Here is a 56,434-nt window from a genome sequence, read left to right on the forward strand (position 1 = left end):
TAAATATACATAATATATTTACTCACGCAATCGGTTGCGTTAATTTTTTTGTATTTTTATGTTAAAATTATTTTATTTGATTTGTATTTCACCATAAAAAATTGATAATCAGTAAAATAGTATTTCGGACAGTTGTAAGCAAACGATTGTTTTTATTGAAGAATGCTTATTTTTAACCAATTGACCTTTCCTTATATCATATGAAAAACACATTTTTTACTCGAAAAAACCATCTAATAGGAGGTGTTCTGCCTTATTTTTTGTCATCTGTATTTGTTTTGGGAACTTTTAGCTGTAAACGCCAAAAACAATCTTCCGTTGAAGACCATAACGGAATCGATAGCGTAGCTGATACCATTGGAACCGCTCCCGATACAGTTTATACTTTGACATCTGAATTGTATACCGCAGATCCATCGGCACATGTTTTTGATGGAAAACTGTATGTTTATCCCTCCCATGATTTTGAATCCGGAGTTCCCCAAGACGGGATTGGAAGTCATTTTAATATGGAAGACTACCATGTTTTTTCCATGGATAGTGTAGGGGGTGAGGTCACCGATCATGGACTGGCCCTCCATATTAAGGATGTGTCTTGGGCAGGAAGACAAATGTGGGCCCCTGATGCTGCCAAAAAAGGCGATGAATACTTCCTGTACTTTCCCGTAAAGGACAAAGAGGATGTTTTTCGCATAGGAGTGGCCAAAAGTGAGAACCCCGAAGGACCTTTTGAGCCATTGGACCATCCCATTGAAGGGAGCTATAGTATGGATCCCTCCGTTTTTGAGGATACCGATGGCAAATACTATATGTACTTTGGAGGTATTATGGGCGGACAGCTCCAAAAATGGAACAATAACGAATATCTCGGAGAAGATACCTATCCAGCGGATGATGCACCGGCACTTTCTCCAAAAGTTGCGTTAATGGCAGATGACATGGTCAGCTTTGCCGAAGAACCAAAAGATGCGGTCATTCTGGATGAAAATGGAGAGCCAGTAACCACAGGAGATCATGATCGTAGGTTTTTTGAAGCGGCCTGGGTGCATCGCTACAACGGAAAATACTATTTGTCTTATTCAACAGGTGATACACATTATATTGCCTATGCCATTGGTGACAATCCTTACGGACCTTTTACCTATCAAGGGGTTATCCTTGATCCTGTTCTGGGGTGGACCAACCATCACTCCATTGTGGAATATGATGGAAAATGGTGGTTGTTCTTTCATGATAGCTCAATGTCCGGTGGAAAAACGCACCTGCGAAGCGTAAAAATGACCGAGCTCACCCATAACCCAGACGGAACCATTAAACGTATCAACGCGTATGTGGAACCCAATCAATAGGAACAAAACATATACCATCTCAAGTTTATGCCCTCAATTGAGGGCATATTTTTTTGCTAACAATTATTTAAACTAAAACAGATAGGTAAATTCTTATAAATTTGAGTAATTTGAAATATTAATTTATTATTTGTAAACATTACGGTTCTTTAAGCGCCATGTTCAAAAAGCAGTCCAGTTTCGTTTTTGTTCTCCATGCCTCCCTTGCTGCTTTTGGCACCTACTTTTGCATGTACGCTTTTCGGAAACCGTTTACTGTTGCCACTTTTGAAGGGCTTAGCTACATAGGTGTCGATTACAAAATCTTGCTCATCATCGCCCAAGTTTTAGGGTATGCGCTTTCAAAATTTATTGGAATCAAAGTCATTTCTGAATTGAAACCCAACCGCAGGTTGCTTTTTTTGATTTCCCTGATCCTTTTTGCCGAGGTGGCCCTCCTTTTCTTTGCCTGGGTCCCCGCCCCGTACAATATTGCTTTCATGTTCTTAAATGGAATTCCCTTGGGCATGATCTGGGGGATTGTTTTCTCCTATATAGAGGGAAGGCGGTTCACAGACATATTGGGCGTTGCCCTTTGTGCCAGTTTTATTGTATCCAGTGGCGTGGTCAAATCCTTGGGGCTGTATGTAATGAATTTTTGGGGCGTAAGTGAGTTTTGGATGCCGTCGGTCACGGGAGCTTTGTTTGTGGTACCATTGTTATTGTCCTCATTCTTATTGCAAAAGGTGCCTCCACCAACAACTTCAGATAAAGAATTGCGTACAGAACGTGTGCCCATGACCAGCTCCGATAGAAAACAACTCATCAAAAAATTCTTTTTCCCGTTGCTGTTGGTGGTGATTTTCTACACCTTCCTTACCGCTTTTCGGGATTTTCGGGACAATTTTGCCCGCGAACTTTGGGACAGTGTTGGCTACCAAGGCGATATTTCGGTGTTCTCCACTTCAGAAATCATTATAGCCATCAGCGTATTGTTGATTATTGGTTCCATCTTCTACATCAAGGATAATCTAAGGGCACTTTTAACCTACCACTTATTATTGATATTGGGAACCTTGGTCTTGGGGCTGTCGACCCTCATGTTCCAAATAGGGGTTTTGGATTCCTTCCTTTGGATGGTCTGCACAGGATTTGGATTGTACATCTGTTACGTTCCCTTCAACTGTCTTTTCTTCGACAGGTTCATTGCCGCTTTCAAAATAAAGGGAAATTCCGGCTTCCTGATCTACATCGCAGACGCCTTTGGGTATGTGGGAAGTGTGCTGGTACTGCTCTATAAAAACTTTGGCCAGGCCAACCTTTCCTGGCTCAACTTTTTCGTTTATGGAACTTATGCTGTGGCATTGATAGGAATTACCGTCTCCCTTGTCTTGTTCTTTCATTTTTGGGCAAGGCACAAATCTGAAAAACATAATGAGCAGCTCACTTATGGACAATAAATACGATGCCATCATAGTAGGTGGGGGTATTTTAGGGACTTTCCATGCCTTTCATGCCCTGGAACTTGGGTTAAAGGTGTGTTTGGTTGAAAAAGATGCCTATCCCCAAGGGGCCACGACCCAAAATTTTGGACAGGTGGTGCCCTCCGGGATGAATTCAAAATGGCAGAAATTCGGAAGGAGAAGTCTACGGATTTACAAAGACATCCAATCAAAGTTTGACATCAGTATTCGCCAAAATGGAACCGTCTACCTGGCTTCCGATGAGGAAGAAGAGCGATTGTTGGTAGAGCTCAGGGCCATCAACAATAATAATGGGTATAGTTCCAAAATGCTCACAAAAAACGAATGCTTAGATCGTTATCCGGGTCTACGGAGAGCTTATGTAAAGGCAGGACTCTTTTTTCCGGATGAGGTTACGGTTGAGCCTCGGACCATGATCCATCGGCTTCTAGACTATTTGGTCAAGGAAAGAGGGCTTGAAATGAAGACCAACTTTCCCGTCATTGCCTGCGAAAGAAAAGCCATTGGGGTTGAGGTGTTGAGTGCCAGAGGAGAACTGCTTGAAGCAAGCAAAGTGATTATCTGCAACGGAAGCGATTTTAAGACACTGTACCCCGAATTGTTTGCCCAGAGTGATCTTGAAGTATCCAAATTACAGATGATGCAGACCAAAACCCAAGAAAACTATGCCTTAAAGGGATCTATTCTTACCGGTTGGTCCATCCGAAGATATGAAGCCTTCCATGAATGCCCTTCCTTTGCTGAAATCAAAAAAAATGAACCCCAAGATAGCTTGCAAAAGCAATGGGGTGTCCATATTTTGTTCAAACAAGCCATGGATGGGTCGGTTATTTTGGGCGATTCGCATCAATATGCAGATGCCGATAAAGTGGAGGACCTGGGCTATGATTTGGATATGGATATTGATAATTTTATGCTGGAGGAGGCCAAAAAAATCATACAACTGCCCACCTACCAAATCCAACGCAGATGGTACGGAATGTACTCGCAATGCAAATCCAGCGACCTTTATAAAAAGACCATCGATGAGGACATCCATATCATAACAGGTATTGGCGGCAAGGGCATGACGGGCAGTGCAGGGTTTTCAAAAAAGAACATTGCTACAATTTTTAATACATAAAAACAGATGAAGGACATTAAACTTGCAGTTTTTGATATGGCAGGTACCACGGTAAATGAAGATAATGTGGTGTACAAAACGGTGCGGGAGGCATTGGCCAAGGCAGGAGTTGAAGTTTCATTGGATACCGTTCTAGAATTTGGAGCTGGCAAGGAAAAATATAAGGCCATTGCCGATATTTTGGATGAGACCAAAGCAAATTGGGATTTTAAAGTGGATGCCAAAGCGGTGCATACCGATTTTAAGGAAATGCTCAAAGAAGCGTATGCCAATTTGGAGGTGACTTCGTATGATGGCGTGGAAGAACTTTTTAGAGTCATGAAATCGCACGGAGTGAGGGTGGTGCTCAACACGGGCTATGATGCCAAAACCGCTCAGACCCTTTTGGATAAATTGGGATGGAAAGTGGGCCAGCACATTGATGGTTTGGTCACCGCCGACGATGTTGAAATTGGGAGGCCTTCATCAGAAATGATCGATAAGGCCATGGCACTGTTCAATATTACTGACCCCGAACAAGTCTTAAAGGCTGGAGACTCACAGATAGATATTGAAGAGGGCAAAAATGCAAACTGCGGAATTACCGTAGGTGTTTTGACGGGCGCACAGACCCGGGAACAATTGGAAAAGGCCAATCCAACCCTTATCTTGAGCACCTTGGATGCCTTGGAAGGAATCCTTTTTTCGTGATCAGATAAAAAAGTAGACCACCAACATTTTTGAAGGCACTTTTCCCTTGTTGATGGGGACATGGGGAATTCTACCATCAAAAAAAATGGAATCACCCTCTTTTAGGAGCACCTCTTGGTCACCAATTTCGTAATAGCATTCACCGGTAAGAATGTATTTAAACTCAAAAGCGTCGGTAACTACCTTATCCCGTTTGGAATTGGGGAGCACCTCCAATAACACGCTTTCAAACCCTACGGAGTTCAACTGTTTGCCAAAAATGTAATTATAGGTAAAACCAATGGCCTCGTCCTCCTTTTCAATAATGGTCTGGTCATCTTTACGTGATACCAAAAAATTATATCCGTTCACTTTGGGCATTCCATCAAAAAAATCCGTCATCTCGGTTTCCAAGGCCCCAACTATTTTCAGGAAAACAGGCAGGGAAGGAATGGTTCTTCCGTTTTCAATACGGGAAATCAATCCTGCGGTGACCCCGGCTTGTATGGCAACATCGCTAATGGTCTTTTTATTGTTCTTTCTAATATCCTTGATTCGCTTGCCGATACCTATTAAATAGTCTTCCATGCTTTTTCGTTGGTTCTTACTTTTTAGTATTTATAACCTTCTTCAATTTTCATGAATTCGGAGAGAGTCCTTAACCAGTTGTTAAACAACAATATAGTAAGGGTTTAATATTATGCAAGATAACACAAAAATTGAATATTTGTAAATAATGTTTACGTAACATTCCCCCGATTCTTTTAACCATTCCATATCATTTTTTTAATCTGTACAAAGGCATGCCTTAACGCTTGTGTTGGATATTTGTTGATAAATAATTAACCAAATTTTACAAATACTCAACAAATGAAAAAATCAATCGTAGCGTTTTTACTTGCCTTTACCGTAAGTATTATTAGCTATTCACAGACCACATTTTCGGGAACGGTTGTGGATGAAAACAGCGTACCGTTGCCCGGGGCATCGGTTGTTGTAAAAGGTAGCACCACAGGGGTGGCTGCAGATTTTGACGGAAACTTTGAAATTGGACTTCCCCAGGGAAGTGCGATTTTGGTGGTTTCGTACATTGGGTACATTTCCCAAGAGTTTGACACAGCTGGACAGACCACCGCTACCATTATGTTGCAACCCGACTCGCAACAATTGGATGAAGTAGTGGTAACCGCTTTGAACATTTCCAGGGACGAAAAAACCCTCGGCTATGCTGTTGAAAAAGTTGGCGGCGATGAAGTGTCGCAATCCACCAGCACAAACTTTGTGAGCACCCTGTCCGGTAGAGCTGCGGGAGTACAGGTTGTGACCAACGGTACCGGTCCGGGTCAATCCTCATCCGTAGTGATCAGGGGATACAGTTCCATGCAAGGGGACAACCAACCCTTGTTTGTGGTTGATGGTGTTCCGATCAACAACTCTACAGATACCCGAACCAACACCTTAGGGGGTGCCAGTAACATGAACTTGGATTATGGAAACGGTGCAGCCGAGGTAAACCCGGATGATATTGAATCTGTATCGGTATTGAAAGGTGCCAACGCGACAGCATTATACGGTTCACGTGCCGCCAACGGAGCGGTGATCATCACCACCAAATCTGGTAGATCCAGAAAAGGGATGGGCATTTTGGTCAACTCAAAAATGACCTTTGAAAGCATGCTGAAAGGACCAGAGTACCAAAGAGTATACGGACAAGGAAAAAACTTTGACTTTCAGTTTGTGGATGGGTACGGAAACGGAACCTTTGATGGGGTGGACGAATCTTGGGGGCCATTAATGGACGGAACGCTTAGAGCCCAGCACGACTCTCCAACCGCCAATGGCTTGCGTGGAGGTGATGTACATGGATTGGATTTTATTTTGGGATCCTCCGGGGTTGATCTATCCCGAAGAGGAGCCATCACTCCAACACCTTTTGTAGATCCAGGCGATCCAGTGGAGAATTTTGTTCAGACGGGTAGAACCCTCACCAATAATATTTCTTTTTTTGGAGGAAACGAAAAAGGGAACTATCGGGTGAGCTACACCAACCTGGACAACGAAGGCATACTTCCCAACACAGACATCAGAAGAAACACTATTTCCCTTTCCGGAACCTATGACCTTACAGATAGGCTTACGGTCAACTCCAAAATCAATTATATCAGGACAGATTCGGATAACCGCCACGTTAATGGGTATGGAACAGAGTCTGTCATGTACCTCTTTATTTGGTGGGGACAACAAGTGGATGTAAAGGGACTCAGGGATTACTGGCAAGATGGCCTAGAAGGGTTCCAGCAGTTCAACTACAACTATAACTATCACGACAACCCCTACTTTACCATGTATGAGAACACCAATGGGCTGGCGAAGGATAGGGTCATAGGCAACCTTTCAGCAACCTACAAATTGTCGGATAACTTCAAATTCATGGTCAGGGGAGGTCGGGATTTCTTCTCGGAATACCGCTTCATCAAGAGGGCCTATTCCACACAACGCTTTCCCAATGGTCAGTACCGAGAGGACAAAATCAATTTCCAAGAGACCAATTTGGATTTCTTGCTGAGCTACGATCAGCAAATAGGAGACGACTTTAGCGTCAATGCCAATTTTGGAGGAAACAGAATGGTGCAAAAAAACCATTTCAATGCATTGATGACCAATAAGTTGTTGTTGCCTGGAATCTATTCCTTCAATAACGCGGATGGACCTTTGGTGCAGCGATTGAGCAGACCGGAAAAACAAATCAATTCCTTATATGGGTTTGCCCAATTGGGTTGGAAGGATCAGGTGTTTTTGGATTTGACCGCACGTAACGATTGGTCTTCCACATTGCCCAAAGAGAACAACTCCTATTTCTACCCTTCGGCTTCCTTGAGCATGTTGCTAACGGATATGTTCAATATTGACAGCAATGTGTTTTCCTTTGCCAAACTACGCGCAGGATGGGCACAGGTAGGTAACGACACCAACCCGTACGGATTGAACAACTTCTTTGCGTTGGGAACTCCGGTGGGTAGCAATCCAACGGCATCGCCTTCCAACAATTTGGCCAATGCCGACCTAAAACCTGAAATCCAGACATCCTACGAAATTGGAACGGATTTGAGGTTGTTCAACAACAAAATAGGAATCGACTTTACCTACTATAACACCATCTCCAAAAACCAGATTCTGGATATTGATTTGGCCACAACCTCTGGGAAGACTTCCAGGACCATCAATGCAGGTAAGATCAAAAACTATGGAGTGGAATTGATGTTGGATGCCACACCGTTCAGCACCGATAACTTTACGTGGAACACCATGTTCAATTTCGGCCTTAACAGGAACGAGATTTTGGAATTGGCCAATGGAGTGGACAGATACTCCTACGGAGGCAATGGCATTACGTTGATCGCTGAAAAAGGAGGTTCCTTGGGCGATATGTGGGGAACCGGTTTGATGACCGTACAAGATGAAAGTGATCCCAATTATGGAGAGGTGGTCTTTAATGAAGGCTTGGTACAACAGGATAATACCCTTAGAAAATTGGGAAACTTCAATCCAGATTTCACCTTGGGATGGAACAACACCATTACCTACAAAAACTTCTCGTTGAACTTCCTTTTTGATTGGAGACAAGGTGGAGAACTCTTGTCCAGAACCCGTTTGATTGCCGCAACTTCGGGTAACGTTGTGGAAACGCTTTGGGGTCGCTCCCCTGAATTTGGAGGTCCGCACCCGGGCATCAGTGATTCTGGATTGGATTATGGTGGTGCCTATTCTGATGGTGTAATCGGAGATGGAGTAAAACAATTGGCCGATGGCAGCTATGCCCCCAATGATGTTATAGTTCCTGCCAATGCCTACCATAATAACCGCTATAGAAGGGACAATGAGACGGAGGGGATGTACGATGCGACCTTCATTAAACTTCGCGAAGCAAAACTCAGCTATTCCCTGCCCAACAAAGTAGTTGAAAGAATGGGAATACAAGACTTTACCTTCTCCCTGATAGGAACCAACCTTTGGTTGTGGGCCAAGGATTTTAACCATGGCGACCCAGAACTGTTGTCCTTTGGAGGAGGCTCCTATGTCCCCGGAGTTGAAAATGCAACCGTACCAACCACAAGAAGCATAGGAATGGCAGTTAGCCTAAGACTGTAATCCAAAGTTGATAAAACGAACGTGATAACAAATAGAAAAATGAAAAAACAAATCATAATCATTGGAATCATAATCATGGGAGCGATAAGCTCGTGTGACAAATTTGATGTTTCAAATGAGAACCCGGATGTAGCTTTGGCCATCGATAAAAATCCAGAGTTGTTATTGACCAATTTCCAAAGAAACTCCATCAGAAACCTTGTGGGAGGCTCTTGGAGTGAAGGAAACCTGATGGGGCAGTACGGAGCCCGTATCGTTTTTACCTCTTTTGACCTGTTTGATTGGGGAGATCAAGGTGGAACGTGGAGCACCCTCTATCTGGCGATCAGGGATGCCAAGGAATTGGAAAAAATTGCCGTTGAGAATGAACTGCCCAGTTATGAGGCCATTTCGGTGATCATGCAGACTTGGATGTTCAGCATATTGACAGATATGTACGGGGACATTCCGTACAGCGAAGTGAACCAAGCAGTTGATGAAGAACCCAACTATACCCCTGTTTATGACACCCAACAAGCCATTTATGCCAATATGTTGGTAGAATTGGAACGCGCCAACACCATTCTTTCAGGTTCTAATCTTGGTTTGGTAAAAGGAGACTTAGTGTTTGATGGAGATTTGGCGATGTGGCGAAAATTTGCCAACTCATTGCGCCTCCGTTTGGCACTTAGATTGAGTGAGGTGGATGCGTCCACTTCCCAATCCGTAATTGCCGGGATATTCAATAACCCAAGCAGCAATCCGGTAATGGAATCCAATGAGGATAACGCCGTGTTACAGTTTTTGGCGGCTAACCCAGATGCGCATCCCGTAACGGAAGAATCCGTATATCGGGTGGGGTCTTACAACGAATACAGAATTTCCGAGCACTTTGTGCAGTTGCTGCAAAGTTTCAACGACCCACGGTTGGACTTTTTTGCGGATCCAACGGCAAATTCTGTGGAAAATGGAACCCCAGAGATTCAGGGGATGCAAAACGGAATTGTGGACGGTCCTGCCTATGAATACAAAGGAGGGGACGCCTTTTTGTCCAAATTCAATATTGATTATTTCTATTTCCAGCCCAACAGCAACCAAGCACGTTTAATGCAATATGCCGAAGTGGCCTTCATTTTTGCCGAAGCTGCCCAAAGGGGATGGATCACAGCCAGTGCCCAAGAATATTATGAAATGGGCATCCAAGCCAATTTTGAATATTGGGATGTTGAACTGCCTGCGGATTATTTGGCCAGGGCCGAAGTGGCTTATGATGATACATTGGAGACCATCATGAAGCAAAAATATGTGGCGTTGTTCTATACCGATTACCAAGGGTTTATTGAATTCAAAAGAACTGGGTTCCCGAATACCATAGCGCCCGGACCGGATGCTTTTTACAATGAATACCCAAGTAGATTTGAGTATCCCAGTGAAGAGGAATCCTTGAACAGTGCCAACTATAAGGAAGCAGTACAACGAATAGGTGGAGATCAGATTACCACTAAAGTTTGGTGGGAAAACTAACGCAATGTCATTTCAAAGCAAAGCAATAAAAAGTATAGCCATGACCACGGGAATTTTGTTCCTGTGGTCTTGCGCTTCAAAGGAAGAAGGAGCGATCAAGGGCATTGAACATGTCGTGATAATCGGTGTTGACGGCATGAGTCCCAATGGGATTCAAAATGCAAACACCCCAATGTTGGACTCCATGATCCAAAATGGTGCGGCTACCATGCATGCACGTTCCGTGTTGCCTTCAAGCTCAAGTCCAAATTGGGCCAGTATGATCATGGGTGCCGATACCGAACAACATGGGATTACGTCCAATGGCTGGGAAAAGCATGACCATGAACTACCTCCGGTTGTAGCGACCAAGAACGGAACCTTTCCAACGATTTTCACCCTTTTCCATGAGCAACAGCCCGAAGCCCATGTGGGCGCCATTTACGATTGGGATGGATTTGGCCGCCTGTTTGAAAAGGAGGATGTGGATTTTGATATTGATGGGGACCATGAGGACAATACTACCCAAGAAGCGGTAAATTATATCAAAGAGCATACCCCAGAATTCACGTTTGTCCATTTGGACCATGTGGATCATGCAGGCCACAGTATGGCCCATGGAAGCCCTGAATACTACAAATCCGTTGAAAAGGCGGATTCCTTGATTGCTGAAATCATCAATGCCACCAAAGCAGCTGGAATTTTCGAAAAGACAATGTTCATTGTCTCTGCGGATCATGGTGGATTAGGGTTTGGACATGGCGGTGAGAGTCTGGCCGAGATGGAAATTCCTTTCATTTTGTACGGGGCGGGCATCAAAAAAGGCTATGGGATTGAGGAAACCGTTTATCAGTTTGACAATGCCCCAACGGTGGCCTATGCTCTGGGACTCAAAACCCCACAAGCTTGGACAGGAAGACCTGTGAAGGGAGCCTTTGTCGGCAATGAAAAACCCATTTTGACCTACAAGCGAAAAGAGCAGATAACCTCGCCCAAAATTCTTCCAGATGCTGACTATTACGAGCCAGCTGGGGGAATTTTCAAGGCGGATTCTGTGGCCGTGGTCATTCAAAATCCCAACGGAACAGGTGAAATTCGGTATGTGCTGGGGAGTGAAGTGCCCACTCTGGAAAATAGCACGGCCTATCAAGACACCTTCTATCTCAAAGAAACTTCGGTGTTGAAGGCCGGTATTTTTCAGGAAGGCATATTGGCCAGTACCATTGCCGAAGCTAATTTTAGGATAGTTCCCAAAACCAAGGAAGACCCAGTTAAATTTCAGGTGTTTTATGGGGAAAAAATGGAAAAACTCCCAGATTTTTCAACCCTAAAGCCCATAAAGGAAGGGTTTGTCACCGAATTCTCCCATAAACAGGCCATGACTGAAGACATTCAACAAGACCAGGTTGCTTTGGTACTGGAAAGTTACCTTGAAATCCCTGAAAATGGAACATATGGGTTCTTCACCAATAGTGATGATGGAAGCAAATTGTATGTGGACCGGGAATTGGTGGTGGACAATGATGGCGACCATGGTGTTTTGGAGCGTGGTGCTGCCATTGATTTAAACAAAGGCCGCCACTTGGTTCGAGTTGAGTTTTTTAATGGCGGTGGAGGCTATCATTTGGATGTAAAATACCAAAGTGCAAACATTCCCAAACAGATAATACCGGCAGATTTGCTCTACCGAGAAAAATTATAACCCCATGTTCTTCAACCTCAAAAAAAGTAGTTTGTTGGCCCTTGCCCTGACCTTGATCGGAATAGGTGGGCATGGGCAACAACTTCCCATCTGGAAACCCGGTTTTTTGGACATTCACCATATCAACACTGGGAGGGGCGATGCGGCTTTTATGGTTTTTCCAGACGGCACAACCTTGTTGGTGGATGCCGGCGATATGTCCGAAACACATCCCAGAACAACTTCCAGCAGGAATGCGAAGTTGGTTCCGAACAGGTCAAAAACTGCTCCAGAATGGATTGTGGACTACATCGATCAGTTCATTCCAAAAAATCAAAAGCGACAGTTGGATTATGCCCTCATCACGCATTACCACGATGATCATTTTGGTGAAATGGATTCGTTGCGGAAAATAGCTTCAGGAGGATACCAACTTACTGGAATTATGGAAGTGGGAACTCTCATTCCCATCAAAAAAATGATTGATCGTGGGTCTGATTTCCCCATCAATTTGAAGGATGCCAAAGTGCAATCCGAGGAGCGTTTTTCCAAAGACGCATACGGAATGATTGCCACATTGAAGGAATATTGGAAGTTTATCGACTTTCAATCCAAAAAAATAGGGTTGGAAAATGAGGCTTTAAAAGTGGGGCATACAGACCAAATTGTACTAAAAAACAAACCTGACGACTACCCTGAATTTTCAGTCCAGAATTTATTTTCCAATGGGGTCATTTGGACGGGTGAGGGCAATACTACCTATTCCCTTTTTCAAAATGGGGCATACCCGGGCGAGAACCCTTTGAGTAATGGCATCCGCATAGACTTTGGCAAGTTCAACTACTACACCGGAGGTGATATCTCTGGAATCGATGGGTTGGGTCAGACGGATAGCAACGCTTTGGAATCCCATGTAGCACCTATAATCGGTGCTGTGGATGTGGCCACACTCAACCACCATGGCAACCGCGATTCCCAAAATCCGTATTATGTCCGTACCATCCGGCCCCGGGTTTGGATCCAGCAAAACTGGACAGCGGACCATCCGGGAGAAGAAGTGCTGCGAAGGATCACTTCAAAGCAATTGTACCCTGGGGAACGGGATATTTTTTCAACCATAATGTTACAAGGAACAAAGGATGTTATCGGGGGCAGGCTGGATCAATACAAGAGTCAGGAAGGGCATATTGTGATCAGGGTTTATGATGGGGGAAACACCTACGATATTTATGTGTTGAATGACAAATCCGAAGAACGGGAAATACAAGCAAAGCATGGACCATACAGATCAAGATAAGCAGAAGGTTGAATATGTTGTTGAAGGGGATATCAACCTTACCTTGGCCAGAGGGAAATGGATAGAAAACGTTGGAGAGCGTACCAAAGAACTACTGGAAAGGGATGCCCAATATTTTATGCACCAATCCATGTCCACACCATGTCTGGATGTATTAAAAAACTGCGAAGGGTCTTATATTGAAAGCATTTCGGGAAAAAAATATCTCGACTTCCACGGAAATAACGTGCATCAGATTGGATTTTCACATCCAAAATTGGTGGGCAGGCTAACAGAGCAACTTCAGCAAGGTCTTACTTTTTCCACAAGAAGATACACCAATGAGGTAGCCATTCAATTTGCCGAAAAAATTACTTCACTCACTCCAAAAGGGCTCAGCCGGGTTTTGCTTACCCCAAATGGCAGTTCCGCTATCGGGATAGCGCTGAAATTGGGCCGTGCCGTGACCGGAAAGCACAAAGTGGTCTCATTTTGGGATTCTTTTCATGGTGCTTCGCTGGATGCCATCAGCGTGGGAGGCGAATCTGTTTTTAAGGAACATATGGGGCCTTTGATGCCCGGTGTGGAACGTATTCCGCCGCCAATCACCTATCGAGGTATTTTTGAGGGCAATGAGGACAAAGCCTTGGAATATCTGGAATATGTGCTGTCCAAGGACAACCAGATTGGAGCTTTTTTGGCGGAGACTATCCGAAATACGGATGTACAGATTCCTTCTGCAACCTTTTGGAAAGGAGCACGGGAATTGTGCACCAAGCATGGTGTATTATTGATTTTGGATGAAATCCCGATCGCTTTGGGAAGAACCGGAAAAATGTTCGCTTTTGAACACTTTGGCATTGAGCCCGACATCCTTTGCTTGGGCAAGGGCCTGGGAGGAGGCATCATTCCTCAAGCGGCCATTGTTGCCCGTGAGGAATACAACACTTTCGGACATATATCCTTGGGCCATTACACCCATGAAAAAAGTCCGTTGGGAGCCATGGCCGGACTGACTGTTTTGGAAATCATCGAAGAAGAAAATTTGCTGGATAAAGTTAAGGCAGATGAAGCCTACATGAAGGCAGCACTCTACAAATTACATAGAAAATATTCCTTGATTGGGCATGTTCGTGGCATTGGTCTTTTATGGGGGATTGAACTGGTCACAAATAGGACGACCAAGGAAAAGGCAGTTGCCGAAGCAGAGGAGATTATGTACGAATGTTTAAAACAAGGATTGAGTTTTAAAGTATCAAAAGGCAATGTGCTGCAATTGTCACCACCACTGACCATTACCCGGGAAGAGTTGGACAAGGCACTTGAAATATTGAACGAAGCATTTTTAAAAACAAACACTATAGCCTAATGAAAAATTTAAAAAAAGTATTGCCCTTATTTTGTTTACTGGTGATGATGATTTCAGGATGGAGTCAGGAGAAAAGCGAAACCAAAGTAATATTGATAACCCTTGATGGGTTCCGCTGGCAGGAACTGTTCACCGGGGCCGATTCCCTTTTGGTGGCGAACAAGGAATATGTGCATGATGCCACCATGCTCAAAAATGCCTTTTGGAAAGATGCTCCAAAAGAAAGAAGAGAGGCATTGATGCCTTTTATCTGGAACCAAGCGGCAAAAATGGGTCAGTTGCATGGGAACAGAACGTTGGGCAGCAAAGTAAATTTGACCAATTCCATGTGGTTTTCCTATCCCGGGTACAATGAGATCTTAACGGGCGCTGCCGATGATGTGCGAATCCGAAGCAATGCCAAAAACCCAAATCCCAATACCACCATTTTAGAGCTGTACAGCAATACTTCAGAAGGAAAAGGAAAGGCAGCAGCCTTTGGCAGTTGGGATGTTTTCCCATACATCATAAACGAGGAGCGGTCCGGTGTTCCGGTAAATGCCGGATTTGAAGCTGCCACGGAAAACCTTAATGAACGGGAAAAATTCCTCAACCAATTGCAGGAACAGATTCCCAGTCCATGGGGCAGTGTTCGGTTGGATGCCTTTACCCATCATTATGCATTGGAACATATGAAAAAGAATCACCCTAAACTGGTGTATATCTCTTATGGTGAGACCGATGATTTTGCCCATGATGGCGATTACCAAGCATATTTGAAATCGGCCCACAATACCGATGCTTTGATCAAAGAAGTATGGGAGTTCACCCAGCAGGACGAGTTTTATAAAGACCAGACGATCTTTATGTTAACCACAGATCACGGTAGGGGAACACAACCGTTGGAAACCTGGAAGAGTCATGGTAGCGACATAAAGGGAGCTGGTCAGGTGTGGTTCATCACCTTCGGAAAGGATATTGAACCCATGGGAGAAGTCACTCAAGAAGAACAATTGCATTCCAACCAAATAGCCCCAACAATTTTAAAATATATGGGAATTCCCATTCCAAACGAGATGAACGGGGCACCTATGAAGTTGTAAGAAAATAGATAGATTTCATATCAGGTTAATTAGTTTAAGTCAGTTTGCCCAAAACCCACACCCTTTAGTGTGGGTTTTGTTCTCTAAGTGGGATTTTATCATTATTGATACACTAAAGTTGTTCGTTCCAAAATATGTACCTTAGAAGGGTATTTTTACAGTATGAAAGAAGAACTTTTAGAAACATTCAGCACCTATTTTGAACAGCCTCTCATTGATGAGATAAATGAAGTGGGGAAATTGGTTGAAGTATCTGCGGGAGAGGTTATCATGGATATTGGAAATTATATTAGGAGCATTCCATTGCTGATTTCGGGAGCGATTAAAGTTCTGCGAGAAGATGAAGATGGGGATGAATTGCTTCTCTACTATTTGGAACAGGGCGAAACCTGTTCGGTGACCATGGCCTGTTGTATGGGTCAAACCCAAAGTGAAATCCGAGCCATTGCGGAGACAGATGCCGTGATGGTGATGGTGCCAGTTCAAAAGATGGAGGAATGGATGGGCAAGTACAAAGGCTGGCGAAACTATGTTTTTGAAAGCTACCACAACCGCTTGAATGAACTCTTGCAGACTGTGGACAGTATTGCGTTTAAAAATTTGGACCAACGTTTGGTGGAATACCTTAAAAAGAAGGTTGAGGTCACCAACGATAACAAAATACGCAATACACACCAAGAAATTGCCTATGATCTGCACACCTCACGGGTTGTGATTTCCAGATTGTTGAAGAAGTTGGAGAAAATGAAAAAAGTGGCACTCCACAGAAGCTATATCCAAGTTTTGGATTTGTAGGTATGTGTCCTAGGTTACCCAAAATCATTTTTTCGTACAGTATTTTTGCTTAAAGTTCATCACATGCTCAAACGGTTTTTTCCTTTTTTATCTTGGATGACCACCTACAATCGCTCTCATTTATATGGAGATTTAATTGCAGGGGCAACCGTGGGAATCATGTTGGTGCCCCAGGGAATGGCCTATGCCATGATTGCGGGAATGCCTCCCATTTATGGACTGTATGCTTCATTGGTGCCTCCGTTGGTATATGCTCTGATGGGAACATCCAGGCAATTGGGCGTGGGGCCTGTGGCCATGGATTCGTTGTTGGTGGCCGCAGGGGTTGGCGCATTACAACTGGTAAACACCGAGGAATATATTTCCACTGTACTTTTTTTGACCCTGCTCATAGGAGGAATACAGCTTCTTTTGGGTATTTTGAGAATGGGCTTTTTTGTCAATTTTTTGTCCAAACCGGTCATTAGCGGATTTACCTCTGCCGCCGCCATTTTGATAGGATTGGGTCAATTAAAACATATTTTAGGAACCGATTTTGCACAATCCAGTAAGATCCATGAATTGGTGGGCAATATTATTGGAAGTTTGGGCAATGTAGATCTATTGACCCTGGGGCTTGGTGCTGTGTCCATATTTTTGATGTTTCTACTGAAAAGCATCAACAAAAAGTTGCCCACTCCCTTATTGATCGTGGTGCTCGGTATCTTGGCAGTAGTAATTTTTAATTTGGAAACAAAGGGGATCCATATTGTAGGGGAAATTCCAAAAGGCCTGCCGCATTTTGAGCCTCCGAAATTTCAGTGGGACAAGTTGGGGCAGCTTATGCCCATTGCCATAACAGTGGCACTTTTTGGGTTTATGGAGTCCGTTTCCATAGCAAAGACAGTTGAGGAAAAACATCCGGAATACGAACTGGATGCTGACCAAGAGCTACGAGCATTGGGCCTTTCCAATATTTTGGGCTCCTTCTTTCAGTCTTTTTCAGTGTCCGGCAGTTTTTCAAGGACCGCAATCAATGATCAGGCAGGGGCAAAAACAGGGATGTCACTTATCTTCAGCACACTTATTATAGCGGGCGTACTGCTCTTCCTCACCCCCTTGTTTTACAAATTGCCCGCCGTGGTCTTGGGTGCCATCATCATAGTTTCGGTGGTTGGCCTTATAGATATAAAATATCCTTTGGTATTGTGGAAGAACAGAAAGGACGAGTTTGTGCTGTTGGTTGCCACTTTTTTGATGACCCTTTCCATTGGTTTGATGGAGGGAATCCTATTGGGAGTACTGCTCTCCCTAATGTTGCTCGTCTATAGGATATCCAAGCCGCACATGGCCGTTTTGGGAAAGATCAAGGGGACCCGCTATTTTAAGAACATTGACCGTTTCTCGGGAGATGTGGAAGTGGATGCCGATAAATTGGTCATACGGTTCGATGCCCAACTCTATTTTGGCAACAAAGACTATTTTAAAAAACAACTCTATCGACAGATCGAGAAAAAAGGCCCTGTCCTCAAGTTCATCATCCTAAATGCGGAGCCCATAAATTATATAGACAGCAGTGCCGCGACCATGTTGGAACGGATCATACTAGACCTGCGGAAAAAGGGCATCCATTTTTTTATTGCAGCTGCTATAGGCCCCACAAGGGATATTCTGTACAGTAGTGGAATTGTTGATATTCTTGGGGAGGAAAACCTGTTCGCACAGACGTTTGATGCCGTGGACTTTTGTTCTGAACAAAAGGAGCGAAGCCTCATGCAAAAAAAGGTGTCGTTACAGTCCAAGACAAAGAGTTTGTAACTTTAGTCACTGAAGTTTAAGGCACGCAAGATTATTTTTGATAAAAACCATTATCACATGAAGATTGAACAGATATACACAGGATGCTTGGCCCAAGGGGCCTATTACATAGAAAGTGAAGGCGAAGCAGCCATCATTGATCCATTGCGGGAAGTAAAACCCTACATAAAAAGAGCTGAAAAAAATGGGGCTACCATCAAATATATTTTTGAAACCCATTTTCATGCAGACTTTGTGAGCGGGCATTTGACCTTGTCCAAGGAAACGGGCGCTCCCATTGTTTATGGCCCTACCGCCCAACCCTCTTTTGAAGCCATTATCGCAAAGGATGGGCAAGAGTTCAAGTTGGGAAAAGTCACCATAAAAGTATTGCACACCCCCGGGCACACCATGGAAAGTTCCACCTACCTCTTAAAGGACGAAAACGGTAAGGACCATGCCATTTTTAGCGGGGACACCTTGTTTCTGGGAGACGTTGGGAGACCAGATCTCGCCCAAAAGGCTGCCCACATGACCCAAGAGGAATTGGCAGGGACATTATTTGACAGCCTTCGGAACAAAATTATGCCCTTGGCGGATGACGTAATCGTTTATCCGGCACACGGAGCAGGATCGGCATGCGGAAAAAACATGATGAAGGAAACCGTGGACACCTTGGGCAACCAGAAAAAGATGAACTACGCCCTACGGGCAGACATGACCCGGGAAGAATTCATCAAAGAAGTGACAGAAGGACTCCTTCCACCTCCACAATATTTCCCCTTAAATGTTAAGATGAACAAGGAAGGCTATGAAGATATCGATGAGATATTGGAACGGGGAACCCAAGCCTTGGGCCCTGAAGCCTTTGAAGTGGCCGCCAATGAAACGGGAGCCGTGGTGTTGGATGTGCGCCATCAAGATGATTTTGCCAAGGGCCATATCCCTAGATCTATTTTTATAGGATTGGATGGAAGTTTTGCCCCATGGGTAGGTGCCTTGATCGCTGATGTAAAACAGCCCATTCTTTTGGTTACCCCTGTGGGAAAGGAAGAAGAAACCGTAACCCGTCTTTCCAGGGTTGGTTTTGACGCCACCCTGGGCTATTTGGAAGGTGGAATCGAAGCATGGAAAAAAGCGGGCAAGGAAGTGGATACCGTAAAAAGTGTCCATGCCAAGGAATTGAAACAGCTCATGGAGCAAAAAGTGCCTGTGTTTGATGTCAGGAAAGAATCGGAATACAATGCTGAACATGCAGAGGATGCCATTTTAACCCCATTGGATTACCTGAATGATCATATGGCTGAATTTCCAGATAAGGAAACCTTTTACATTCATTGTGCAGGAGGGTACAGGAGTATGATCGCCGCCTCCATCTTAAAAAGTAGGGGCATCCACAATCTGGTGGATGTGGATGAAGGCTTTGCCGCCATGAAAGAAGCTGGCATTCCCATGACCGATTATGTGTGTCCAACAACCTTGAAATAATCAAATCATGCAAAAAATAATACGATTGGCCCTCATGAGCTTTGCTCTTCTAGGAATATTTTCATGTCAATCACAGCAAAAACCGTTCATCAAAAAAATAGACAAGGCAACGGTCAAGGCCAAAGTGATTGGGGAAGATGTGCAATTGGTGGATGTAAGGACGCCCATGGAATACAATCAGGGGCATATTGACGATGCGGTCAATTTTAACATCAATGATGAAGGTTTCCTCAACCAAATTGAAACATTGGATAAGAACAAACCTGTTTACCTGTATTGCAAAATGGGAGGGAGGAGCAATCGTGCTGCCGAACTTCTAAAAAGCAAGGGATTTACACAGATTTTTGATTACACAGGGGGCTATACGGATTGGAGCTCCAAGGACTAGGTTACATTCCAAAGTATTTTTTCTTATGTAACCCGCGTTACTGAACAGCCAAAGTATCCTGTTTACTTTAGTGGCATTAAAACTACAAGTAAAATGTCGATATTAAGTTTTTTGTTCAAGGAACAAAACCTTCCAGATACCATAAAGATCTTGGACAGGGAGGAGTATAAAAAAGCCATTTCCAATGGTAAAGTACAGTTGGTGGATGTGCGCACCCGGGCCGAGTTTGTGTCGGGCCACATTAAAGGAGCAAGCAACATTGATTTTTTCCAAGGATCTGCTTTTGAGTCCGCTTTTTTAAAAATGAAGAAAGACAAGCCCATTTATCTCTATTGCCAATCCGGAAATAGAAGTCAAAAAGCAGCCAGAAAATTGGTGGAAATGGGATTTGCTGAGGTGTACGACCTTCGTGGCGGGTACAGAACATGGAGCTATTGATCCTGTAAATCAAAAAGAAAAAAACCACTTTCCAACAAAGTATTGGAAATGGAAGGTATACAAAGTGTGATTGTGGAAAAGGAAAGCGCATCGGTTAGCTTTGAACAACAAGGCGACGATGGCGCTTCCTTTGTTAAACAGACCCTGTGTCAAATGGGTTATCCTATAGTTGATGACGAAAACGGAATGCTTCTAAAAGCAAAATCTTTTGTAAGTTGTACCAACGGAAAAATGCGGCAACAATGAAATACGTTACCATTTCTTTACTAGCTATTCTATTTCTTACTTCTTGCAAACAGCGCCCGAAGGAATCTGAAGCTACGCAATCCGCAAAACCCGATTACACAAAAATAGGAATGAGGTATGCCCAAGAAACCCAAAAGGTATTGGGCAAAAACCTAAAAGCTACCATTCAGGATAAAGGCGTTGCAGAGGCGGTTGTTTTTTGTAATGAGCGCGCTTATCCGTTGACCGACAGTATGGCGACCCATTACCAAGCAAAAATTAAGCGGGTATCGGACAAGACCCGAAATCCCATGAACAAGGCCAACGCCACGGAAATGGAACATATCAACACGTTTAAAAAGCAAATTGCTTTAGGAGATTCCATTGCACCTATTGTGCAGGAAAAAGATGGACAGGTGCATTTTTACTATCCCATTGTCACAAATGCCTTATGTTTGAACTGCCACGGGACCCCAAACCAAAATATCACACCTAAAGTAGTGGAGCACTTATCCGGGTTATACCCAGAAGATCAGGCAACAGGATACGGTATTGATGAGGTTCGCGGTATTTGGAGCATTGTGTTTGATGCTTCGGAAAACCCTGAATAAATTTGAAGGCCTATTTTTCTGGTTTTTTGAAACCGTAGACCAACTGTCCCCAAAATCCCTTCGGAAGTTTTTCATCCCCAGGAAAGCCCAGCTCAATTTTACCGCCACTTTCTGGAACATAGTTGGTGTGGAAAATATAATCCCAAAGACTGAGACTTATCCCATAATTCATTCCATACCGATGTCCTTCTGGTAGATTGTATGCATGATGGTACAGATGCATCACCGGATTGTTCAAGACATACTTTAAAGGGCCCCATGTCAGTTTTAGGTTCGCATGGTTAAAATGCCCAATGGCAATGGCTGCAAAATGGACAATATAGGCTTGTTCGGGTTCAAATCCACCCAAAATCATAACGCCCAAGGTCTTTAAGGGTTTGTATAGAATGTTTTCCATCCAATGGAACCTTAAATGTGCGGCAAACCCCATTTCCTTTACACTGTGGTGGACTTTATGAAACTCCCAAAAGGCAGGAACCCTGTGCAGGAGTACATGGGTGAACCACTGTACAAAATCGAGAATAATGAAGAAAACCAACAGTTGTACCCATTGGGGCCAGAGGGTCACATCCACTATGGACAAACTTTGGGAGGTGATGCCCAAATCTGCCAAAAGCACTTCCAGCACTTTGTAAACACCACTTATAATGATGGCAAAAATGAAGAAGTTGAAGAACATATAAAAGGCATCCAGCCAAAAGTCCTTTCTGAAAATGGACTGCTCCTTTCGCCACGGAAAGAGAATTTCCAAGCTCCAAACCAAGAGCGAAATGCCGATCAGTCCCCAAAAATAATTGGTGTACCAAGGCACATCAAACACAATGGATTTCCATGTCCACCGCACCATGCCCAAAAAACCGTTTACAAATGCATCAACATATTCCATTGTGATTATTTTAGTTCATACCATTCAACATGCTCCAAGTTTTGCCGCCGACCTTTTGCAGTAGGGGCATAATTTTTGGACAAATAGGTTAAAATCAATTCTTCATTGGCACCCAAATCCCAAAGATTTTGGGTTTCCTGCATCCATGTTATGGTGGCTTTCCATCCTTCCCGGCTCATCCGGTTCTGGGTGACCAACTTAGCGGAATGGCAACTGGTACAATTTTGGATGGTGGCCTCCATACCCTCATCATCAATAAATCCGGTAGCGACATGAATGCCGTTTTCCACTTTGTCGTAATTTTCGTTGGAATCTTCCACTGGAACTTCCTCAATATTGGGTTTTGGTTTTCGGTTCGCCCAATAGTACAATCCCCCAAAAAGTACCAAAATCAAGATTAAAAAGGAAAGAAGGAATTTGGAAAACGCACTGACCTGTTTTTGAAATTTGTCCTTCATGCTAAACTATTTTGATTGCTATCCGGTGGCAGGCATTATTGAGGTAGCCTTTGGGGTTCCATCCGGGCAATACCATGGGTTGACTTTTTCCATTGGAGTCGGTAGCCCTGGCCCAAACCTCATAATATCCTTTTTGAGGGAAAGATACGGTTGCCTTAAAATGTTGCCAAGCCAAACGATTTGCTGGCTTTTCTAGGGTGCAATTGTGCCACGTACTACCAAAATCGATGGAATATTCCATTTTTGAAACTTCCAGTTCCCCGGCCCAGGCATGTCCGTTAATGTGCAATACTTGCCCCTCTTTGACCAATGCCCCGCTTTTTGGGTAGGTAATCAAGGATTTCACGGGCATGGATTCAATGATGCACATGTTGGAATCTTCAACTTCACTGCCCGGTGCCACCGTTTCGCAGGGCACACGATACGAAGTGCCACCCATTTTTTCGCCATCATGCACCTTGTTCCGTACACTGATCTGATTGATCCATTTTCCAGAGGTGGAAGCGGGCCATCCCCCACAGACCAATCGCAATGGATAGCCATGGGCCAATGGGATATCCTCTCCGTTCATGGAAAAGGCGAGCAAGGTTTCATCCTGTAGGGCCTTGTCCATGGGAACTCCTCTGGAAATCGGTTCCTTATTCGGGTCACCGCTTAAGTGCGTATCGGCGGCATGGTAGCCAATATAGACTGCATCGGATTTGATTCCTGCATCCTCAAGAACATCACGAAGTCGCACCCCGGTCCATTCTGCGCAAGAAACCGCACCCACGGTCCATTGGTTTCCCTTTGCAGGCGGATTGAACTCACTACGTCCATTTCCGCCACATTCCAAGGTCAATCGATAGGTATGATGCGGGAATTTGCTTTTGAGGTCGGCCAGGGAATAGGTTTTTTTGTTTTTGACGGATTCGCCATCCAAAGTCAATGTCCATGTTGAAACATCAATATTTTCAGGGATTTTCCCATTATTGCGAATGAACATGTATTTATTTGGGGTGATTTTGTCGTTCAGCAAATGGGCTTGGGCCTCCATATTCCAAGGTTTGTTGTTGAGAACAACCATTTCCCTGTCTTTGTTGAATAGTTTAAAGGGATCGGGATCTTGTAGACCCAAAGGTTGATATCCTCTCGGCATTTGATGGCCATAAACAATTTCCACGCCCAAGATACTGGCCATGGCCGCTAAGGATACCCCATAAGTAAATTGCCTTCTGTCCATAAAATTCAAGATTAAAAGTATCGTAAAAATAAGTAAAGCTATGTAACTCAAGTTACCAAAAGGTTCATGGGCTTATTGTAGCTTTAAGGGTGAAATTAGAGAATTGACAAAAATTGGTATTGGTCTGTGTTATCTGCATTGTGTTGATCACCATACCCGTTCCATTGATAGAAAAGATAAACGTATAATTATGAAAAAAAACATGGGCGGCATGGACCGCGTAGTACGATTGCTTATTGCTCTAGCAGTGATTGCCCTGTATTATTTTGGGGTGATCTCTGGAACCTTGGCCACAATAGCATTGATATTGGCGGCCATATTCGCAATAACAAGTTTAGTTAGTTTTTGTCCTTTGTACACCCTATTTGGGATTAATACATGCAAGGTCAAGAATTAGGTTTTTTAGTTGGTTGATGTTTGAAGCCGCTCCCAAAGAGCGGCTTTTTTTGTTTTTTAAATGTGAAGAGTCAAGTGTGGGGTCGTGAAAATTAGAGGGCTAGTTGTCTTTTTTATGAGAATTATCATATTCTGGCTATTCCACAGCCACTAAATTTGACGCAAACTTAAAACCAATACATTGTGAAATCGTTAGTAAATGTTCCATTGGTATCATGGGAGAATGGCATCTGGATGATAGGTGTGTTCGCTCTTGTGGTCATTGTTCTTGTCATTGCGGTTTTGGCTCTGATGAACAGTGGAAAAAAATAAGATTTTTCCAAATCTGTTTTTGTCATCACAACAAACAAAAGCTTGTTTGTTGATGAGACAGTTAGATTAGACTTCCACCCCCTTTTTTGTAATGTGACCCAGGTCACTTTATATCTGAAAACCTAAAGGTAACTTTGGGTAAAATGATATAAAATGGCCAAAATAGTCGTCCTTGGAGCTGGTATAGCTGGTCATGTGGCTGCATCCCATCTCAGAAGAAAGCTCTCCAAAGAGCATGAAGTAGTGGTGGTGTCACCCAACAGTAACTACCAATGGATCCCCTCCAATATCTGGGTGGGAATCGGGAGAATGAAACCGAAGGACATCCTGTTCCCATTGGCTCCTTTGTATGCCAAAAAGCACATCGATTACAAACAGGCCAAGGCCGTCAGTTTTCATCCCGAAGGAGACCAAGAAGAGGTAAAACCCTACGTACTTGCAGAATATGTTGCCGGAGATGAAAAAGAAACCCAAGAAAAGGTGACCTACGATTACCTGATCAATGCCACTGGCCCAAAACTCAACTTCGAGGCCACCGAAGGGCTATCGCCCGGAAAAAACAAAGCCCATTCCGTCTGTACCTACACCCATGCCGATGAAGCATGGACCGCGCTGAATGACCTTATCCAACAAATGAAACAGGGAAAAAGGGCCAAAATATTGATCGGGACCGGGCATGCGAAATCAACCTGTCAGGGTGCCGCTTTCGAATACATCCTGAACGTGGAACAAGAATTGCGTCGGTACAAAGTAAGAGATATGGCCGAGGTCACTTGGATTTCCAACGAATACCATCTCGGGGATTTTGGCATGGACGGTATGTTGTTGAGTTATGGCAGCAATATTATGAAATCCAGTGAAATGGTGGAAATGGTTTTCGAAGACCGTGGCATTTCATGGATTTTGGGAGCCGGCGTCCATAAAGTGGAAGATGGGGTGGCCCATTATGAAAATCTTGAAGGGGAACAAAAACAGGCATCTTTTGATTTTGCCATGTTGATTCCTTCCTTTTCAAGTCATGGTTTTAAGGCTTACAACAAAACGGGGGACGATATCACGGACAAACTCTTTAGGGGATTCATGATCGTGGACGCAGACTACACACCCAAACCTTATGAAGAGTGGAGCGTTCAGGATTGGCCCGAAACCTATCAAAACCCTTCCTATCCCAACATTTTTGCACCCGGAATCGCCTTTGCACCGCCGCACAGTATTTCCAAACCCAGAAAGAGCAAAAACGGCACCGATATTTCACCCGCCCCTCCAAGAACGGGAATGCCATCGGGTATCACCGCAAAATTGGTGGCCGACAACATCATCGAAATGATCAAACATTCAGACAATGAGTTGCACCATAAAGGATCCATGGGGAATATGGGAGCTGCATGCATAGCATCGGCAGGGTTCGGGATGACGAAGGGTAGCGGCATCAGCATTACTACCTATCCCATTGTGCCCGATTTTAAGAAATATCCAGATACGCACGGCAGAAAATTGGGTAAAACCTTTGGTACCATTGGCCTTGCTGGACATTGGCTGAAGTTGGCCCTTCACCACGCATTCCTTTACAAAGCAAAAATGAAACCCTTTTGGTGGTTAATCCCAGAATAGACAGTTATGACACGAAGAATATCCAAATACAAACGATTTATGATGATGAACCCCATCATCCAGTTCTTTAAGTTCATCTATTTGAGCATTAAAGTTTTGATTGTGGTGGCTGGAGGGCACGGGGGAACCCGGAACGCATAAACCCCGTTCTCCTTATTGAACTTGCCTCAATATGACCCATTTCTTTGGTTACAGGGGCATGTTGAGGTTCATTTTTTTAGGGAAACAGGACATTTTTCTCGGTAACCAAGGTTACTGTGCAGGCGAATTGCCAAATTTAATTTTGCTTCAAATTATTTAAATACATGAAACGAATAATTACATTGACAATACTCATTTGGATCCAGGGACAACTATTTGCCCAAGACCCTGTCAAGATTTCTATGGAAGAAGTATTGACAAAGGTGCAAGAGTCCAATGCCAGCATCAAGGTGTCCGAACAGGAGGCCAAAATGGCAAAATACGATTATAGGTTCTCCAATTCCATCTTTTTGCCACAGATTGCTGTGTCGCATACAGGAATGGCGACTACAAATCCTTTGATGGCTTTCGGTTCCAAACTCAACCAAGAGATTTTGACCCAGGCAGATTTTAACCCTGCCTTGTTGAACGATCCCGATCAGATCGAGAACTACGCCACCGTAGTTTCGGTGGAACAACCCTTGATCAACTTGGATGGGTTTTATCAGCGCAAAGCCGCCAAGACCACGATGGAGGCCAAAGAGCTTCAGGCCATGCGCACCCGCGATTATCTGGATTTTGAAGCCCAAAAGGCCTATGGGCAATTACAATTGGCACATAGAGCCGTAAGTGTATTTCAGAAAGCTTACGATGCAGCAAATGCAAACTTGAACATGGCACAGAACAGCTTCGACCAAGGCTTGCTTCAAAAAGCAGATTTGTTGGAAGTGAAGGTACGGGTCACCGAGGTCTCCGATCAATTGAAGACAGCCAAAAGCAATGTGAAAAATGCATCGGACTATTTGGCCTTTTTAATGAACGAACAAGGAGATGTGGTCTATGAACCCTCCGAAGAATTGGTGCCTGATAATTTGGGCGAATCAGTGGACGTTTCACTGGAAAACAGGGCCGATGTAAAAGCCATGGATTTGGTATCCGAAGCCTACAAGGCCAACATGAAGGCCGACAACATGACCTTTTTACCAAGGCTGAATGCCTTTGCCAGCTACGAAATGTACGACGACCAAATTTTTCAGGCCGATGCCAAAGGATACATTATTGGGGCAAGTTTGAGCTGGGATGTTTTTAAAGGATCCCAACGCTTTGCCAAAGCAGGAAAGAGCAAAACAAATTATGAAAAAGCGAAACAGGAATACGAGCAGTACGTCGCCAAAAGTACTATGGAGCTACAACGCACCAAGCGGATGGTCGAGGATGCCGCGAGCAGGCTCCAGACCTCAAAATTGGCTATGGAGCAATCCGAAGAATCATTGAGGATCCGTACCAACAGATTCAAGGAAGGTTTAGAAAAAACAACGGATCTATTGATGGCGGAAGCCAACTATGCCGAAAAACAATTGGTCTATTATCAAACCATTTTTGAATACAATCAAGCACAATCCTTATTAACATTTTTAACCAAAGAATAATTGCAACATGAAAAACACTACGATATATAAAAGCTTCACTTTAATTCTTGCATTGGGATTGACCCTTGCAGGGTGTGGGAGTGATAAAAAACAAGCCGCAACGACCTCAGAGGCGGTAAAGGTAACCGTTGCCGATGTGGACACTGGCGATAGTTCCACCATTTTGGCCGGAAGTGGTCAAATACAAGCGGTGAACAGTGCCACCTTGAGTACCCGAATGATGGGTCATGTGGAATCCCTTCCTGTGAAAATAGGTCAAAAAGTAAACAAGGGAGATCTATTGATTTCCATCAACAATGTGGACCTGCGTGCCAAAAAAGCACAGGTGGAGGCATCCATTACGGAGGCAACGGTGGCTTTCAACAATGCCAAGAAAGATTATGAAAGGTTCCAAAATCTTTTTAACGAGAACAGTGCTTCACAAAAGGAATTGGACGATATGACGGCCCACTACGAAATGGCCAAAGCCAGATTGGAAGCCGCAAACCAAATGAAGAATGAGGTTAACTCCCAGTTTGCTTATGCCAACATCAGGGCTCCATTTAGCGGGGTGGTCACCAATACCTACATTGACAAGGGCGACATGGCCAACCCTGGTGTTCCGTTGGTATCCATTGAATCAGCTGGAGGAGGTTTTGAAGTAGTTGCGAAGGTTTCAGAGAATAATATTTCCGGTATAAAAGTGGGAACCAATGCTCAAATACTTGTGAAAACTTTGGATACTGCGCTTACAGGTAAAGTGTCCGAGTTAAGTGCATCGGCCCAAAATACGGGAGGGCAATATTTGATGAAGGTTTTAATTGACAAAACGGAAGCCAAGATTTTGTCAGGTATGTATGCAACCGTTAGGCTGGAGGCGGAAAATGAGAGCAACGGAAAAACAGTTGTTACGGTTCCGTCCAAAGCCTTGGTGCATAAAGGACAGTTGACAGGCGTATACACCTTGGGTCAGGATAATGTGGCCTTATTGCGCTGGTTGCGACTGGGCGACAGCTACGGTGATGAAGTGGAAGTGTTGTCGGGCTTGTCCAAAGGAGATCAATATATCGTCTCGGCCGAAGGAAAGTTGTACAACGGAGCCAAAGTAAGCATTCAATAACCCAAAAACGCTAACAATGAAAGACGGACTTGCAGGTAGAATTGCCAAAGGGTTTATCAGCTCCAAGCTAACGGTGCTCTTAATGATCGTGTTTATGGTCATTGGGGTGTACAGTTCCTTCCTAATACCAAGGGAAGAGGAGCCCCAGATAGACGTGCCCATGGCAGATATTTTTGTAGGGTATCCCGGGGCCAGCCCCACCGAGGTGGAATCCAGGATCACAAAACCGCTGGAAAAAATTATATCGAACATTAAAGGCGTAGAATACGTGTACACCACTTCCATGCAAGAGCAGGGAATGGCCATTGTACAGTTCTACGTGGGAGAAGATATCGAAAGGTCTTTGGTACGCTTGTACGACGAGATCAACAAGCACATGGACCAAATGCCGGCTGGGGTTACCATGCCTTTGGTAAAAACCCGTGCCATTGATGATGTGCCCATGCTGGCCCTTACACTTTGGAGCGAGGAGTACGATGATTTTCAGCTAAGGCAGATCTCAGGAGAGCTCATCAACGAGATTGAAAAAGTAAATGGCGTTTCCATCACCAAAAAGATAGGAGGACGCAGTCCCCAGCTTCGTGTGGTGGTGGACAAGGATAAAATGGCCGAATCTGGCATTGATATGTTGGCCGTGGCCCAAATGATCAAGGCCAACAACCAGCAAATGGATGCCGGTAATTTCCTTGCCAACGATACGGAATTCCACATCAGCACAGGAAACTTTTTAAAAACCAAGGAAGACCTTGAAAACCTGATTGTAGGCACCAAACAAGGTCAACCCATCTATCTAAAGCAGATATCAAAGGTATTGGATGGCCCAGAACTGCCTAAAAACTATGTTTCCCTTGGATTTGGGGCTGCAAGTGAAAAGGCAGAGACCTATAAATCAGAATATCCTGCGGTCACCATTTCCATTGCCAAGCGCAAAGGTGCAGATGCGATGAAGATTGCCGATGTGGTGTTGGAGAAAGTGGATCATTTAAAAACAACCCTGATTCCAGATGAGGTAAAGGTTGAGGTGACCCGAAACTATGGACAGACTGCATCGCAAAAAGTATCGGAATTGTTGATGCACTTGATCGGTGCCATCATTGCCGTGACCTTTGTGGTCATGTTGGCCATGGGATGGCGAGGTGGACTTGTGGTGTTCCTATCGGTGCCCATTACCTTCGCATTGACTTTGCTCAGCTATTACATGCTGGATTACACCCTAAACCGAATTACTTTGTTTGCCTTGGTGTTTGTAACAGGTATTGTGGTGGACGACTCCATTATTATTGCGGAGAACATGCACCGTCACTTTAAAATGAAACGGTTGCCGTTCAAGGATGCTGCGATCTATGCCATCAATGAGGTAGGGAACCCGACCATTTTGGCCACGTTTACGGTAATTGCATCCGTGTTGCCCATGGCCTTTGTATCTGGGTTGATGGGGCCTTATATGTCACCCATGCCCATTGGAGCTTCCATTGCGATGTTGCTATCATTGTTCGTGGCGTTGACGATAACCCCGTATTTGGGCTACATCTTCTTAAGAGAAAAAGACAAAAAGAAGAAAAAGGAAAAAGCCCCTGTTGAAATACAGGACACCTTCATTTACAAAGCCTATTCGCGCTTTGAAAGCCCTTTGATCGAGAGTAGGAAAAAAAGATGGATGTTCTTGGGCATTACCTTCTTCTTGCTGCTTGCCTCCATTGGAATGTTCTTTACCAAATCGGTAGCCGTAAAAATGCTTCCTTTTGATAACAAGAACGAGTTCCAGGTAGTGATAGACCTTCCCGAAGGAACGACCTTGGAAAGGACATCAGCGGTAACCAAAGAAATTGGAGCATATCTGTCCACTCGTCCCGAAGTGGTCAACTATCAAACCTATGTGGGGACATCTGCCCCAATTACATTTAATGGTTTGGTAAGGCATTACGATTTACGAGGTGGTAGCAATATGGCCGATATTCAGGTGAATCTTGTTGATAAGCACGATAGAAGCGAACAGAGCCACGATATTGCCAAATTGCTCAGACCAAGAATTCAGGAATTGGGCAAAAAATACGATGCGAACATCAAAATTGTTGAGGTGCCGCCTGGACCTCCTGTGCTCTCCACCATTGTGGCCGAAGTGTACGGACCCGATTATGATAAACAGATTGCATTGGCCGATAAGGTAAAAGGTATTTTGAACAATACCACCGATGTTGTGGATGTGGACTGGATGGTCGAGGATGATCAAGTCGAGTATGATTTTGTGATCGACAAAGAAAAAGCGATGCTTTATGGCATTACTCCGCAACAAATTGTACAGGTGATGGTCATGGCTTTTCGTGAACAACCCGTATCACACATTTATCGGGAAGATGCCTTTGATCAAATAGGAATTGTTCTATCGATCAGTGAAAAGGACAAATCATCCTTGGATGAAATCAAACAATTAAAAATAGCATCGCAACAGGGTGATATGATTTCTATCGGCGAATTGGTTTCCGTAAAAGAAGGAATCAAGGCGAAGAGCATCTACAGGAAAAACCAAAAAAGGGTCGTGTATGTGATGTCTGATATGGCAGGGGAATTGGAAAGTCCCGTGTATGCGATTTTGGGGATGACGGACAAGTTGAACCAATTGGAGCTTCCACAGGGATATTCCATTAACGAACTCTATATGGAACAGCCCCAGTTTGAAGATGATTACACCGTAAAATGGGATGGGGAATGGCAGATAACCCTTGAGGTGTTCCGCGATTTGGGAATCGCATTTCTGGGTGTGATCGTGATCATTTATATGCTTATCGTGGGGTGGTTCCAAAACTTTAAGGCACCTATGGTGATGATGGTGGCCATACCGCTTTCATTGATCGGTATTGTGCTCGGACACTGGTTGCTCGGTGCATTCTTTACAGCAACCTCCTTTATCGGTATGATTGCCCTTGCGGGCATCATGGTGCGGAACTCGGTGTTACTGATTGACTTCGTCAATTTGAGATTGGATGACGGGATTCCCTTGAAACAAGCCGTGATAGAAGCGGGCGCAGTACGTACCACACCAATTTTATTGACAGCGGGGACCGTTGTTATTGGAGCCTTTGTGATTTTGTTCGACCCCATTTTCCAGGGATTGGCCATTTCACTGATGGGAGGAACCATAGTGTCCACTGTTTTGACGCTATTGGTAGTGCCATTGGTGTATTACTTGATAGAACGAAAAAATTACAAATAAGATGAAACCGAGATGGCTAAAATAATCTTTAGGCACACAGTGCAATGATTCCTTTAGTCGTCAAAGGTTCCATGTGACCATTGAAAAAAACCTGCCTGCCGTAGGCACGGCAATAAAAATAAGCACATGAAAATGATCATTGTTACCACGGTAGAAGAATATAAGAGCGAGGTTTTTAAACTATTTAAAAAGGCCGGCGTGGAAAGTTTTAGTGAATCCGATATTGATGGGTACAAAAGTGCAGCGCCGTTGATGTACACCAGCAGCTGGTTCCCAAGTGAAAAGGGTGGGGCGGCATCCAACATGTTTTTCTCTTTCACCCAAGAGGAAAAAGTAACTGAATTGTTCAAATTAATAAAGCAATTCAATACCGAAAGTGAAACCACCAACCCCATTAGAGCGGTAGAGATACCCATAGAAAGAACTGTTTAAAAAACATTAAAATGAAAAATAGAATTGTAAGAGGCGTAGCAGGAACGTTTATATTGATAAGTCTGATTTTGGCCATTTATGTAAGTCAAAATTGGCTTTGGTTTACTGCATTTGTAGGGGCTAATCTGCTTCAGTCATCCTTGACCAAATGGTGTTTGCTGGAAGATATTTTGAAGAAATTCGGAGTACAAGATTCCGATAAGAACAGTTGCTGATATCCCATAAGTTTGTTATTTAAGGCATTTTCGTGATCTTTGTTCAAAATCTCACGGAAATGCTTTATCAACCTTGGCCTTGGTATGTATCAGGCCCGCTCATTGCCCTGATCATGGCTTTATTGATTCTTATGGGCAAACGTTTTGGAATGTCTTCCAACTTGGAAACTTTTTGTTCCATTGGTGGTGCAGGAAAGTTTTCGGATTACTTCAAAATAGATGTAAAATCCAATCGATGGAACCTTTTGGTTGTCCTTGGCGCTGTCCTTGGGGGATTCTTGGGCGCGCATTGGCTCTCTCCAAATCCGGCTGTGAACATATCGGATAAAACCGTTTCAAAACTGCAAGAACTCGGGTTTGATAGTGCTGGTACAGCCTATTTGCCCACGGAACTTTTTAGTATGGAATCCCTTGCCGACCCTAAAGTGTGGATCATCCTTTTGGTAGCTGGCTTTTTGGTGGGCTTCGGTACTCGTTATGCGGGAGGTTGTACCTCTGGGCACGCTATTTCTGGTCTAAGTAACCTTCAACGACCTTCACTTATAGCAGTAATCGGATTTTTTATCGGAGGACTGATCATGGTTCACTTGTTGTTCCCCTTAATTTTTGCATCATGAAGAGTTTGGCATATATTATCATAGGTACATTTTTAGGAGTAGTGCTTTACAAGTCCGAAGCGGCTTCGTGGTTCAGGATTTATGAAATGTTCCAGTTCGATTCGTTCCACATGTATGGGATCATTGGCTCTGCTTTGGCAGTTGGGGTCGTTTTGGTACAATGGATCAAGAAATCCAAGGTAAAATCCTTTTCGGGAGAAACAATTACTATACTGGACAAAGAAAAATCAATTGCCAGATACATTTTGGGCGGAACACTCTTTGGATTGGGGTGGGCCTTGGCCGGTGCTTGTCCCGGGCCTATCTATATTTTGGTGGGAGCTGGCTATTGGCCCATAGTCATTGTTTTGGTTGGAGCGTTAATGGGAGCCTTTGCGTATGGCGTTTTAAGGAGCAAATTACCCCATTAAGGTTGACTTGACGGGATATTTGGGCAAAACATCGATCATGAATGGTTTGTTGGTGTCTAGCTTATAGCTTTGTCTGTCCCAAAACTTACGTAATTGTTCCTACATGAAACTTACCACGTTTATCATAGACGACGATTTGGTGTCGCAATTTGCGACCCGGTACTGCATTCAGCAAACCCATGGCAATTTTGATATTGTCACCTGTTCCAGTGGGGAAGAGGGGATACAAGCCTGTTTTAGTTCAGTTGAAGAACACGATAGACTTCCAGATATTATCTTTTTAGATCTTGTTATGGACGGGATGAATGGTTGGGATTTTCTTGAAAATCTTCGAAATTTATTCAAAGGGCATAAGCTACCAAGCGTTTATGTACTTTCGGCCTTTACCAACGCCAAAGACCGCACTATAGCCAAGAAGAACGAATTGATTTCTGGTTATGTGGACAAGCCCTTGTCACGTTCCTATTTGGAAAAAATACTAAAAGAAGAAGAGAAAAAACGCGCTTAGCGTCACCTCTCCAATGGCTTAAAAGGAAATCACCCTAAATTGATCTCCTTGGTTGCATAAAGTTTTTAAAAAAACCTATTTTTGCAGTCCATTTTTAGGAATGGCCCCGTAGTTCAATGGATAGAATAGAAGTTTCCTAAACTTTAGATGCAAGTTCGATTCTTGCCGGGGCTACTTTTTCAACTTTCAACCGATTCTTCTGAACGGTAAAATCAACTTTTTAAGGATTCCAATGGCCTCGGAAAGATTTCAAAATGGTCAGGGATTAAGCTTTTTGATTTTTGACAAAAACCTTTCCTTGTAACTTTTCCCTATTGAAAGTTCTTTTCCACCGATTTCTACAGAATCGATACCGTAGTTATTGATTTTTTCCAATGAAATGATGTACGACTTGTGGATCCGGGCGAACTTGTGGTAGGGCAATATTTTTTGCAGCTGCGAAAGTCTTTCGTAAACCACCAAGATTTTATCCTCTTTCAAATGAATCTTTACGTAATTGCTCAGCCCCTCGATCATAACAATTTCATCGTATTTAACCTTTACATTTTTTCTGCCCGATTTGAAATACGTATAAGGCTGTTCAACCATACCGCTCCCCTTGCCCAGTCTATGTTCTGCTTCAATCTTCTTTTTGACCTTGTTTATTGCTTTTAAAAAGCGTTCAAATGAATAGGGTTTCAATAAATAGTCAGCCACACTTAGTTCAAAACCTTCAACGGCAAATTCCCTGTAGGCGGTAGTTATAATGGTCTCAGGTATCTTTTCCAAAGTCTTTAAAAAGCTCAAACCTGAAAGCTTGGGCATTTCAATATCCAGGAAGATGATATCCACATCGTTGTTTTCGAGCACTTCAAGAGCTTCAATGGCATTGTCACAGACTCCGAACAGGACAAGACCGGGCGTATCATCCAAATACCCTCTAATAATATTCTGCGCTATGGGCTCATCATCAATTATCAAACACTTAAGCATGGCCTATGGGTTAAGATTAATTTCCATTCTCACGGTAAATGTGTCCTCTTTCTTCTCTATTTCAAGATGATGCCTTTTTTCATATAACAATTCCAATCTCCTTTTTATGTTCATCAGGCCCAAACCATCTTTATCCTTATTCTCCGAATCAGATGGGACACTATTGGAAATATGAAACCTTAGGACATTCTCTTGGGCGGAGAGACTTATGTTTATCCAGCCTTTTTTCACCTCATTATGTATCCCGTGCTTAAAGGCATTTTCAACCAAGGGAATCAAAAGCAGGGGCGGTATTTGCATTTTTTTTGGGTCACCCTCAACTATGAAAGAAATATCCAAACGTTTTCCAAAACGCTCTTTTTCCAAGGAAATAATGTCTTTTATGAGCTGGATTTCCTTCACAAGTGCCACCTCGCCCATGCCTGACTCATATAGGGTGTAGCTCAAAATATCGGATAATTTTAGAATTAGGCCAGGTGTTTTTTTCGACCTTTCAAGGGCCAAGCCGTAAACACTGTTCAAGGTATTGAACAAAAAATGGGGATTGATCTGTGATTTCAAAAATTTAAGTTCCGCCTGTCTTTTTTCTTCTTTGAGCATTTCTGTTTCTTTCCGCTGCCTGAACCAGTTAAAAAATAGCTTGAAACCGGTTGTGAAAGCGACAGGGGACACAATTATCAGTGCATTTTGAACCAGTCTGGGCAAGTCATAGACCTTATCTTGAGTAACATCGACCCACTGCGGAAAATAATTTGGATATCCCCAATACAACACAAAATATCGGTGTGCAATGGATGCAAGTGCTATGACCAAGACCAACACGGCAAAATAATTCAAAATTTTATTGCGATAAAGGATTTTTGGAATCAGGATAAACCAGTTTACGTAGACGGCAACCAATCTAGAGGGCAAAAAAAGTAACTCAAAAATAATGGCCTCTTTCAAAGACTGTCGATATCCCCACTCGGAAACCGCAAAAGCGAGCATGATCACAACCCAAAATAGGATATGGTATACAATATATTTCCAGTTCACTCCCATCATGATAAGATGCTAAACTTAAGCCTTTTTATGTCCCTCCATTTAACTTTTATGTAAATGCCCATATAAATTATCCAAAATGCTTTACATAAAGAAGTATTGGGTATGCATAAAATACCCTTGAACATACGTAATACCCTAATCCCACTTCCATTATCCCGTTAGATTTACGGTACTTACACTAACAGAATTAAGAAATGAAAAGATTCATTTTACAATGTAGCCTCTTAGTATTGGGCATGGTCACGGGCTTTGCACAAAACAATATTGAACGGCACAATGCCAGTCTCATAGCATTTACGGTTCCTGAAAAGGATTTGATCCCGGAAAGTATTGCATACGACCCGGTGAAAGAGAATTTTTTTATGGGAAGTACCCGAAAAGGTAAGATTGTAAAGTTGCACAAAAATGGAAAGGCCAGTGATTTTATAACCGCTGATGCGCACGGATTGTGGATGGTCATCGGAATAAAAATAGATGTGGAGCGCAGGATACTTTGGGTGTGCAGCTCTGGCGGGGATAATTTGGAGGGCTATGATTTAAAGGATGATGAGGAGGGACGCCCTGCCGGGGTTTTCAAGTTTGATTTGGATTCTGGCACGCTGCTTCAAAAATATATCTATGATCAACCAGGGGAAGTTCATTTTTTCAATGATATCACTGTTGCCTTAAACGGCGATGTCTATGTGACCCATATGTTTCAGGACCATGCCGTGTACCGGATAAAAAATGGAAGCGACAAAATGGAAAAAGCCTACGTATCGGAATTGATAAAATATCCAAATGGCATTGCACTCTCAGAGAATAATGAAAAACTATATGTAGCCCACTCGGAAGGCATTGCCCTTGTAGATATGGACTCGGGTCAGATATCTGCTTTGGAAGTGCCCGAGGGGTTAAAAATATCGAGAAGGGAAAGTATTGATGGGCTATATTTTTATAAAAATTCGCTTGTAGGCGTGCAAACGGACATCAATACGGTAATCCGGTTATTTCTTGACGAAAGCGGGGAGAAAATCTTTTCGTCCGAGGCATTGGAAATAAATCACCCTATGATGGATACGCCAACAACTGGTGAATTGGTAAAGAATGATTTTTACTATATCGCAAATGCCCAATTTGGGAAATTCAATGAAAATGGGCTGCTCCCCATGGAGAAACTATACGAGCCAGTTGTGTTGAAAGTAAGTTTGGAGGATTAAAAAAAGCAGCTGTTTTTTCAACCAACGGTGTACTTCAATTCATAAAATATGGATAAAGTCAGTTACATAATTTTTACAGCTTTTCTTGTGATTGCAGTCTCATGCCTTGGCCCGAAGGAACGTCCGAACACAGAAAATGCTAGGGATTTTTTTGCAAAATTGGCAATGGATGGTGGTACTTGGGTACATAATCCCAGTGACACAACAATGGCATTTCATTCGTTCATTATGAAGTTTGAACGGCGGGAGGAAGACACTTTAACGGGAAAAATTATGGGTCGAACAAAAACGGGGGACACCATTCCATTTTGGCGTGTTGAAGAATATATTGATGTGGCGAAGGACTCCATCATTTTTATACAGCAAGGGCAACATGGCAACGCCAAGGGAACGTCCATTTTTCCCGACCCCATGACCCGGGAGTCAAATTTTAAAATGGTGTATTCAAACGGGCTTGCTCAAAATCATAAAGACACCCATGTTTTTATCAATGATTCCACCATGCTTACCCAAAGCAAAATATTCGACAATCAAACGCAAAAATGGATCGACCAACCAGATGTTATTTGGACATTTAAACACTGAACAATAGAAAAAACACAGTCATGAAAACTTCAGATAGGATATTAAAAAGTAGAAGAAACATTTTAAAGACTTCCACATTGGGATTATTGGGTTTGTCATTGCCCCAGTTGACCTTGGCCAGTGAGGGAACCCATGCCGGATTGTATTTGGACACTCCAACTGACAATATACCCAAACATTTTCCCAATATAGATCCGGAAGTCGTAATGGAAGTGGTGGGAAAATCACATTCTGATCTGGAACGCGTAAAAGAATTGGTGGATAAAAGACCGGAATTGGCAAGGTCGGTTTGGGAATGGCGCTTTGGTGATTTCGAATCGGCCATTGGAGCTGCTTCCCATGTAGGGCGGAGGGACATTGTTCAATACTTGACCAGCAAAGGAGCCAGACCTTCTATTTTTACCTTTGCCATGATGGGTGCCCACGATGTGGTAAAGTCAATGGTAGCGTTCTCGCCCGGCATCCAAAGAACCATGGGGCCACATGGCATACCTTTACTGGATCATGCCTACTATGGGGAAAGAATGAAAGATACCATGACCCAAAAGGAAATCGATAACCTAAAAGAAACCATCGATTTTTTAGAATCGTTGGGCGATGCGGCAGGAGAAAAATATTTGGAGGTGCTCCCGGAGGAGCAAACAAAGTATTTGGGGGTTTATAAATATGGTGAAGGAGCGGATGAAGGGTTTACCGTTCAAATAAACATGCGAAAGCTCTTGTCCTTGGCACCTATTGGCGGTTTTGGTGGGGCCCTATATAAATTGGCAGACAACAAATTCACGTATAACGGTGCGCCCTCAGTTATGGTTTCTTTTGAAGTTCAAAATAATAGCGTAAATTCTTTGACGGTCAATACCCCTGAAACACAGGTTACTGCATTAAAAATATAAACGATATGAACCTAAAAACTTTTTTCCGAATTGTCTTGGCAATTGTTGGGGGTGAAATAGCCCTTATCATATTCACAACAATTGCGCAGGAAGTACTTTTTGATGGGATCAGTTACAATTCTTCCACCCTAAGTGAAATTGTATTTGGCGGGCTGGCCACTTTTATAGCGGCCATTCTTGCAGGGGTTGTTGCGCGGTTGATTATCCGCAATAAGATCAATGCCGTGCCATTGGGCATTTCCATCCTTATTTCCTTGGAGATGACCTATCTGATTTTAAACGGCAAAACAGGGGACCCGGTTTGGTTTGATTGTATTGCCGGAGGGTCCTTGATTGTTGGAGTATGGCTTGGCTTTCATTATCCCAAATTTCTGTCCAAAAAAACAGGCGCCGCATCCACCAAAGAATCATCCCATTAGAACCAATAGGTCAATTTCAACAATATGCCACGGTTTTTGATGGCCAAGCTTTCCGGAAAATAATTCTCGGTATAAACAACAAAAAGGTCGGACATGGGCAAAAAGCGCCACTGAAACCGACTATTGATATTAAGGTTGTCAATTTGGGTGTTATACTGAAGAAATGTCGTCCAAAACATGGTATTGGAAAAGGATATTTCCGATGTCAATCCGAAAAGGTGCAGTTGTTCACTATCCAGATTTGACGGTAATTGAACATCATTAAAGTTATAGCGCAGATTAAAATTACCCCAAGGTTGAAACCGAATGTTGGTCTCAGCCTCAAAATAGAATCTGTTGCCACTATAAAAACTCCCGTACTCTGCACCCAAGCTTCCAGAGAATTGCTTTCTTGGATCAAGGCGACACCAAAAACCGACTCGATCGTATGAATAGTAACCCTTCGGAAAAGGAACACTGCCCACAATGAACGAGTCAAAAGGCAAATCATTTTTTTCGTTCACATAGCTCAATTCCAAGGCATTTTGATTCTTAAAATCAAAAAAATAATAGAAGCCCGCAAATGATGAGTTCAGTGATCCATCCGTATTCAAAAAGGCCCGTGAGGAGATACGGGGCCCATGGAGATTGTATTTTGAAGTCGTTTGGGCGGGAAGAAAATTATAGACAAAGAGGTGGGACAGTTGATAGTAACCCAACTTCACAAAAATTTCATTCTGGGCATCAAAGTTGTTCAACCTTGGCACAAAACCCACATCTGTGATATAATTTTCACCGACCTTGTCCCCCGATAATCGGGTCAATATATTTTTATTGTTGAACCTCACGGTTGCGGTATAGTACTGTTCTTCATCGAATTCACCCGGATTAATGGATTTATGGATTCCCATATTTGCGCTCCATTTGCCCGTTTGATCCAAAAAATTATACTCCATTGCCACAACCCTATTATAAGCGGCTTGGGTAGAATCAGAAGTTTGGGTTGTACGCTGCCGATTAACAATCAACGCATCCAAAGTTGATCTTTTGCCAATGCGTTGTGAGAGTGAAGAAACAAAATAGTTCTGGGCATTTACCTCATCTGTTTTCCCGGTTTGGACATCCATTACACCCACCCTCAGTTTCTCTGATAGATTTCCAGATATCCTTGCCCCATATTGAATGGGAATGGGCTGCCCATTGGCAAGTCCGATCCTTCTTGAAAAGAAAGGATTGATATCTTCCTTTCCAAAAGAGGTGAACAGATCACTGTTCTCTAGAAAAAATCCCCTTCTTTCAGGGAAAAAAAGCGCAAAACGGGTCAGGTTGGTAATCTGTTGATCTACATCCACGTTGGAAAAATCAGGATTAAGGGTCAAATCCAAGTTCAACGATGAAGTAATGGCAAGCTTGGCGTCTATCCCAGCTTCAAAACTATAATCCACCTCACTTTCCAATTCATGGTCCTTGGCAATGCCTCCGGCCAAATAGGGCAGAAGGTTTATGTTGCCCTTTTTGGTCTTTGGGGGATTTGCATCCCATACAAGTTCACCAGTATGCCCAAGATTGATCGTATTTAGGTTCAGCGGTACTCTGTTCCATGAGGAGAAATAGTTGTTCTTCATGTCATTTCTAACAAAGTTCAACCCCCAAACAGTGTTGGTCGTATCATATCTCAGTGTTCTGAACGGGATGGCCATTTCAACATACCAGACATTATCCCCCAATGAAATCTCAGAGAACCATTTGTTGTCCCAATTTTCATTGATAAAAGATTCGTTGCCCTCTACACTTATCAAACCTTCAAATTGTGCTCCGCCAGCATTTACACCAAAGAAAAAGCCATTGGTTTTCTGGTTGAACGGATCTAAAACAATGGCAATGCCATCACTGCCGAAATGTTCGTCATCCTGATCTCTTTTTAGCGTTCGGATTATATGATCATTGTTCTTCTCAAAACAGGTGATCCCAACATATAAAAAGGCATCATCATAGGCTATCCGTACTTCCGTTTGGGATTCAGCCTCACCGGTGTCTTTTGGCCATTGATTGAGAAAGGGGGCGGTCTTTTCCAAATTTTGCCAACCGCTTTCATTCAGGACGCCATCTATTGTGATTTTGGCATCAATTCTTTTTACGTTAAGTTGTCTTTGTGCTTGAAGGTTCAAAGACGTAACAAGCAAGAAAATGAGTATCACCTTAAAGGCCATGAAAGTTCTTTTTATGATCGGACCTTCAAGATGAAAACATTTAGTGACAGAAATTTGGATTTTACACGAACCCGTTGGTTTTTTATGTGAATGTTGTTCTCAATTTGTTCAAAACTAATCACATATCATTTTCTACATGTGTAAAAAGACCAAGTGAAAATCAATCATAAAAGTCTACATCTTGAAACCCAAAAAAGGTGCTTTAGGAATTGGAGTCCATGCCATCAAGGGATTTGGCAATTCTTCCCGGGTCACTTTTCTGTTTCTTCCTTACCTTAGTGCAAAACTTGCTGTATGGAGACCAAGATCAAGAGTGTATTTAAAGAAGGGGCCATTTCTTCTGATTTTATAGCCAATTCCATTGCAAAACACCAAACCAAGACCCAAATTGGGGCCCACGATATTTTTTTGGGCCAGGTGAGGGCCGATGAAATTGATGGAAAAACGGTTTCGGCCATTGAGTATACCGCCTATGAAAGTATGGCCAATCAAAAATTCCATGAGATCAGGGAGAACACCTTTTCGAAATTTGAGATTACCTGTATGCACATTTACCACAGTTTGGGAAAAGTGAATACCGGGGAAATATGCCTCTTTGTATTTGTATCCTCACCCCACAGAAGAGTGGCCTTTGAAGCCTTGGAGTATGTTGTGGAGGAAATAAAAGCGCACGTTCCCGTATTCGGAAGGGAACTTTTTGAAGATGATTCCTATCAATGGAAAGTCAACACATAGCCTATGGTAGATATTACACAAAAACAGCCCACCCATAGAACTGCTGTGGCACAGGCCGTGGTCAAGGTCAGTGATGCGGCCACTATCGAAGCCATAAAAAAGGGAACCGTGCCCAAAGGCGATGTGCTTTCCATGAGCAAGGCAGCGGGATTTTTGGGGGTAAAAAAGACCTCAGATTTATTGCCCGATTGCCATCCACTGCCCGTGGAATACTGTGGTATTGAGTACGAAATGAATGGTTTGGAGATTAAAATCATTATCACAGTAAAGACTTTTTACAAAACCGGGGTTGAGGTAGAGGCGATGCACGGGGCCAGTGTGGTGGCACTCACCATGTACGATATGCTCAAACCCATTGATAAGGGCGTGGAGATACACCAGATAAAACTGCTGAAAAAAACCGGGGGCAAATCTGATATAGATGTAACATAATTTTTTTTGATATTTTTTTTGCAGCAAATACTTTTATTCTAATTTTAAATTAGATCTGACGATAATCCCATTGCTATGAATAACCTCAAACGTGTAATTGTCGATTATAAAAAATTGACCCCCGAAGTGCTGAAGCTGTTGGTGGATAAATATCCTGATGGCTATGGCGACAATGACGTCATCAACTTTAGGAATCTTAAAGGCGAGTTGATCGAAGCTGTTGAGGTTTCCACGGACGACACCAAATATTTGGTGAAGATCAGTTCCAAACTGGAGCACACCATGGCCAACTTTGACGATGATGATGACGATGATGACCTTGATACCGAGGATCTGGGCAAAATCCCAGATGATGATGACGAAGACTTTTCAGACTCGGAAGAGGAATAAAACTACCCCTCTTTTTTTAAATTGCTTAGCATTTCCGAAGTGGTTTGATCTAAATCAAACTCAGGATGCCAACCCCAATCCTTTTTGGCAAAAGTATCATCAATACTACTGGGCCAAGAATCGGCTATTTTCTGTCTAAAATCAGGGGCATAACTGATTTCAAAGCCAGGAATATGTTTTTTGATGCTATCCGCAACATCAGAAGGGGTAAAGCTCATGCTTCCCAGGTTGTACGAAGACCGCACGGTAAGTTGTTCCGAAGGACTTTCCATCAATTGGATGGTAGCCCTAATGGCATCGTCCATATACATCATGGGCAGTTTGGTGTCCTTGTCCAAAAAAGATTGATAGGCGCCTTTTTTTAAAGCTTCGTGATAAATCTCAACCGCATAATCCGTGGTGCCCCCGCCCGGCATGGTCTTCCAACTGATCAAACCCGGATAACGCACACTGCGCACATCCACCCCAAATTTTTTAAAATAGTATTCGCACCAACGCTCCCCAGATTGCTTGCTGATACCATAGACCGTACTGGGCTCCATAATGGTGCTCTGGGCCGTATTTTCTTTGGGCGTATTCGGACCAAAAACGGCTATGCTTGAGGGCCAAAAGATTTTGGTGATCTTACTTTCCTTGGCCAAATTCAAGACATTGAACAAGGAGTTCATGTTCAGGTTCCAAGCCCGCATGGGGAACTTTTCGGCGGTGGCACTGAGCATGGCGGCCATTAAATACACCTCATCAATTTCATAATGCATTACCACATCCTCAATTGCGGCATAGTTGGTGGCGTCCAATAGCTCAAATGGCCCAGAGGCCATCAAAGCGTCACTGCCTTCCCTGATATCGCTCGCAACCACCTTTTCAGAGCCATATTTGTTGCGTTGTTCAATGGTGAGTTCAGTTCCAATTTGGCCACATGCGCCAATAATGAGAATAGGTTTTTGCATTTAAATTGAAGTTAATTGCGTTTAGGGGCAAAGATACCCTTTATTAAAATTTGTACATTCGCCTATGCGAAAATTGTTAGGCTTACTGATTATTTTTTCTGTCCTATTGGGGTGTAAAAAAAATGGGGGAGAATCACAGGAAACACAAAGCACAACGCTTGATTTCCAGTATCAAAAAATGCCTCCCAAGCTTGCCATAAACCCCGAAGCTACCAAGATTGTGGAGACCTGGAAAGAGTTTGTGGTTTTTGCCGCAAGTATTGATGTACTTTATAAGGCAACCAACAATGAGGACCTCAGCTTAGCCATCGATGACCTCATTGAAAAGGAAAAACAATTGGCGGAAGGCACCTATCCGGAATTGTTTGATGTCTTTCAGGTAAAAAGCAGGCAACGCGTTTTAAGGACCTATCTGTATAAGGTAAAGGCCAGTATTTTGGAAAATCAAGAGACCACGGAACCCACCGTTGAAATGCTAGAGGCCTACAACGCCATGCGAAAGCAATTCAATGTGATCGTAAACAGCCAACTGGATAAAGAATTGATATTGGATGAAAAATAAGGTTTTGCTTGTTCTGGGACTTTTCATGGCTCTTGGAACCATGGCCCAGACTACGGAAAAAGAAAAAATCAACAGTGTTTTGGATGGTTGGCACCAAGCCGCATCCGATGCCGACTTTGAGGCCTATTTTGGAAAGATGACCAGTGATGCTGTCTTCATTGGAACGGATGCTACGGAAAATTGGAAGAACAACGAATTCAAGGAATTTGCCAAACCCTATTTTGATGCTGGAAAAGCGTGGAGTTTCACTTCGGTACAGCGGAACATCTACATCAATAAAACCAAGGATTTCGCTTGGTTTGATGAGTTGCTGGACACCCAGATGAAAATCTGTAGGGGGTCTGGGGTGCTCAAAAAAGAAAATGGGCAATGGAAAATTGCCCATTATGTGCTATCAATTGCTGTGCCCAATGAAATTGTGGGCGAGCTGATTCAAATCAAGGAGAAAAAGGATGACGAATTGCTCCTTGAGCTGAAAAAGAAGCCGTGATTATTCTTCCTCACCGCCTTCTCCCTCAGGTTTTTCCTTTCGGGATTCCAAAGCTTGTTTGCTCAAGCTGGCCAAATTAAAATTGGGGTCTATTTTTAGTGCCTCGTCAATAGAGGCGATGGCTCCATCTATATTGTTTTTGTCCATGTTGTAGGTTACGAGTCCCTTTAAGTGGTAAAAAGCAGCCTTTAAGGCAACCTCATAAGGTTGTTGTCTTTCGTAGAAGGCATAGGTCATGTCATCTTGGGAATTGGTAATTCCGTATTCAATGTTGGCCAAAGCTCCTGTATTGTCACCGGTTTGGATTTTTAGATCGGCCAATTCATAGGCCAAATAGGCGGAAGGCTCTCTTTTGTACAAAATTTCAAAATGTTCCAAAGCCCTTTTGGGTTGGTTCAAGGCCTTTAAGGAAACCGCCTTTACTTGAACAGCAAGGTCAGAATCGGCTTCGTTTTTCTCAATACCGATGGTGTTCAGGGCCTGCATGTGCTGGCTATTGTTCATGTAGACAAAGGCCAAGGTGTCCTGTCGTTCTTTGGAAGGCGAAAGTACGTTCAAATGGGTCAGTGCCCCAATTACGCCCGTAACATCACCTTGCATGCGCATTTCTTGGTAATACGCTTTATAGTGTTCCAAAAGCTCATTTTTGGTTTGGGAAATTCCACTAAAGCCGATAAGCATCAGCAATACGAATAGTGTCTTTTTCATTCATCTTCAATTTAGTGCGCCAAAACTAAAAAAATTATTCATATCATCCTGTTAATAATCCCATAAGTATCAGGATATAATGGAAGTGGTGAAGGAATGTCCTTTATCCAGGAAATTCTGACTGATGACTACTTTGGCGTTGCTCTGGGAAGAATCAATTTGATATTTGGGTGCGGGAAGCCCTCTTTTGGTAGCTTCGGCAAGATAATAATCGCTTTTTATGGGGTGAAAGGGGTTGACAGCATTGAATAGCTCGCCCCAATAGTCGTTTTTGAGAATTGTTCGGATAATATGGATACAATCATCAAGATGAATAAGGTTGACAGGATCGTTGCCATTGGTAAGATTTTGTTTCTTGGACAACATGGTCACCGGATGCCGATCAGGACCAATGAGTCCGCCAAACCGAATGATGGTACTTTGGAGATTAGGGTCACTCCAAAAGAGTTGTTCGCTCTCCACCAACTGTTTCCCAGATTCGGTCACGGGTTTAGGAGGGGTCTGTTCGGTAATTTCACCTTCCAAATCACCATACACCGATGTGCTGCTTACAAAAATCACCTTGTTCACGCCACTTTTTTTGATTTCATTGTGCAACAACACCATTTTATCAATAAAGCTTTCGGTGCTGCTACCTCGTAATCGGGGTGGAACATTGATGATGAGGACATCAATTCGGGATAAAAAATCTTGGATGTCCCCATGGATGGCGGTTGGCTTCAATCGTATTTCAAAGGGGTGTATCCCTTCTTTTTGGAGTTGTTTCAGCTTATCTTCCGAAGTTGTTGTGCCAAATACCTCGTAGGATTCCTGTACAAGTCGCTTTGCCAACGGAAACCCTAGCCATCCGCAACCAAGTACGCCAATTTTTTCACTCAAACCGTACCGTTTTTATGGTCAATATAGCATCATTTAGGACAAAGGGCATGGGAATGCTGGTCTCGGGTCTTTGGGGAATGCTAAAATCTTTATGGAAAAGCAGGTCATTGGACGCTTCGTAAAATGAAAGTTCCAATACGGAATCTTTTGGGAAGCTCAATTCCAATTCGGTGTAGTCATTATTGGTGATGTAATGGGTTATCAGTTTGTTTCTCCTTTTTTGCAAGAACTCTTCTGATAATTTAATACGGTTTACTTTAGCTGCATTCAAGGAAACCGAATTGGTATATACATCCAATCGATTGACATTCCGTTTTGGGGTCACACAGACCTCAACAATCCTATTTTCACCAATAATAGTGTCCCTCACCGTATCTATCCATGGAAGGGCAATATCTTTTTTTGGTGCATCGGCAATATAGGTGAGTTTGGTGGCATATTTACTGGATAGGGTCTTGTATTCTTCGGGGCCTGGTTTTCTCTTTTCGTTCCCCAAGAATTGATTGTTCCATCCAATAAGGTCATGGTCATACGTTGCCCAAATTGTTGCGTCTTCATCAGCGTTGTACACATAGAGCAGACTACTGGGCTTGGGCCGTTCTTCATTAAAATCAGAATTGAGATGGCTTGCAATACCAAATGCAAAAAACAGAAACAGAAACAAGTAGGCCAGCGTATTCTTGGTCTTGAGTTGGCTGAAGAAGGGCAATGCCAAAAAGAAAAGCAGGGTGGTGAACAGGGTGGCGGCCACCATCATTTTCAAACCCAAACCAACGGGAAACATTTTTATGAAGGGGGCATAAAGAAAAACAGCTGGGATTGCCAAAAACACCAACAAAAATGGATTGGGCTCTTCTTGGTTGATGGTCACCATAAAGGCGGCCAACAATCCAAACAACGGAATCACAAAAAAGCTGGCACCCGGTAAATAGGCGGCCACTAACCCACAAATGATGAGCCAAATGAAGATTGGGGCCACCAACAGGTTTGCGGTACTGGTTTTTCGGTACTGATGGTACATCCAAAAACAAATGGACAAGGAAATCATCACATAAACCGCAATATAGGTATGCCCATTATAGGTGAACCCATGCAGCATGTCCTTAAAACCGGGATACCACCACGTGATGATGGTCCAACAGAAATAGCCCATTATACCATTGACCACCAGAGTCAACAACAACGGAACAAAACCTTTGAAAACATCCTTGAGCTGAAGTTTTTTCTTCCGAAACCCATCAAAAAGAAGCAAAAGAAACGCTAAAACGGCAATGCCGAACATGGGCCAAATCCAGTCAAATGGATAGGAGACCAACCTAAAGAACGGAAGATTGAAGTATATGTAATCATCCAAACTTTTAAGGTTGTCAAGATCTGCATCCGAAAAATAATGTAAGAGCGGCATTAAATAACTGCCTTGGTGCGCCAATGAAGTACGGTCCAATCGTTCGTAGTTGTCCAAAGCGGTGTGGTAATCAAAATGATCGTCTATAAAAGCAAAATTGAAGCCCTCAATGTCGCCATCTTCCCGAAAAACGGTTAGGTCCGTGTCATTGGGCAACATCTTGTAAATGCTATAGGCCAAGGAATTGGCCACGGGATATTTTGGATTGGCCTTGGTGAATTCCTTGATCAATGTTCCATTGCCCCGATTGGTCTCAATGAGCATATAACTGGGGCCACCACTGCCGCGTGCCTCAAAATTGAGGACCAGTCCCACATCTTTGGCCCAAGGATGGTTGTTCACAAAAAGGTCTGCGCCGTTGAGGCCCAATTCCTCAGCATCGGTGATAAGGATGATGATATCGTTTTTTGGCGTCTTGTTTTCGGACAAAAAAGCCCTAATGCCTTCCAGGATAGTGGCCACACCACTTCCGGCGTCGCTGGCTCCGTAGGAGGAATGGGGGTTGCTATCATAATGCGACAGTACCAAAAGGGCTTTACCCTCCTCAGAACCCTTTATTCTGGCCAAAATATTGGTCGCTTTGCTAAGGTTGCCCCAATCCCCAGCGGTATATCCTTCTTGGGTTGTGGTTTCCAACCCCATTTTTTTGAGTTCGGCAATAATATAGGCCCTAACACGGGCATGCCCGGAAAAACCTACGGCATGGGGCTCAATGGAAAGATTTTTAACATGGAACAAGGCCCTCTCGGAGGAAAAATGCTCTTCTGCGACATCTTCATCCGGGGAATAGGAGGGCATCAAGGATGTATAACTCCAATAAACGGCAAAAAATAGGAGTAGGAGAGCGAGGGTTCTTGAAAATTTCATGATTTGGTTATGTTGGTCCTTAAATGTATGAAAATATGAAAGGTTCGTACATTTTAACGTTAAAAATTAGACAATTCTCTAAAAAAGTTTATATTTATTGTTTAACTCTAAACAGTAACCCTATGGCTATCAAAAGTTTTCAAGGCGTACGATCCAAAGAGGAGTCCAAGAAAAAATACAATGCTCCTATTTTGGTGGAGGACTACATGACCAAAAAGTTGGTCACCTTCAGACCTGAACAGTCCATTCTGGAAGTTATGGAAGCTTTTGCCAAGTACCATATTTCTGGTGGCCCTGTGTTGGACAACAATGGATTTTTGGTGGGAATCGTATCTGAAGCAGACTGCATGAAGCAGATTTCAGAAAGCAGATATTTTAACCAGCCCATTTTGGACAAAAGTGTGGAGCGCTTTATGACCAAAAACGTGGAGACCATCCCACACGACATGAGCATTTTTGATGCTGCTGGCGTGTTTGACAGACATAACAGAAGACGGTTGCCTGTAATGAAAAACGATATTCTGGTAGGACAGATCAGCCGAAAGGATATTGTGATCGCGGCGTTAAAGCTCTGTTCCCACAACTGGAAATAGGCAATCCTTTTGTCATTCCCGTTTGACGATCATATAAAAATCATTGTCCAGCGGCAAATACCCTAGATCATACACAAAGTAATACGTACTCCCTTTTTTGGTGGTGTACAGGTTGGTGATGTATTCAAAATCGAACCCTTTGTCCATCAACCGCATTTTGGTGGTCGTGGTCTTCCCGTCCTTTAATGGAAAACTGTCCAATATGCGATAGTTCTTCCGAAGTTTGTTATTGATGTTTCGGACCAAGTTTTTACTGTCCTTGTTCAGGCGGTTGTTGTAGGCATTTCGGCAATGGTCCGAGCAGTATTTTTGGTCTACCCGTCCCAGTAATTTTGCACCACATTCCAGGCATTTTCTTTCGGCCATGACATAAGATTAGGTGACCACAATATCATACTTTTTCAACAAACCGATGAGTCCATCCTTGCTGAACTTGCTTTTTTTGAGGTGATTGGCCGATGGATCAATGGTAAAGTTGTAGGCCGAACCAAAATCTGTTTGTTCCAAATCAGTGTCATCAAAAGTGGCATCCTTTAGGTCTGATCCCGGAAAGGAACATCCTTTTAATTTTGCTTGCGTGAAATCAACTTGATGAAATTTACAATCCTCAAAACGGGTTTGGGGAAGGTCCATTCCATGAAATGAGGCAACGGAAAGATTGCACCCTACAAAATGGAAGGCACATAGCAAGGAATTACAGGTCTCAAACTGTAGCCCCACCATCTTGCAATCCACAAAAGAAACATCATTGAAGATGGTGTGGGCTATATTGGCGTTGGTGAGATCACATCCCTCAAAGGTACATTCCACAAAATTTTGGTTGTCCAAAAACCCTTTAGTGAACTTGCATTCCACAAAGCGACAATTCTCATAATCACCCTTGGGCAATTTATGCTGTGTGTAATCCTGTTTTACGAATTTTTGATCTAACCAAAAGGAATCTGCCATTGCGTATTTATGGGTTGAATCAACATCTGGTAAGATACAAAACACCGATTGACCTGTTAATAAAAAGATAAAGATTGATTTTATTTGGAACAATCGTTCCGAAATACCTACGTTTGTATTGGAACAATCGTTCTAAAATAAATAAACAAATCAAAAACAACATGAAAAAACTAGCAGGAAAAGTCGCCGTTGTTACCGGTGCAACAAGTGGAATGGGTCTTGAAACGGCTAAAAAATACCTCGAGGAAGGGGCCAAAGTGGTACTTACGGGGCGCAGCCAAGAAAAATTGAATGCCCTTGAAACCGAGCTTCAAGGGGATTATCTTTTGTTGAAGGCAGAAGCCTCAAGTTTAGAGGACAGCACTGCCTTGGTGGCCAAAACAGTTGAAACCTTTGGTAAAATTGACATTCTTTTCTTGAATGCAGGAATCCTACGTTTGGAGCCCATTGAAGGACTCACTGAAGCCATTTTTGATGAGGTGTACGACATCAATGTAAAAGGACCTCTTTTTACCGTCAAAGCTGCGTACAATTATTTGAATGAGGGAGCCAGTATTATTTTCAACACCTCAGTTGTCAATGTAAAAGGCTTTGCAGGAATGTCTGCCTATGCCTCCAGCAAGGCAGCATTGCGATCTTTGGTACGGACCTTGGCCACTGAGTTTGGCCCTAAGGGAATACGCGTAAATGCCATAGCACCCGGACCCATAGAAACACCGATTTACGATAAACACAATATGCCAAAGGAGGTTTTTGATGAAGTGACTTCCACTTTTCCATCCTTGATTTCCTTGGGAAGATTTGGAAATTCTTCCGAGATCGCCACCACAGCATTGTTTTTGGCATCTTCGGACAGCAGCTTTATCACTGGAGCTGAGATACCTGTGGATGGGGGCTTGGCCCAAGTGTAATTTTTTTTGGATAAATTTGGAACAATTATTCCAAATATAATGCCCAGAACAAAACAGTTTAATGAAGAGGAAATATTGAATAAGGCCATGGAGCTCTTTTGGGAAAAAGGGTTCCATGCCACTTCAATACAGAATTTGGTGTCCTGTTTGGGAATCAATAGGGCTAGCTTGTACGACACCTTTGGAGGCAAGGAGGAGCTGTTCAACAAGGTTTTTGAGCACTACCGGAAAACGAACGGTGATGCAATTCGCTCCACTTTTGATCAAGAGAAGTCGGTTAAGGCTGGTTTTTGCCGACTTTTTGAGGAGGCCATAGAAAAAACCCAGGTTGATGCGGCCCGAAAAGGATGTTTTGTGGTCAATACCACTACGGAGCTTATCCCGGGAGATGAAACCATACACAACGTGTTACGGAAGAACAAGGAAAACCTGGAAAACATCTTTATTGATCAGATCAAAAAGGGAGTTGAGACAGGAGAAATAGATGCTTCAAAAGAAGCGGAGAGCATTGGCCCAATGTTTTTTACTCTTTTAAGTGGTCTTCAGGTTATTGCCAAAGTAGACCCCGACCCGATCAAACTCCGTGAGCTGGTTAAGGCAGGGTTATCTGTTCTTGATTAGTTTGAACTACATGCGCTTATAGCCAAAAAGCACTTCTTCGGCTGAATCCTTCGATTCAATCAGGACCCAAATATTCATTTGATTCTCACTTACCTTTTCTATGGTAAATCCCTCAAAATAAACCTTGTTCCTCTCGATTTTCACCAATCTAAAATCCACAGTTTCATCTTTTTCCTCCCAACCTCTCAAATTCTTGTCAAAATGCTTCAATTGCAAGATGATGGAGTTGTCGACCTCTTGGATATGCCCTACTTCATAAAAAGAAACTTCATCGTCCTTAACCAATCGGAACACGAACATCATGGAACCGCCCATGGGCTCGCTCCAGATTTCCTCGGCCAGACCACCAAATGCTTCTCCCTGCCAATGCCCCGGAATCCAGGAAACGTCTTTCAATGAGGCATTGGGTGAGGTTTGTCCTTCGGACAGTTGCAAGGTTTCTTGGGCCGAAATGATTCCGACCTGAAACAGCAAAATAATGAGTAGTGTTCTCATGGCATCGGTTGTTTAGTACAAGACGAATGGAAATGGCTTAATTGGACAAAGCAAATTTCACATTGACCGTACTCTCCACCTTGATTTTTTCAAAATCGATGTCCAAGGGCTGTGCTTGGCCCATATCCGCAGAAACGGCTTTCATCTCCATCATGGGAGCTTGGTTGTATCTTGGGTAGTACGGTTGGGAATTGTCCACAATATGAATGGCCAACCCTACCTTTTGTCCAAGGGGTTGGGTAAGGGCATCTGCTTTTTGCTTGGCTTTTTTCACCGCTCTTGCCTTCAACTCCAGTTCCAGTTCATCCATTTTGGAATATTCGGTTTTTTCCAAAAAGGCATTGGCAATATCCAACTGCTCCAAGGCCACCATTACCTCGGCAGCCTGTTTTCCGGAATGGACCAAAAGGGAATACTGCTTGCTTTTGAGCACTTCCTTTCCTCGGAGAAAATATTTTTCAAAGTTGCTGCTCAGGTCTTTGATCACCAGTTGTTTGTCCAAGTCAATTCCCAAAGCTTTTAGCCGTTGGGCCATTTTGTTTTCCTGCTCTTCCACAGAAACCCGGCCCTTGGAATCCTTTTCCTGGATGGTGATGTTGAGGTAAATTTTGTCCGGGGTCACCAAGGTGTCCACTTGTGCTGAAGTTTCCAGATAGGGAACATCCAAAAAAGTCTTGGTTTGGGCAAATAGGACTGTTGAGAATAGAACGGCGACTATGGGAATGAATATTTTTTTCATGATTTTTATTTTTTGATTACTGATTGTCCATAATCAATCATAAGATGTTGTCTCCTCGAGCGCAGTCGAGAGGTTATTTGAACCTAATATCTTAAAATGAGGTCTCGACTGCGCTCGACCTGACAAAGATATTGTCTATATGATTGATTATGGATATTCAAATTTGATTAAAGGTAAATACTTCCCCCTCAGAAGCAAAACCTGTGCCGTTTTATTTGTAGGAAACCCCCATCGATTTAAAAACGTAAGGTTTCTCCAATATTCTTGAGTAAATTGTGGGGATGAAATTTGTTTTGGCTCCCGATAAATATAAAGGTTCGTTGACAGGACATGAGTTCTGCGATGCGGTGGAAAGTGGCCTTAAAAAGGTTTTCCCCGATGCAGAAATACTAAAAAGGCCTTTGGCCGATGGCGGTGACGGCACCATTGAGGTGGTGGCCCATTACCTCAATGCCCATTCGGTTTCTTTAGCGGTAACCGACCCACTGTTTCGGAAAATAAAGACGGATTATTTGCTTTCCGATGATAAGAAAACGGCCTTTATTGAGATGTCCGAAGCGTCTGGGTACAAATTGCTGGACAAGACCGAAATGAACTGCATGCACACCACCTCATTGGGAACGGGTGAGATGATTTTGGATGCTTTGGAGAAAGGCACAAAGCACATTGTTCTTGGGATTGGCGGTAGTGCCACCAACGATGGGGGTATGGGCATGGCAACAGCTTTGGGCTATGAATTTTTGGATGAAAATGGAACGGTTTTGGAGCCTGTGGGCAAGAATTTGGGCCATGTAATGGAAATCCGAAGTGAAAAGGCTCATGAAAAATTGCGAGACGTAAGCATTCAGGTGGCCTGTGATGTCAATAATCCGCTTTATGGCAAAAATGGCGCAGCGCATGTGTATGGACCCCAAAAAGGGGCATCGCCAGAAGAAGTGGAACTGCTGGATAAAGGGTTGGAACATTTTGCCACGGTTATCCATTCCACTTTTGGTATTGACGTGCAAGAAATTCCAGGAGCAGGTGCTGCTGGGGGCATGGGTGCCGGAGCAGTGGTGTTCCTGGATGCCAAGTTGGTCTCTGGCGTGGATTTGGTGATGCAACTGGCCAATTTTGATGAGGCCCTGGACGATACGGATTGGATCATTACCGGTGAGGGGCAATTGGACGGGCAGACGCTATCCGGTAAAACGATTGCGGGTGTAATTCAAGTGGCACAAAAAAAAGGCGTACCGATAGCCGCTTTTTGTGGCTCCACAGCTATTTCCATTGAGGAAATGCAGCAAATGGGATTGGATTATGCCGTCTCCATTTTAAACCAAGTGGGGAATTTGGACGATGCCAAGGCCAAGAGTTTTCAGAATTTGGAACTGGCCAGTTATAATTTTGCCCATTTGCTGAAAAAAAGCAAAGCTTGAACCATCAGGCCAGCATTATTTTGATTGTCTCCGTTTCATTTTAAATTCCAACGAAGTCTTGACGGTCTTCCACTCGCTGTCCAAAATGGAAAATAGCACCGTGTCCCTAAGATTACCATGCTCATCTATTCTATGATTTCTGATGATGCCCTCTTGTTTGGCCCCCAATCGCAAAATGGCATTTCGGGAGGGATGGTTATGGAAATGCGTTCGAAACTCGACCCCAATGCAGTTCAATGTTTCAAAGGCATGTTTCAGCAAAAGATATTTGCATTCGGTATTGATCCCGGTGCGCTGCGCACGCTGTGCATACCAAGTTGAACCAATTTCCACCCTTCTGTTCTTGGAATCGGCGTTTAAATAGCGTGTGCAGCCTATGATTTTGTCGGTTTTTTTGTCAATCACGGTGAAGGGCAACGAAAATCCCGCTTCTTGTTCTGAAAGGGCTGCATCCATATAGGAATCCATGTTTGGCGGAGAGGGAACGGTGGTGTACCAGAGCTCCCAAAGTTTGCCATCGGAAGCGGCAAAGACCAAATCGACTTTGTGCGATTTCTGCATGGGTTCCAACCGAACCAGTTCTCCTTCAAGCGCAATGGGTTGCAACCAGGGTTTCATAGGATGGGATTTTGGATTCAAATATAGCTGTAAATGATTTTTGGGGCATAAAAAAAGCCGGGATTTCTCCCGACCCATCAATCAATCAAAAAACGAACTTTGATTGACCTATTTTTATGGTGCTTCAGTAAACTCTTCAATCATAAAGAAGTCCTTGTTCTTGTCTTTGATATAGTACATGTCGTCCAAGACATTGTACTGCATTTTTCGGTCATCTACTTTAATTTCAAAGCCTTTGCTGGTAGGTGCAAGCTCAAAAGTATTTTTTTCTGAACCTTTATATTTTAGCACCGTATAACTATCAAAGTCTGTATCGGCATCATGGTCAACAGCAATTAATTTGGTGACGAAGGCCGGAACCGGCTTTCGGTCTTGGTTGACCATTCCTTTGTCATTTTTATTCAGTTTTACGGCATAATCCCTGTGCTCCATCACCTTTACGCTGAATTGTTTTTCTTTTCCATTTTCGGAGATGGTAAAGGTTTTATGCTCTTTGGTTGCATTCATGACCCCGTCTTGCCCATATCCTACAAAGGCGGTGAGGGTGAAGAATGAAAATAGTGTCAATATAGTTTTCATGGTATGTTTTTTAAGGTTCATAAAAATTTTTCTGTTGGGATGGTGTCCTATTTTAGGTAGGAGGTGAACATCCAGTGTCTTTTTTCGAGTTCGGTAATGAAATCGGTCAACATTCTTTCAGTGGCCACATCACCGGTTTCCAAGGAGGCGTTTACTCCGTCCAACAAGCCATCATGGATAATTTCAAAATCCCTGAGTACTTCCCGCACCATTTCAAGGGCAGAAATATTTTTTTCCATCTCTTTGATTTTGGAAAGTTCCAAGGTTCTCTTCAGTGAGAAATTGCTCTTTACCCCAAATACGCGGATGCGTTCTGCCACGATATCAATATTTTCCTTCACGGTATTGTATTCATTTTCAAATTCTTCGTGAAGCTCAAAAAATTCAGGTCCTTCTATGTTCCAGTGGAAGTTTCTGAGCTTGTTGTAGAAAACTTGATAAT

60 protein-coding genes and 1 tRNA gene (1 of these 61 cut by a window edge) are annotated in these 56,434 nt (G+C 43.3%); 43 read left to right on the top strand and 18 right to left on the bottom strand.

The genetic code is table 11. The features are described 5' to 3' along the window. The first annotated feature begins 200 nt into the window (after positions 1 to 200). From A7D14_RS05805 to A7D14_RS05820, 4 genes are all read left to right on the top strand, one after another. Positions 201 to 1,349: a glycoside hydrolase family 43 protein gene (locus tag A7D14_RS05805; RefSeq protein WP_067031317.1), complete on the top strand. Its 1,149-nt coding sequence runs from the start codon at positions 201 to 203 to the stop codon at positions 1,347 to 1,349. A 158-nt stretch (positions 1,350 to 1,507) separates the two neighbouring features. Further along, positions 1,508 to 2,788 (top strand): DUF5690 family protein, encoded by a 1,281-nt coding sequence (locus tag A7D14_RS05810; protein ID WP_067031320.1) that lies wholly within the window; start codon positions 1,508 to 1,510, stop codon positions 2,786 to 2,788. Continuing rightward, positions 2,778 to 3,935, top strand: coding sequence for a TIGR03364 family FAD-dependent oxidoreductase (locus tag A7D14_RS05815; RefSeq protein WP_067031609.1), 1,158 nt, complete (start codon positions 2,778 to 2,780; stop codon positions 3,933 to 3,935). The genes A7D14_RS05810 and A7D14_RS05815 overlap by 11 nt, the downstream gene beginning before the upstream one ends. A 6-nt stretch (positions 3,936 to 3,941) precedes the next feature. Further along, positions 3,942 to 4,625: a phosphonatase-like hydrolase gene (locus A7D14_RS05820; RefSeq protein WP_067031323.1), complete on the top strand. Its 684-nt coding sequence runs from the start codon at positions 3,942 to 3,944 to the stop codon at positions 4,623 to 4,625. On the opposite strand, the gene A7D14_RS05825 is transcribed toward A7D14_RS05820, so the two are convergent. Continuing rightward, positions 4,626 to 5,192, bottom strand: coding sequence for a helix-turn-helix domain-containing protein (locus tag A7D14_RS05825; RefSeq protein WP_067031326.1), 567 nt, complete (start codon positions 5,190 to 5,192; stop codon positions 4,626 to 4,628). A gap of 282 nt (positions 5,193 to 5,474) precedes the next feature. Between A7D14_RS05825 and A7D14_RS05830 the strand changes: the two genes are divergently transcribed. From A7D14_RS05830 to A7D14_RS05890, 13 genes are all read left to right on the top strand, one after another. After that, positions 5,475 to 8,753: a SusC/RagA family TonB-linked outer membrane protein gene (locus A7D14_RS05830; RefSeq protein WP_067031329.1), complete on the top strand. Its 3,279-nt coding sequence runs from the start codon at positions 5,475 to 5,477 to the stop codon at positions 8,751 to 8,753. Between the two features lie 39 nt (positions 8,754 to 8,792). Further along, positions 8,793 to 10,256: a SusD/RagB family nutrient-binding outer membrane lipoprotein gene (locus tag A7D14_RS05835; protein WP_067031332.1), complete on the top strand. Its 1,464-nt coding sequence runs from the start codon at positions 8,793 to 8,795 to the stop codon at positions 10,254 to 10,256. A gap of 4 nt (positions 10,257 to 10,260) precedes the next feature. Beyond that, positions 10,261 to 11,937 carry an alkaline phosphatase family protein gene (locus tag A7D14_RS05840; RefSeq protein WP_067031335.1) on the top strand — a complete coding sequence of 559 codons (1,677 nt, stop codon included), beginning with the start codon at positions 10,261 to 10,263 and terminating at the stop codon, positions 11,935 to 11,937. 4 nt (positions 11,938 to 11,941) lie between these two features. After that, positions 11,942 to 13,213, top strand: a complete 1,272-nt coding sequence (locus tag A7D14_RS05845; protein WP_067031338.1) for a hypothetical protein — start codon at positions 11,942 to 11,944, stop codon at positions 13,211 to 13,213. Beyond that, complete coding sequence (locus tag A7D14_RS05850; RefSeq protein ID WP_067031612.1) at positions 13,191 to 14,561, top strand: aspartate aminotransferase family protein; 1,371 nt, start codon at positions 13,191 to 13,193, stop codon at positions 14,559 to 14,561. The genes A7D14_RS05845 and A7D14_RS05850 overlap by 23 nt, the downstream gene beginning before the upstream one ends. Next, complete coding sequence (locus tag A7D14_RS05855; RefSeq protein WP_067031340.1) at positions 14,561 to 15,643, top strand: sulfatase-like hydrolase/transferase; 1,083 nt, start codon at positions 14,561 to 14,563, stop codon at positions 15,641 to 15,643. The genes A7D14_RS05850 and A7D14_RS05855 overlap by 1 nt, the downstream gene beginning before the upstream one ends. A 162-nt stretch (positions 15,644 to 15,805) precedes the next feature. Continuing rightward, on the top strand, positions 15,806 to 16,438 hold the full coding sequence (locus tag A7D14_RS05860) for a Crp/Fnr family transcriptional regulator (protein ID WP_067031343.1): 633 nt from the start codon (positions 15,806 to 15,808) through the stop codon (positions 16,436 to 16,438). Between the two features lie 63 nt (positions 16,439 to 16,501). Continuing rightward, a complete protein-coding gene (locus A7D14_RS05865) occupies positions 16,502 to 18,235 on the top strand; it encodes a SulP family inorganic anion transporter (RefSeq protein WP_067031346.1) in 1,734 nt (577 codons plus the stop codon). Positions 18,236 to 18,292: 57 nt separating this feature from the next. Next, the gene (locus A7D14_RS05870; RefSeq protein ID WP_067031349.1) at positions 18,293 to 19,702 is read left to right on the top strand and encodes an MBL fold metallo-hydrolase; all 1,410 of its coding nucleotides are present in this window, start codon (positions 18,293 to 18,295) and stop codon (positions 19,700 to 19,702) included. 7 nt (positions 19,703 to 19,709) lie between these two features. Next, on the top strand, positions 19,710 to 20,090 hold the full coding sequence (locus A7D14_RS05875) for a rhodanese-like domain-containing protein (RefSeq protein WP_083157997.1): 381 nt from the start codon (positions 19,710 to 19,712) through the stop codon (positions 20,088 to 20,090). A 93-nt stretch (positions 20,091 to 20,183) separates the two neighbouring features. Then, the gene (locus A7D14_RS05880) at positions 20,184 to 20,528 is read left to right on the top strand and encodes a rhodanese-like domain-containing protein (protein WP_067031352.1); all 345 of its coding nucleotides are present in this window, start codon (positions 20,184 to 20,186) and stop codon (positions 20,526 to 20,528) included. Positions 20,529 to 20,576: 48 nt separating this feature from the next. Next, on the top strand, positions 20,577 to 20,774 hold the full coding sequence (locus A7D14_RS05885; RefSeq protein ID WP_176712369.1) for a heavy metal transporter: 198 nt from the start codon (positions 20,577 to 20,579) through the stop codon (positions 20,772 to 20,774). Then, the gene (locus A7D14_RS05890; protein ID WP_067031355.1) at positions 20,771 to 21,364 is read left to right on the top strand and encodes a DUF3365 domain-containing protein; all 594 of its coding nucleotides are present in this window, start codon (positions 20,771 to 20,773) and stop codon (positions 21,362 to 21,364) included. The genes A7D14_RS05885 and A7D14_RS05890 overlap by 4 nt, the downstream gene beginning before the upstream one ends. A gap of 10 nt (positions 21,365 to 21,374) precedes the next feature. Here the strand turns inward: A7D14_RS05890 and A7D14_RS05895 are convergent, their stop codons facing one another. Genes A7D14_RS05895 through A7D14_RS05905 form a run of 3 tightly spaced genes read right to left on the bottom strand, consistent with a single transcriptional unit; the run spans position 21,375 to position 23,930 of the window. Next, complete coding sequence (locus A7D14_RS05895) at positions 21,375 to 22,250, bottom strand: sterol desaturase family protein (RefSeq protein WP_067031358.1); 876 nt, start codon at positions 22,248 to 22,250, stop codon at positions 21,375 to 21,377. Between the two features lie 5 nt (positions 22,251 to 22,255). Then, on the bottom strand, positions 22,256 to 22,708 hold the full coding sequence (locus A7D14_RS05900) for a hypothetical protein (RefSeq protein ID WP_067031361.1): 453 nt from the start codon (positions 22,706 to 22,708) through the stop codon (positions 22,256 to 22,258). 1 nt (position 22,709) lies between these two features. Next, entirely contained in the window at positions 22,710 to 23,930 is a 1,221-nt protein-coding gene (locus A7D14_RS05905) for a sulfite oxidase (RefSeq protein WP_067031364.1), read from the bottom strand. Between the two features lie 190 nt (positions 23,931 to 24,120). Here A7D14_RS05905 and A7D14_RS05910 point away from each other — a divergent pair, with 190 nt between their 5' ends. The 13 genes from A7D14_RS05910 (at position 24,121) to A7D14_RS05960 (ending at position 34,525) form a co-directional block, all read left to right on the top strand. Further along, positions 24,121 to 24,327 (top strand): DUF2892 domain-containing protein, encoded by a 207-nt coding sequence (locus tag A7D14_RS05910; protein WP_067031367.1) that lies wholly within the window; start codon positions 24,121 to 24,123, stop codon positions 24,325 to 24,327. Positions 24,328 to 24,509: 182 nt separating this feature from the next. Continuing rightward, complete coding sequence (locus A7D14_RS20355) at positions 24,510 to 24,638, top strand: hypothetical protein (RefSeq protein ID WP_255307397.1); 129 nt, start codon at positions 24,510 to 24,512, stop codon at positions 24,636 to 24,638. A 153-nt stretch (positions 24,639 to 24,791) separates the two neighbouring features. Next, a complete protein-coding gene (locus tag A7D14_RS05915; protein ID WP_067031369.1) occupies positions 24,792 to 26,249 on the top strand; it encodes an NAD(P)/FAD-dependent oxidoreductase in 1,458 nt (485 codons plus the stop codon). 6 nt (positions 26,250 to 26,255) lie between these two features. Further along, positions 26,256 to 26,390 carry a hypothetical protein gene (locus tag A7D14_RS20360; RefSeq protein WP_255307398.1) on the top strand — a complete coding sequence of 45 codons (135 nt, stop codon included), beginning with the start codon at positions 26,256 to 26,258 and terminating at the stop codon, positions 26,388 to 26,390. A gap of 164 nt (positions 26,391 to 26,554) precedes the next feature. Next, positions 26,555 to 27,859, top strand: coding sequence for a TolC family protein (locus tag A7D14_RS05920; RefSeq protein WP_067031372.1), 1,305 nt, complete (start codon positions 26,555 to 26,557; stop codon positions 27,857 to 27,859). Positions 27,860 to 27,866: 7 nt separating this feature from the next. Continuing rightward, entirely contained in the window at positions 27,867 to 28,958 is a 1,092-nt protein-coding gene (locus A7D14_RS05925) for an efflux RND transporter periplasmic adaptor subunit (RefSeq protein WP_067031374.1), read from the top strand. Positions 28,959 to 28,974: 16 nt separating this feature from the next. Further along, positions 28,975 to 32,169, top strand: coding sequence for an efflux RND transporter permease subunit (locus A7D14_RS05930; RefSeq protein ID WP_067031377.1), 3,195 nt, complete (start codon positions 28,975 to 28,977; stop codon positions 32,167 to 32,169). Positions 32,170 to 32,295: 126 nt separating this feature from the next. Then, positions 32,296 to 32,601: a hypothetical protein gene (locus A7D14_RS05935; RefSeq protein WP_062787381.1), complete on the top strand. Its 306-nt coding sequence runs from the start codon at positions 32,296 to 32,298 to the stop codon at positions 32,599 to 32,601. 11 nt (positions 32,602 to 32,612) lie between these two features. Further along, on the top strand, positions 32,613 to 32,816 hold the full coding sequence (locus A7D14_RS05940; RefSeq protein WP_067031380.1) for a DUF2892 domain-containing protein: 204 nt from the start codon (positions 32,613 to 32,615) through the stop codon (positions 32,814 to 32,816). Between the two features lie 59 nt (positions 32,817 to 32,875). Beyond that, entirely contained in the window at positions 32,876 to 33,433 is a 558-nt protein-coding gene (locus A7D14_RS05945; RefSeq protein ID WP_067031383.1) for a YeeE/YedE family protein, read from the top strand. Continuing rightward, on the top strand, positions 33,430 to 33,843 hold the full coding sequence (locus A7D14_RS05950; RefSeq protein WP_067031386.1) for a DUF6691 family protein: 414 nt from the start codon (positions 33,430 to 33,432) through the stop codon (positions 33,841 to 33,843). The genes A7D14_RS05945 and A7D14_RS05950 overlap by 4 nt, the downstream gene beginning before the upstream one ends. 103 nt (positions 33,844 to 33,946) lie before the next feature. Beyond that, positions 33,947 to 34,351: a response regulator gene (locus A7D14_RS05955; RefSeq protein WP_067031389.1), complete on the top strand. Its 405-nt coding sequence runs from the start codon at positions 33,947 to 33,949 to the stop codon at positions 34,349 to 34,351. A gap of 102 nt (positions 34,352 to 34,453) precedes the next feature. Then, positions 34,454 to 34,525: transfer RNA gene (locus A7D14_RS05960), tRNA-Arg, on the top strand. Between the two features lie 84 nt (positions 34,526 to 34,609). Here the strand turns inward: A7D14_RS05960 and A7D14_RS05965 are convergent. Together A7D14_RS05965 and A7D14_RS05970 are read right to left on the bottom strand one after the other, a co-directional pair. Beyond that, positions 34,610 to 35,323 carry a LytR/AlgR family response regulator transcription factor gene (locus A7D14_RS05965; RefSeq protein WP_067031392.1) on the bottom strand — a complete coding sequence of 238 codons (714 nt, stop codon included), beginning with the start codon at positions 35,321 to 35,323 and terminating at the stop codon, positions 34,610 to 34,612. Between the two features lie 3 nt (positions 35,324 to 35,326). Then, positions 35,327 to 36,367, bottom strand: a complete 1,041-nt coding sequence (locus A7D14_RS05970; protein ID WP_083157998.1) for a sensor histidine kinase — start codon at positions 36,365 to 36,367, stop codon at positions 35,327 to 35,329. A 194-nt stretch (positions 36,368 to 36,561) separates the two neighbouring features. On the opposite strand from A7D14_RS05970, the gene A7D14_RS05975 reads away from it, so the two are divergent. The 4 genes from A7D14_RS05975 to A7D14_RS05990 are packed head-to-tail and all read left to right on the top strand — an operon-like array spanning position 36,562 to position 39,463. Beyond that, positions 36,562 to 37,566 (top strand): SMP-30/gluconolactonase/LRE family protein, encoded by a 1,005-nt coding sequence (locus A7D14_RS05975; protein ID WP_083157999.1) that lies wholly within the window; start codon positions 36,562 to 36,564, stop codon positions 37,564 to 37,566. 48 nt (positions 37,567 to 37,614) lie between these two features. Beyond that, positions 37,615 to 38,151, top strand: a complete 537-nt coding sequence (locus A7D14_RS05980) for a hypothetical protein (RefSeq protein WP_067031400.1) — start codon at positions 37,615 to 37,617, stop codon at positions 38,149 to 38,151. A 20-nt stretch (positions 38,152 to 38,171) separates the two neighbouring features. Further along, positions 38,172 to 39,044: a hypothetical protein gene (locus A7D14_RS20210; protein WP_067031403.1), complete on the top strand. Its 873-nt coding sequence runs from the start codon at positions 38,172 to 38,174 to the stop codon at positions 39,042 to 39,044. A gap of 5 nt (positions 39,045 to 39,049) precedes the next feature. Beyond that, complete coding sequence (locus A7D14_RS05990; protein ID WP_067031406.1) at positions 39,050 to 39,463, top strand: hypothetical protein; 414 nt, start codon at positions 39,050 to 39,052, stop codon at positions 39,461 to 39,463. Here the strand turns inward: A7D14_RS05990 and A7D14_RS05995 are convergent. Next, complete coding sequence (locus A7D14_RS05995; protein WP_067031409.1) at positions 39,460 to 41,652, bottom strand: DUF5916 domain-containing protein; 2,193 nt, start codon at positions 41,650 to 41,652, stop codon at positions 39,460 to 39,462. The genes A7D14_RS05990 and A7D14_RS05995 overlap by 4 nt on opposite strands. 294 nt (positions 41,653 to 41,946) lie before the next feature. Here A7D14_RS05995 and A7D14_RS06000 point away from each other — a divergent pair, with 294 nt between their 5' ends. From A7D14_RS06000 to A7D14_RS06010, 3 genes are all read left to right on the top strand, one after another. Further along, the gene (locus A7D14_RS06000) at positions 41,947 to 42,387 is read left to right on the top strand and encodes a molybdenum cofactor biosynthesis protein MoaE (RefSeq protein WP_176712370.1); all 441 of its coding nucleotides are present in this window, start codon (positions 41,947 to 41,949) and stop codon (positions 42,385 to 42,387) included. Positions 42,388 to 42,390: 3 nt separating this feature from the next. After that, entirely contained in the window at positions 42,391 to 42,819 is a 429-nt protein-coding gene (moaC, locus tag A7D14_RS06005) for a cyclic pyranopterin monophosphate synthase MoaC (protein ID WP_067031411.1), read from the top strand. A gap of 75 nt (positions 42,820 to 42,894) precedes the next feature. After that, the gene (locus tag A7D14_RS06010) at positions 42,895 to 43,209 is read left to right on the top strand and encodes a hypothetical protein (RefSeq protein ID WP_067031414.1); all 315 of its coding nucleotides are present in this window, start codon (positions 42,895 to 42,897) and stop codon (positions 43,207 to 43,209) included. Positions 43,210 to 43,211: 2 nt separating this feature from the next. Here A7D14_RS06010 and A7D14_RS06015 read toward each other — a convergent pair whose 3' ends face one another. After that, the gene (locus A7D14_RS06015) at positions 43,212 to 44,159 is read right to left on the bottom strand and encodes an NAD-dependent epimerase/dehydratase family protein (RefSeq protein ID WP_067031417.1); all 948 of its coding nucleotides are present in this window, start codon (positions 44,157 to 44,159) and stop codon (positions 43,212 to 43,214) included. Positions 44,160 to 44,337: 178 nt separating this feature from the next. On the opposite strand from A7D14_RS06015, the gene A7D14_RS06020 reads away from it, so the two are divergent. Together A7D14_RS06020 and A7D14_RS06025 are read left to right on the top strand one after the other, a co-directional pair. Next, a complete protein-coding gene (locus A7D14_RS06020) occupies positions 44,338 to 44,721 on the top strand; it encodes a hypothetical protein (protein ID WP_141673241.1) in 384 nt (127 codons plus the stop codon). Further along, positions 44,711 to 45,211 (top strand): nuclear transport factor 2 family protein, encoded by a 501-nt coding sequence (locus tag A7D14_RS06025; RefSeq protein WP_067031423.1) that lies wholly within the window; start codon positions 44,711 to 44,713, stop codon positions 45,209 to 45,211. Before A7D14_RS06020 ends, A7D14_RS06025 begins: the two co-directional genes overlap by 11 nt. On the opposite strand, the gene A7D14_RS06030 is transcribed toward A7D14_RS06025, so the two are convergent. The 3 genes from A7D14_RS06030 to A7D14_RS06040 form a co-directional block, all read right to left on the bottom strand. After that, entirely contained in the window at positions 45,212 to 45,919 is a 708-nt protein-coding gene (locus A7D14_RS06030) for a hypothetical protein (protein ID WP_067031426.1), read from the bottom strand. It lies immediately after the preceding gene. Between the two features lie 69 nt (positions 45,920 to 45,988). Further along, positions 45,989 to 46,798 carry an SDR family oxidoreductase gene (locus A7D14_RS06035; RefSeq protein ID WP_067031430.1) on the bottom strand — a complete coding sequence of 270 codons (810 nt, stop codon included), beginning with the start codon at positions 46,796 to 46,798 and terminating at the stop codon, positions 45,989 to 45,991. Beyond that, positions 46,791 to 49,070 (bottom strand): M28 family peptidase, encoded by a 2,280-nt coding sequence (locus tag A7D14_RS06040; RefSeq protein WP_067031434.1) that lies wholly within the window; start codon positions 49,068 to 49,070, stop codon positions 46,791 to 46,793. Before A7D14_RS06040 ends, A7D14_RS06035 begins: the two co-directional genes overlap by 8 nt. Positions 49,071 to 49,192: 122 nt before the next feature. Here A7D14_RS06040 and A7D14_RS06045 point away from each other — a divergent pair, with 122 nt between their 5' ends. Next, entirely contained in the window at positions 49,193 to 49,663 is a 471-nt protein-coding gene (locus A7D14_RS06045; RefSeq protein ID WP_067031437.1) for a CBS domain-containing protein, read from the top strand. A gap of 12 nt (positions 49,664 to 49,675) precedes the next feature. On the opposite strand, the gene A7D14_RS06050 is transcribed toward A7D14_RS06045, so the two are convergent. Continuing rightward, positions 49,676 to 50,029, bottom strand: coding sequence for a hypothetical protein (locus A7D14_RS06050; RefSeq protein ID WP_067031440.1), 354 nt, complete (start codon positions 50,027 to 50,029; stop codon positions 49,676 to 49,678). A gap of 9 nt (positions 50,030 to 50,038) precedes the next feature. Then, entirely contained in the window at positions 50,039 to 50,611 is a 573-nt protein-coding gene (locus A7D14_RS06055) for a pentapeptide repeat-containing protein (protein ID WP_067031444.1), read from the bottom strand. A 161-nt stretch (positions 50,612 to 50,772) separates the two neighbouring features. On the opposite strand from A7D14_RS06055, the gene A7D14_RS06060 reads away from it, so the two are divergent. Beyond that, positions 50,773 to 51,522 carry an SDR family NAD(P)-dependent oxidoreductase gene (locus A7D14_RS06060; RefSeq protein WP_067031621.1) on the top strand — a complete coding sequence of 250 codons (750 nt, stop codon included), beginning with the start codon at positions 50,773 to 50,775 and terminating at the stop codon, positions 51,520 to 51,522. A gap of 39 nt (positions 51,523 to 51,561) precedes the next feature. After that, complete coding sequence (locus tag A7D14_RS06065) at positions 51,562 to 52,143, top strand: TetR/AcrR family transcriptional regulator (protein WP_067031447.1); 582 nt, start codon at positions 51,562 to 51,564, stop codon at positions 52,141 to 52,143. A 6-nt stretch (positions 52,144 to 52,149) separates the two neighbouring features. Here the strand turns inward: A7D14_RS06065 and A7D14_RS06070 are convergent, their stop codons facing one another. Together A7D14_RS06070 and A7D14_RS06075 are read right to left on the bottom strand one after the other, a co-directional pair. Then, positions 52,150 to 52,638 (bottom strand): DUF6265 family protein, encoded by a 489-nt coding sequence (locus A7D14_RS06070; protein WP_067031450.1) that lies wholly within the window; start codon positions 52,636 to 52,638, stop codon positions 52,150 to 52,152. A 37-nt stretch (positions 52,639 to 52,675) separates the two neighbouring features. Beyond that, entirely contained in the window at positions 52,676 to 53,377 is a 702-nt protein-coding gene (locus A7D14_RS06075; RefSeq protein ID WP_067031453.1) for an SIMPL domain-containing protein, read from the bottom strand. 281 nt (positions 53,378 to 53,658) lie between these two features. Between A7D14_RS06075 and A7D14_RS06080 the strand changes: the two genes are divergently transcribed. After that, the gene (locus A7D14_RS06080; protein WP_067031456.1) at positions 53,659 to 54,795 is read left to right on the top strand and encodes a glycerate kinase; all 1,137 of its coding nucleotides are present in this window, start codon (positions 53,659 to 53,661) and stop codon (positions 54,793 to 54,795) included. A gap of 15 nt (positions 54,796 to 54,810) precedes the next feature. On the opposite strand, the gene A7D14_RS06085 is transcribed toward A7D14_RS06080, so the two are convergent. The 3 genes from A7D14_RS06085 to A7D14_RS06095 form a co-directional block, all read right to left on the bottom strand. After that, complete coding sequence (locus A7D14_RS06085; RefSeq protein WP_067031624.1) at positions 54,811 to 55,413, bottom strand: GNAT family N-acetyltransferase; 603 nt, start codon at positions 55,411 to 55,413, stop codon at positions 54,811 to 54,813. A 114-nt stretch (positions 55,414 to 55,527) separates the two neighbouring features. Next, a complete protein-coding gene (locus A7D14_RS06090) occupies positions 55,528 to 55,992 on the bottom strand; it encodes a hypothetical protein (protein ID WP_141673243.1) in 465 nt (154 codons plus the stop codon). Between the two features lie 47 nt (positions 55,993 to 56,039). Next, on the bottom strand, positions 56,040 to 56,434 hold the 3' portion of the coding sequence (locus A7D14_RS06095; RefSeq protein ID WP_067031462.1) for a Dps family protein. Its footprint extends 100 nt past the window's final position; the window shows 395 of its 495 coding nt (coding positions 101–495); its start codon lies off the right edge, out of view — the gene reads right to left on this strand; it ends in the stop codon at positions 56,040 to 56,042.

Origin of the sequence: Allomuricauda sp. CP2A, assembly GCF_001683915.1 — a bacterium.
Lineage (GTDB): Bacteria > Bacteroidota > Bacteroidia > Flavobacteriales > Flavobacteriaceae > Flagellimonas.

Excerpts from the sequence above, each read along its gene's own strand:
- A7D14_RS05905 (WP_067031364.1), bottom strand. The coding sequence starts at position 23,930 with ATGGACAGAAGGCAATTTACTTATGGGGTATCCTTAGCGGCCATGGCC.
- A7D14_RS05830 (WP_067031329.1), top strand. The coding sequence starts at position 5,475 with ATGAAAAAATCAATCGTAGCGTTTTTACTTGCCTTTACCGTAAGTATT.
- A7D14_RS06055 (WP_067031444.1), bottom strand. The coding sequence starts at position 50,611 with ATGGCAGATTCCTTTTGGTTAGATCAAAAATTCGTAAAACAGGATTAC.
- A7D14_RS06010 (WP_067031414.1), top strand. The coding sequence starts at position 42,895 with ATGAATAACCTCAAACGTGTAATTGTCGATTATAAAAAATTGACCCCC.
- A7D14_RS05980 (WP_067031400.1), top strand. The coding sequence starts at position 37,615 with ATGGATAAAGTCAGTTACATAATTTTTACAGCTTTTCTTGTGATTGCA.
- A7D14_RS05855 (WP_067031340.1), top strand. The coding sequence starts at position 14,561 with ATGAAAAATTTAAAAAAAGTATTGCCCTTATTTTGTTTACTGGTGATG.
- A7D14_RS05945 (WP_067031383.1), top strand. The coding sequence starts at position 32,876 with ATGCTTTATCAACCTTGGCCTTGGTATGTATCAGGCCCGCTCATTGCC.
- A7D14_RS05930 (WP_067031377.1), top strand. The coding sequence starts at position 28,975 with ATGAAAGACGGACTTGCAGGTAGAATTGCCAAAGGGTTTATCAGCTCC.
- A7D14_RS06075 (WP_067031453.1), bottom strand. The coding sequence starts at position 53,377 with ATGAAAAAAATATTCATTCCCATAGTCGCCGTTCTATTCTCAACAGTC.
- A7D14_RS05990 (WP_067031406.1), top strand. The coding sequence starts at position 39,050 with ATGAACCTAAAAACTTTTTTCCGAATTGTCTTGGCAATTGTTGGGGGT.
- A7D14_RS05885 (WP_176712369.1), top strand. The coding sequence starts at position 20,577 with ATGGAAGGTATACAAAGTGTGATTGTGGAAAAGGAAAGCGCATCGGTT.
- A7D14_RS06080 (WP_067031456.1), top strand. The coding sequence starts at position 53,659 with ATGAAATTTGTTTTGGCTCCCGATAAATATAAAGGTTCGTTGACAGGA.
- A7D14_RS06015 (WP_067031417.1), bottom strand. The coding sequence starts at position 44,159 with ATGCAAAAACCTATTCTCATTATTGGCGCATGTGGCCAAATTGGAACT.
- A7D14_RS05950 (WP_067031386.1), top strand. The coding sequence starts at position 33,430 with ATGAAGAGTTTGGCATATATTATCATAGGTACATTTTTAGGAGTAGTG.
- A7D14_RS05835 (WP_067031332.1), top strand. The coding sequence starts at position 8,793 with ATGAAAAAACAAATCATAATCATTGGAATCATAATCATGGGAGCGATA.
- A7D14_RS05825 (WP_067031326.1), bottom strand. The coding sequence starts at position 5,192 with ATGGAAGACTATTTAATAGGTATCGGCAAGCGAATCAAGGATATTAGA.
- A7D14_RS05845 (WP_067031338.1), top strand. The coding sequence starts at position 11,942 with ATGTTCTTCAACCTCAAAAAAAGTAGTTTGTTGGCCCTTGCCCTGACC.
- A7D14_RS06085 (WP_067031624.1), bottom strand. The coding sequence starts at position 55,413 with ATGAAACCCTGGTTGCAACCCATTGCGCTTGAAGGAGAACTGGTTCGG.
- A7D14_RS05900 (WP_067031361.1), bottom strand. The coding sequence starts at position 22,708 with ATGAAGGACAAATTTCAAAAACAGGTCAGTGCGTTTTCCAAATTCCTT.
- A7D14_RS06070 (WP_067031450.1), bottom strand. The coding sequence starts at position 52,638 with ATGAGAACACTACTCATTATTTTGCTGTTTCAGGTCGGAATCATTTCG.
- A7D14_RS05820 (WP_067031323.1), top strand. The coding sequence starts at position 3,942 with ATGAAGGACATTAAACTTGCAGTTTTTGATATGGCAGGTACCACGGTA.
- A7D14_RS05940 (WP_067031380.1), top strand. The coding sequence starts at position 32,613 with ATGAAAAATAGAATTGTAAGAGGCGTAGCAGGAACGTTTATATTGATA.
- A7D14_RS05880 (WP_067031352.1), top strand. The coding sequence starts at position 20,184 with ATGTCGATATTAAGTTTTTTGTTCAAGGAACAAAACCTTCCAGATACC.
- A7D14_RS05920 (WP_067031372.1), top strand. The coding sequence starts at position 26,555 with ATGAAACGAATAATTACATTGACAATACTCATTTGGATCCAGGGACAA.
- A7D14_RS05910 (WP_067031367.1), top strand. The coding sequence starts at position 24,121 with ATGAAAAAAAACATGGGCGGCATGGACCGCGTAGTACGATTGCTTATT.
- A7D14_RS05860 (WP_067031343.1), top strand. The coding sequence starts at position 15,806 with ATGAAAGAAGAACTTTTAGAAACATTCAGCACCTATTTTGAACAGCCT.
- A7D14_RS05840 (WP_067031335.1), top strand. The coding sequence starts at position 10,261 with ATGTCATTTCAAAGCAAAGCAATAAAAAGTATAGCCATGACCACGGGA.
- A7D14_RS06065 (WP_067031447.1), top strand. The coding sequence starts at position 51,562 with ATGCCCAGAACAAAACAGTTTAATGAAGAGGAAATATTGAATAAGGCC.
- A7D14_RS06020 (WP_141673241.1), top strand. The coding sequence starts at position 44,338 with ATGCCTCCCAAGCTTGCCATAAACCCCGAAGCTACCAAGATTGTGGAG.
- A7D14_RS05975 (WP_083157999.1), top strand. The coding sequence starts at position 36,562 with ATGAAAAGATTCATTTTACAATGTAGCCTCTTAGTATTGGGCATGGTC.
- A7D14_RS06045 (WP_067031437.1), top strand. The coding sequence starts at position 49,193 with ATGGCTATCAAAAGTTTTCAAGGCGTACGATCCAAAGAGGAGTCCAAG.
- A7D14_RS05970 (WP_083157998.1), bottom strand. The coding sequence starts at position 36,367 with ATGATGGGAGTGAACTGGAAATATATTGTATACCATATCCTATTTTGG.
- A7D14_RS05890 (WP_067031355.1), top strand. The coding sequence starts at position 20,771 with ATGAAATACGTTACCATTTCTTTACTAGCTATTCTATTTCTTACTTCT.
- A7D14_RS05865 (WP_067031346.1), top strand. The coding sequence starts at position 16,502 with ATGCTCAAACGGTTTTTTCCTTTTTTATCTTGGATGACCACCTACAAT.
- A7D14_RS06040 (WP_067031434.1), bottom strand. The coding sequence starts at position 49,070 with ATGAAATTTTCAAGAACCCTCGCTCTCCTACTCCTATTTTTTGCCGTT.
- A7D14_RS05995 (WP_067031409.1), bottom strand. The coding sequence starts at position 41,652 with ATGGCCTTTAAGGTGATACTCATTTTCTTGCTTGTTACGTCTTTGAAC.
- A7D14_RS05965 (WP_067031392.1), bottom strand. The coding sequence starts at position 35,323 with ATGCTTAAGTGTTTGATAATTGATGATGAGCCCATAGCGCAGAATATT.
- A7D14_RS05850 (WP_067031612.1), top strand. The coding sequence starts at position 13,191 with ATGGACCATACAGATCAAGATAAGCAGAAGGTTGAATATGTTGTTGAA.
- A7D14_RS20360 (WP_255307398.1), top strand. The coding sequence starts at position 26,256 with ATGACACGAAGAATATCCAAATACAAACGATTTATGATGATGAACCCC.
- A7D14_RS05925 (WP_067031374.1), top strand. The coding sequence starts at position 27,867 with ATGAAAAACACTACGATATATAAAAGCTTCACTTTAATTCTTGCATTG.
- A7D14_RS20210 (WP_067031403.1), top strand. The coding sequence starts at position 38,172 with ATGAAAACTTCAGATAGGATATTAAAAAGTAGAAGAAACATTTTAAAG.
- A7D14_RS05955 (WP_067031389.1), top strand. The coding sequence starts at position 33,947 with ATGAAACTTACCACGTTTATCATAGACGACGATTTGGTGTCGCAATTT.
- A7D14_RS05935 (WP_062787381.1), top strand. The coding sequence starts at position 32,296 with ATGAAAATGATCATTGTTACCACGGTAGAAGAATATAAGAGCGAGGTT.
- A7D14_RS05805 (WP_067031317.1), top strand. The coding sequence starts at position 201 with ATGAAAAACACATTTTTTACTCGAAAAAACCATCTAATAGGAGGTGTT.
- A7D14_RS05875 (WP_083157997.1), top strand. The coding sequence starts at position 19,710 with ATGCAAAAAATAATACGATTGGCCCTCATGAGCTTTGCTCTTCTAGGA.
- A7D14_RS06000 (WP_176712370.1), top strand. The coding sequence starts at position 41,947 with ATGGAGACCAAGATCAAGAGTGTATTTAAAGAAGGGGCCATTTCTTCT.
- A7D14_RS06060 (WP_067031621.1), top strand. The coding sequence starts at position 50,773 with ATGAAAAAACTAGCAGGAAAAGTCGCCGTTGTTACCGGTGCAACAAGT.
- A7D14_RS06025 (WP_067031423.1), top strand. The coding sequence starts at position 44,711 with ATGAAAAATAAGGTTTTGCTTGTTCTGGGACTTTTCATGGCTCTTGGA.
- A7D14_RS05895 (WP_067031358.1), bottom strand. The coding sequence starts at position 22,250 with ATGGAATATGTTGATGCATTTGTAAACGGTTTTTTGGGCATGGTGCGG.
- A7D14_RS06030 (WP_067031426.1), bottom strand. The coding sequence starts at position 45,919 with ATGAAAAAGACACTATTCGTATTGCTGATGCTTATCGGCTTTAGTGGA.
- A7D14_RS05810 (WP_067031320.1), top strand. The coding sequence starts at position 1,508 with ATGTTCAAAAAGCAGTCCAGTTTCGTTTTTGTTCTCCATGCCTCCCTT.
- A7D14_RS05870 (WP_067031349.1), top strand. The coding sequence starts at position 18,293 with ATGAAGATTGAACAGATATACACAGGATGCTTGGCCCAAGGGGCCTAT.
- A7D14_RS06050 (WP_067031440.1), bottom strand. The coding sequence starts at position 50,029 with ATGGCCGAAAGAAAATGCCTGGAATGTGGTGCAAAATTACTGGGACGG.
- A7D14_RS06090 (WP_141673243.1), bottom strand. The coding sequence starts at position 55,992 with ATGAAAACTATATTGACACTATTTTCATTCTTCACCCTCACCGCCTTT.
- A7D14_RS05815 (WP_067031609.1), top strand. The coding sequence starts at position 2,778 with ATGGACAATAAATACGATGCCATCATAGTAGGTGGGGGTATTTTAGGG.
- moaC (WP_067031411.1), top strand. The coding sequence starts at position 42,391 with ATGGTAGATATTACACAAAAACAGCCCACCCATAGAACTGCTGTGGCA.
- A7D14_RS05915 (WP_067031369.1), top strand. The coding sequence starts at position 24,792 with ATGGCCAAAATAGTCGTCCTTGGAGCTGGTATAGCTGGTCATGTGGCT.